Consider the following 56228-nt stretch of genomic DNA (forward strand, 5'->3'; position numbering starts at 1 on the left):
GCCAGTAGATGTCCAGGCCGACGTCGTTGGACGTGGCTCGGGCACCGGTCAGTTCGAAGATCTTGTTGCTGATCTCCAAGGAGACGTCGGCGGCGCGAAGTTTTGCGGCCGCAATGCGTACGGCGAGGTCGCCGCGAGCCTGCTCGGTGAGGTTTTCGCGAGCGTCGTGGAGCACTGCGTCGGCCTCACGGCTGACCTGATCCACGAAGGCCTCCGCTGCCCACAGCTTCGATTGCAAGTCGCCATAGCCCTCACGGAGGTACCACTCGTCGGTTGCGATTTCGCGGTTGTCACCGCCGTACGGCCATGGACGCGTACGGGTTCGGGTGTACTCGGCCGCAGTGTCCAGTGCGCCACGGGCGATCCCGAGGTAGAAGTTCGCGAACACGATCTCGATCGCGGGGAAGTTCAGGGTGTTGTAGACCAGAGGTTGGAATTCCTTGTCGACAAAGCCTGCCGCACTTGCCCAGTCGACCTCGACGTCGTTGATCTCGACACTGCCGGAATCGGTGAGGCGCTGTCCGAGATTGTCCCAATCACCGCGGAAGACTATGCCGTCCTGAGCAGTCGGCACGATTGCGAACACATGCGTCGCAGTTCCGTCGATGATTCCTTCGAGCACCGTGAGGTCGGTGACTCGGCCGCCGGTGGAAAACGACTTGACACCGTTGAACACCAGGGTGTCTCCGCGGTCCGCGACGGTGAGGTCGGTGTCTCGAGGGTTGACCGCGCCGCCGAAGAAGAATCGGTTGCTCGTGTACAGCTCCTCGACAGCGGAGATCTGCGGATCGGTTCCGACCAATCTGGCTGCCCATGCCCACAGATAGTGGTATCCGAGCAGTTGTCCGATGGAGCCGTCGGCGCGGGCGATCTCCCGAACCACCTTGTAGGCGGTCTCCCATCGCTGCCCGCCGCCGCCGAACTCGACCGGGCCCAGGAGCGTCACAAGACCACTGTCCTTGAGCAGCTGAACTTCTCGGAACGGTGGTTCGCCGGCTCGGTCGCGGGCGAGTGCGTCGGCGGCAAGGATGTTGCTCACCTCGCGAGCCCGGTCGATCCAGCCCTCGGATGTGTCGGGAACGCCGACGAAGACTTCGGTTTCACTGGTCACGGTCATGCCTGTTCATCCTTTTCGGTCGGTGCGGTCCCGATGGCCCACACGTAAATCGGTTCGGTTCCGTTGATTTCGTAGTCGCCGACAACTTTGGATTTGAAGACGACCGGATTGTGGCTGGCGACGGTGCGGGCGTTGCGCCAGAATCGATCGAGATCGAGGTCGCGGCTGACTCCGGAAGCACCGAGTGCGTCGAAGATCTTGGCCGTGGCCGGCACGACGAGTCCGATCGAGGCGACTTGCCCTCGCCCCGAATCGATTTCGGCTGCGATGTTGGCGGCCTTCTCTTCCTCCGGCGAGCCGGAGAATGCGGCTTCGTAAGCCCATTGGGACGACTGTGCTGCGTGCAGTGCAACGGCCTCGGCTGCAAAGGCAGCAGAGGACACCTCGCCGACAACTTGCTGGATCTGCGAATCCTGCGCGTATCTCGGAGCGTTGCCGTGACTGAAGGTTCGAGTACGAGAGGCAACTCGACGAGAGATCTCCATCGTAGCAGCCTTGGCGATGCCGGCGAGAGTGGCGAGGTGGAACAATTGGTAGAACGCGGTCTGGTATTTGAATCGTGTCGAGAAGTCGAAGATGTTCTCCGGCTGTACAATTGCGTTCTCGTATACGGACGAACCGGAGCCAGTCGTCTGCTGGCCGAACCCGTTCCAATCGTCACTGTGTGTGACACCGGGTTGTCTCGCCTCGACCGCCGCGATCACGAATGCGCCGGTGTCGGTGCGCTGCGAGTACAGGTCGATCCAGTCGGCGAAGATGGAACCCGTGCTGTAGAACTTTGCCCCGTTCGCCAGGAAATGGTCGGCATCGGGTGCGGGCGAGACCTTGGTGTTGGCTTCGCCCAATGCAACGTCGCCGATTTCGGTCCACGCGTTGCCGACTAACTGTCCCTCCGCAAAGCGTCGGAGCCAGATGTCACGCTCCGGGCCTGGGTCGGCGACCAGTCGGTCTTCGACAAATGCGAAATGTCCGCGCAGGGCCTGGGTGATATTGGAATCGGCGCTCGACAGCTCGACTAGTAAGCGGATCAATTGCGGGATGCTCGCACCGGATCCACCGTGTGTTGTCGGCACCCGAACGGCGCCGAAGCCTGCATTCTTGAGTGCGTCGATCTGTTGGAAGGGAAGTACGTGATCGCGTTCGCGTTCGACGACGCCTTGTGCGATGTCCGCGAAGATCGGACGGAATTTCTCTGCCAGTGTTTCGTAGTCGACCTCACTTTTGATCGGATCAGCAGACCGGGGTACGGCATTCGGCGTCAGTGCGGTGGTCATGGGAAGAATGCAAGCTGTAAACACCAGGGGCGTCGATCCTTCATCGCGACCTGATTCGAAGTGTTGTCAGTCCGCGCAAATCTCGGTTCGATGGCCTGCCGGGCACTCTTGTCGAAATCGAGTGGTCAGTGGGGTTGCTCGTGAACGTGCTCGACGGTCCATCCGCTCCATTCGACGGTCCCTCCGGCACCACAATCATGTCGGAACGGCAGCCCTGGAGGACCGGAGCGAACGACGACGCGAAAGTCTCTCCCCTCCAACCGAAGATCGACAGTCGTGTGTTCTCCGTCGACACTCTCGCTGATGCTCTCGAGTGCGTCCGTGGCGACGATGTCGGTGGCGCGTCGGACAGCATGTTCGGCTGCCTGAGCGGCCTGTGACAGTGCCGCCCGGCCGCGCAGGTGCAGCAGCTCCAATTCTCCGGCTAGGTATTTCTCGGCAGCATCGATTGCGGAGTTGCCGTCCAGTCGGCTGAAATAGACTGCGGCAGGCCACGCAATCATGTTGGCCGCGAAACGATCTCCGCCGATGTGACTGCATTCCCACACATCTGCGATCTGTGCCGCGTTCAGCGCCGAAACGACCGGGCGGCCGAGTTCCGCGCAGCACGCATCCTTCTTTCCATGCGTGCAGACTGCGAAGAGCGGTTCCGTGCGGGAGCGGCCGAAGTCGGGTTCCGCTCCGGTGGCCATCGATTCGAACGGCAGTACCGACAGGTCCTCGTATCGGTCGACCGCCCCTTCCCGCATCCATTGGCGTGTGCCGTCCGTCCAGGCGAGTACACACGTCGGGGTGAGCACCCGGCGGTTGCGGGTCCGCCGGATCACCACGACACGGATACGGCCCTGCGCTGCGTAGATCTTTTCGGTGAGCGCGACGGGGAGAACGTCGTCAGGGGCGGACGCCGGCCAGGGGCCGGGATGCTCGATCAATACCCACAGATGTGTCATTCCGGCGCGACCGACCATAGGTTCGCCGGCGGTCGACGACTGCCGTGTACAGGCGTGAGGGCGTCGACTGGTTTGCGGATTGGCGACAAATTCCGAAAGGCACTGCATAGATCCTTTCCCCAGGACACCGTCGCTGTGGCAGGGGAGGGAAGACATGATGAGGCTCCAGTCTCGTAGGTTAGGCTCACCAGACTATTGGATGGTGAATCCTTTGCTCAGCCGCGGTGAATGCACGTGGCTGTGACGGTCGGAAGCAGTCGGTAACAGGAGTTTGTGAATGAAACGCAGTAACTCGCGGACGAAGTACATGCTGGGTGGTTTTGTCCTCGCCGCCATAGTGGCAACGACAACGGCGTGTGGCAGTGACGACAAGACGGATACCGGCAGTCAGTCTGCCGACACCGTGCACGCGGTCACCCACGCCCGCGGAACTACCGACGTACCGACGGATCCGCAGCGAGTTGTCGTGCTCGAGCCGGTTCAGCTCGACACGTCGGTAGCGCTGGGCGTGATTCCCGTGGGCACCGCGGTACTCAGCGAGACGACCGGCGTTCCGGCGTACCTCGGTGAGAAGGCGGCGGAGATCGAGATGGTCGGAACCGTCGCGGCACCGAACCTCGAGAAGATCGTCGCACTGAGCCCGGACCTGATCATCGGAACGGAATCGCGGCACGGTGATCTGTACGAGCAGCTCGCTGCCATCGCACCGACCGTCTACATGGCAACTCAGACCGATCCGTGGCAGGACAACGTCCAGTTCGTCGCAGAGGCGTTGAACAAGACCGATCAGGCAGGTGAACTGCTCGGTGACTACACGGCACGCTGCGAGGAAGTGGCGAGCAAGCACAGCACCGAGGGCAAGACCGCTCAGCTGATCCGCCCACGCGACGACGTTCTGACGCTGTACGGACCCACGTCGTTTGCCGGAAGCACTCTCGAATGTGCTGGACTCACGATTCCCGCACGCGACTGGGAGAACTCGATCTCGGTGGACCTCTCCCCGGAATTCGTCTCCGGAGCCAACGCCGACCTCATCCTGGTCACCTCCGCGAAACCGGCCGATGCCGGCACGATGCCGAAGGCCGTGGCCGACAACGCCGGATTCTTCCCGAACCCGCATCTGGTGGACATGTCCTACTGGATCACCGGCGTCGGACCGCTCGGCGGCCTCACCGTTCTGGACGACCTCGATCGCATTCTCGGAGCGTCGAATTAGCAGTGCGCGAAGGAGCAGTGCGTGAGAGAGTCGCTAAGTTGGAGCCTATGACAACTCCAGTACAGAACATCGCGATCAACACCCTCGGTGGCGTGCCCACCTCTTTGGGTGAATACGACGGCCGCGCCGTCCTCGTGGTCAACGTCGCGTCCAAGTGTGGACTGACCCCGCAGTACTCGGCGCTCGAGAAGCTGGCCAGCGAGTACGCCGATCGCGGTCTGACCGTGATCGGTATCCCGTGCAACCAGTTCATGGGGCAGGAACCGGGTACCGCCGAAGAGATCGAGACGTTCTGCTCCACTACCTACGGCGTCACGTTCCCGCTTCTCGAGAAGATCGAGGTGAACGGCGAAAACCAGCATCCGCTGTACGCCGAGCTCACCAAGGCGGCCGACGCCGAAGGCGCTGCGGGAGACATTCAGTGGAACTTCGAGAAGTTCCTGATCGGACCGGACGGCACCGTCGTCAACCGCTTCCGTCCGCGGACCGAGCCTGACGCACCCGAGGTTGTCGCCGCGATCGAAGCTGCGCTTCCCAAGAACTAGAGGTTTCCAAGAACCAGTAGGTGCGCTGAAAACTGCCGCCGGATGATCATCCGGCGGCAGTGTGCTGTTCACCCACAGCTGCCACTATCGGAGTATGTCCGCAGAACTGATCGTGTCGGTATCCGGAATCAGAGACGAGACATGTTATCTCGCTGCCGGATTCGCAGACGAGATGGACACTCGAGGTGTCCGCTTGTCGCTCCTGGTGGCGCCGCGACTGAAGGACAAATACCGACTGGCCGACGACGCGGTGACGACGGCTTGGCTGCGTGAGCGTCGCGAGCACGGCGATGCCATCGTTCTGCACGGCTACGACCAGGCCGCGACCAAGCGTCGCCGAGCCGAGTTCGCCACTCTGTCGAAGCACGAAGCGAAACTGCGACTACTCGCTGCGGACCGCGTTCTCGAGCATGCAGGCCTTCGGACCCGGGTGTTCGCACCGCCGCGCTGGGTGGCATCGCCCGGTGCCATGTCGGTGTTGCCGGAGACGGGCTTTCGCACGATGGCAGGCCTCGGGGCAGTACATGATCTGACCCGCGGAACCTTGCAACGGGGAAGGGTTTTCGGGATCGGCGAAGGCTTCAAGGCCGAGCCGTGGTGGTGTCGCGCATTGGTTCTCGGAGCCGGGCGTGCCGCCAAACGTGGGGGACTGGTCAGATTGTCGATCACGGCCAAGCAGTTGGGAAACGAGGGCCCACGTCAGGCCGTCCTCGACGCCGTCGACCTTGCCCTCTTCCACGAAGCCGACTCGCAGGTGTATCGGTGGAACTCCCCGTCTCAGGAGCTCGGCGCTGCCTGAATTCGGCAGTTGGCAACTATTTGATAGCTACGAGACTATGTCGTCTGTCCGGGTTGTCCGAGCGGGCAGACTCGTCGCGTTTCTCCACTTCCTTGCTGGTAGTAGTGCAGAGTGGGTCAAAATCGCATAAAACGGACGATTAATTAGAGCGCTGGGTCAGCCAGCTCTCCCACTGCTAGAGTGCGTGCAGTTAATCTGCCGCTAGTAGATGGGATCGGGATCTCGCCATGCGCACGAGAGTGTTCTCCAAGTCGGCCGAGGGTCTTGTCGCCGTGGCTGTGGGCGCAGTCGTCTGTGCTGCGTTCGTTCCGGCGCTCGCGTCTGCCGCTCCGACCGGCGCGGTTCACATGCTGCCGACGGGCAGTGTCGACGGCGGGTCGAGCGGATCGAGCGGATCGAGCGATGGCGTCCGCACCGCAACCGTCGACGATGAAGGTGAGCAACTCACACTGCGCCTTCACAAGATGAACCTGCGGGGATCCGAGTTCTCGATGGCTGTGCAAGACAGCGACGGAGAGCTGACCGACGCGGTGATCCCGGCGCCCCGTTCGTACATCGGCAGCGTAGAAGGGCGTCCGGACGCAATCGTCTCGGCCATCGTCGACTCCGCCGGAACACTGCGCGGGCAGGTGATTTTCGATCGTGGTGTTTCGATAGAGTTCGTCGGATCCGAGGTGGTCGGTCGCAGCACGGCGCCGATCGACGCAAAACCCAAGTGGCCCACCGCGGCCATTGCGCCGGCCTCGGCCGCAAGGGTCGGCAAGACGGTCAAGCAGTTCGTGGTCGGACTGGACCTCAGTGGCGAGTGGTACTCCGCGCACGGCGCAGGCAGTGCCGCCGTCGCTCTGGATCGGGCCGAGGAATCAATGGCCCGCACCGCTGCCATCTGGATCAGAGACGTCGGGATTCGGCCGGTCCTCGGTCGAGTTGTCCTGCGGGCAGATTCCGCCGGCGATCCGTACTCGAGCAGTTGTGAAAATCTCGAGCAGTTGGAAGATCTGTGGTCCGATCAGGTCGGGTCGAGTGTCGATCAGGCGACCGTCGTGTGCGCATCCGGTGGCGGAAATGCCTACTACTCGAAGTTCGAACTCGACCACAGCTACGCGCATGTCGGTGCCGAGTCCGACGGCAACTTCAGCCGCGTTCTCCGCCACGAGTTGGGCCACAACTTCTATGCCGACGACTACCACGGCGGCGGCGCCGAGGGATCGACCATCATGAACGGTAACGACCTCTCGCGCTTCGACGGCACCGAATTCGCTGCCATCGTCGATGCGGCGGAGGTTGCCTCGGCTCGACTCGACGACGTCGGTCGGTACACGGCAAGCCCGATCCCGCCGTACGCCGCACTCGACACCGCGCGGGTCCGCTCAGGCGGCACAGTCACCGTCGACGCCGTCGCGAATGATCATGACAGCAACGGAGATTCGATCACAGTGACCGGCGTCGGGGCGACGTCACTTCTCGGTGGCACCGTGAAGCTCGAAAACGGCGAAGTGGTGTTCGAAGCCGGAACGAAGGCAGGCACCGACAGGATTCTCTACACACTCACCGACGCAGCCGGTGGCACGAGCACCGGCTGGATCATCGTCGATGTGAGTGCGTGAGAACCGAATCAGGCGACTTCGACGCTCGACTCCTCGTCGAGAACTCGGAACTCGGTGCCGTCGGCAGCCATTTCCGAGTAGCGACCGTAGAAGATGCCTGCGGCCTCGTCGCGGATGATCGCTTGATGAATGGGAACCGCAACGCGCGGCGCCACCGCGCGGAGGTAGTCGATGGCCTCCGAGATCTTGAGCCACGGTGCGGCGGCGGGGAGGGCGAGAACGTCGACCTTCTGTTCGGGGACGTAGAGGGAATCGCCGGGATGCATGAACCGTGCCGGGTTGGTGGCGTCACCGAGGAGGAACGCGGTGTTGTCGATCATCGGTAGGTCCGGATGGATGATTGCGTGCTCTCCGCCCGTTCCGGTCACCTCGACGTCGCCGATGCTGAACCGGTCGCCCGGCCGGACGCCGGTCCAGCGCCCACCGAGCTTTTCAGCCGTCTGCGGATCGCTGTAGAGCACGGCGTCGGGATTCGCTTCGGCCAGTTCGGGCAGCCGCGCAGGGTCGGCGTGATCGGGGTGTTGATGTGTCACGAGGATGGCGTCGAGGCCGGTGATGCCTTCGAATCCGTGCGAGAAGTTGCCGGGATCGAAGAGGATCTTCGAGCCGTTCAACTCCACGAGCACACAGGAATGGCCAAAATGTGTCAGTCGCATGATTTCGAGTATGCGCCGCCGCGAAGGGACTCGCAGGCGGGTTTCACAGGTGGTCGCCGTCACGCCCCGATCACTCGATGCGAACCATCTCGGGTCCGCCCGGTAAACTGGCCATCACCCGAGCGTTTCACTCCGGGTTCGCGCACTAGTACCGAGGAGCAGCACGTGGCCCGTGTCGTCGTCGAAGTCATGCCCAAGGCCGAGATTCTCGACCCCCAGGGACAGGCAATTGTCGGGGCACTGTCTCGCCTGGGCTTTGCAGGAGTATCCGATGTCCGTCAGGGCAAGCGGTTCGAGTTGGAGATCGACGGCAGTGTCGAAGACGCCGAACTCGAGAAGATCGCCGAAGGCCTGCTGGCCAACACGGTGATCGAGGATTGGACCGTCAGGCGAGTCGAGGCATGAGCGCACGTATCGGAGTAATCACTTTCCCCGGCACGCTCGACGACATCGACGCGGCGCGGGCAGTGAACCTGGCCGGCGGTGAAGCTGTCGAACTCTGGCACGGCGATGCAGACCTCAAGGGTGTCGACGCGGTCATCGTTCCCGGCGGATTCTCGTACGGCGATTACCTTCGTTGCGGCGCGATCGCACGTTTTGCTCCCGCGATGGGCAAGGTTGTGGAAGCAGCCAAGGGCGGCATGCCGGTCCTGGGCATCTGCAACGGTTTCCAGATCCTCTGCGAAGCAGGATTGCTGCCCGGTGCTCTGACCCGTAACCAGGGTCTGCACTTCATCTGCCGCGACGAGTGGTTGACGGTCGAAGCCAACAACACGGCGTGGTCCTCGCGATACGAGGCCGGCGCGCAGATCCTCATCCCCCTCAAGTCGGGTGAAGGTCGCTTCCAGGCGTCCGAGAAGGTTCTCGACGAACTCGAGGGCGAAGGCCGCGTCGTCTTCCGTTACTCGGAGGAGAACCCCAACGGCTCGCAGCGTCGTATCGCCGGCATCTCCTCGGCCAACGGCCGGGTCGTCGGTTTGATGCCGCACCCCGAGCACGCCACCGAGGCTCTCACCGGTCCCAGTGACGACGGATTGGGCTTGTTCTACTCGGCCCTCGACGCGATCGTCACTGCCTGATCGCCTGCTGATTTTCACCACTGAACGCCGACCGGAAATCCGGTCGGCGTTCAGTCGTATGTGGGCCCGGTACCCAGGGCTACTGGCTGTAGGAACTGAGGAAGTTGCCGAGTCGCTCGAGTGCCGTCGAGAGATCGTCGGTGTTGGGGAGAGTCACCAACCGGAAGTGATCGGGTTCGATCCAATTGAACGCGCGACCGTGGCTGACAAGAATCTTCTCCGATTCCAGTAGATCGAGAACGAACCTCTCGTCGTCGACGATGCCGAACTTGTCGACGTCGAGCTTGGGGAACAGGTACAGCGCCCCGTCGGCCTGTTGGCAACTGATCCCGTCGATGCTGTTGAGCGTGGTGTGTGCGAGATCGCGCTGGGCCGTCAGCCGACCTTGTGGAAGCAACAGGTCCTCGATGGACTGACGTCCGCCGAGTGCAGTCTGGATAGCGTGCTGCGCCGGCACGTTGGCACACATTCGCATGTTGGCCAGCAATTTGATGCCTTCGATGAAGCTCGACGCCCGCTCGAGTGGTCCGGTGATGGCCAGCCATCCGGCTCGGAATCCGCACACGCGGTAGGCCTTGGACAGTCCCGAATACGTCAGACACAGAACGTCTCGCCCGGTCATCGTCGCAAGGTTTGTCATGGATCGGCCGTCGTAGACGATCTTTTCGTAGATCTCGTCGGCGAAGAGCATCAGATCGTGTTTGCGCGCTAGATCCACGAAGCGTTGCAGCACCTCCGTCGAGTAGACGGCGCCCGTCGGATTGTTGGGATTGATGACGACAATCCCTCGGGTGCGCGGCGTGATCCGAGCTTCCAGATCGTCGAAGTCCGGTGCCCAGCCTTGGCTTTCATCGGTGAGGTAGTGGACGGGCGTGCCGCCGGCAAGTGAAACCGAAGCCGTCCACAAGGGATAGTCGGGAGCGGGAATCAGGATCTCGTCCTCTGGATTGCAGAGGGCCTGCATCGTCAGGGTGATCAGTTCGGACACACCGTTTCCGAGATAGATCTCGTCGACGGTGACGTCGGTGATACCCCGCGTCTGGTAGTACTGGACCACCGCAGTGCGCGCCGAATACAGTCCGCGAGAATCGCAATATCCCTGCGCGGTAGGGAGATTGCGGATCATGGCCATCATGATTTCGTCCGGAGCTTCGAACCCGAAGGGGGCCGGATTGCCGACGTTGAGTCGCAGGATCGTGTGTCCCTGATCCTCGAGTTCTTCGGTCTTGTCGAGAATTCGCCCTCTGATGTCGTACCTGACATTCTCGAGCTTGCGGGCCTGATCGATGGGTGTGTTCACGCGGTTACGTACCTCTCCGGTTCGGGTGGGCGAGTTGTGTTTCAGATGAGAAGGGCGCCTCAGGGTTCGGTCTGGAAACGGACATTGATTCGCGATAGCGCTAGCGGCGAAAGAGGAGTAGCGCTACTATGATTCGACATGTCCAATGATAGCAGTTCGAGGATTGTCGCAGCCTTGCGTGAGTGGATCGCGACGGCTCCTCCAGGCGCGAAGCTTCCGTCCACTCGGTCGCTCGTCAGCCTGCACGGGGCGAGTCCGGTCACCGTGCAGAAGGCGCTGCGAACACTGGTATCTCAGGGGGTTGTGGAGGCTCGTCCCGGTGTGGGGACCTTCGTGCGCGCGGCGCGCGTCGTGCGACCCAACGACTACGGGTGGCAGACAGCGGCGCTTGGATCGCCGAACTATCGTCTGCAGCTGCCCATGGCGCTGCAGTCCACCTCCAACGACGTGATCGCGCTGCATTCCGGCTATCCGGCCCGAGAGCTGTTGCCGGAAGGTCTGGTTCGTGCAGCCTTCACCAGGGCGACGCGAACCGACGCCGTGTTCAATCGGCCCCTCGCTGCCGGGCTTCCGGAACTGCAGTCCTGGTTTGCCTCCGAATTGGGTTCCGCCACTCCTGCCGGGATCACTCCGCCGGGGCCGAACGACGTGGTTGTACTTCCCGGCAGTCAGGGTGGGCTTGCGACGTCCTTTCGCGCGTTGGTGGGGGAGGGGCGTCCGTTGCTCATGGAATCGCCGACCTACTGGGGAGCGATCCTGGCCGCCGCGCAGGCTGGAGTCACGGTCATTCCGATTTCCAGCGGCGCCAACGGTCCTGATCCTGAAGAGCTTTCGCGTGCATTCGAACAGACCGGTGCCCGTGCGTTCTACGCACAACCGAGCTTCGCGAGTCCGACGGGAGCGCTGTGGTCGCCGTCGTTGGCTGACAAGGTTCTCGACACCGTCCGTCGGCACGGCGCATTCCTCATCGAGGACAGTTCGGCGCTCGACTTCGGAATCACCGCAGATCCCAGCCCCATCGCTGCACGAGACGACAGCGGTCACGTCGTCTACCTTCGTGCGCTGACCAAGAGCGTGTCCCCATCGGTGCGAGTTGCCGGATTGATCGCTCGGGGTCCGGCGTACGAGCGGATTCTGGCTGATACACAGGCAGATTCGATGTACGTCAGCGGGATGCTGCAAGCGGTAGCGCTCGACGTCGTGACCCAACCGGCCTGGCGAACGCACTTGCGCAGGCTTCGTCACCAACTCGAGGCCAGACGCGACCTCCTCGTCTCGAGTCTGCGCGAGCACGCGCCGGACGCTCACCTCGATGCCGTACCGAAAGGCGGACTCAACCTCTGGCTTCGGCTCCCGGACACCACGAACGTCGAACGCGTGGTGCAGGACTGCCGGTCGGCCGGCGTCATCGTCGGGGCCGGTGACGATTGGTTCCCGGCAGAACCGACTGGAAAGTTCTTGCGGCTCAACTACGCCGGACCGAACCCGGGTGAGTTCCCCGACGCCGCCCGCATTATCGGCCGAGCAATCACGCAACATATGTAGAACTTCACCTCACTGGTGGTTGACCTGAACTTCCGTTGAGGTTTTATCGTCGTGTGCATGAACAAACAAGCGATGCAGCCACCGGCCAACCAGCCGATCGGATTCTGGACCGCGCGAGCCGGTGAAGCGATTCGCACGCGCACGCGCGGAGCACTCGAAGCGATCGGCGTCACCCAGCCGGGGTGGTGGGTCCTGCACCAACTTTCGCTGCACCCTGAAGGGGTGGAGCGTGCTGTCCTCTTGCGGACGATCGGTCCGAACGAATCCACCGACGTGATCGATGACGCCGTCGACTCTGCCCTCGAACTGGGGTGGGCGCGCGAAGACGGGTCTGTCCTTCGCCTGACTGGTGCGGGCTCCGAGCAGTTCGATCGCGCCGCGCGGGTACAGCAGATGCTGCAGGAAGAGCGGATGCAGGGAATCACCGAAGAGGAGTTTGTCACCACCATCACTGTGCTGCAGCGAACCATCAAGAACGTGGGCGGCGACGCCTGGCACTGGTAGCAGACATTATCTGGGCCCGCTGCCGGGTAGAGCGGCTTCGATCAATTCGACGGCACGGGACACACCGCCCGCCGCTGCGAGTTCTTCTGCCAACTCCGTGCTGCGTCGGCGGAACTCGTCGGCGCTCACCAGAGTCAGCGCCTCACGAAGCTCTACTGCCGTGACGGTAGCGCTGTCGACGCGTACTGCGACACCGGCGTCGACGAGCGAGTCGGCGTTGCCGAACTGATCGACGGCTTGCGGCACTGCGATCATGGGTGTCCCGGTCACCAGTCCCTCGCTGGATCCGCCCATACCCGCGTGGGTCACGAACGCGTCGGCCTGCTGCAGAATCGCGAACTGCGGTACCCAACGGTGTATTTCGACGTTGTCGGGCAATGGTCCGAGATCTGAGATCTGCACCTGCTTTCCGATCTGAAGGACGACGTGCCAGCCGTCCATCTGGCCGAAAGCCTCGACGCAGGTGCGGTAGAAATCCGGATGATCGGTGAATGCTGAACCCAGCGAGATCAACAAGAGCTTGCGTTCGGGATCCGGGTTCACCCAAGGTTGACTGCTCGGTTCGAGTGCGGGGCCGACGAACGTGTAGACGTCGCAGTTCACGCGATCGGCGTTGGGCTGCATCGATTCTGCGATCAGCACGATTGCACGGGGTGGGCGTCCGGTGAACTCACGTGGATCGACCTCGACGCCTTCGGCGCGGAAGAACCGGGTCTCCCGATCGAGCAGGTCGACGCCTCTCGGATCGGAACGAATTTCGTCGTACATCGGTGCGGCGTCGGCTTCGTAACCGTCCCAGGCAACGTACGTCGGCGACAACTGGATGATGGGAACGCCCCACTGCTGAGCCAGTATTCGTGCCGGAATGCCGGCGATGTCGTAGAGAAAGAGGTCAGGGCGATCGTCTTCGTAGATTCGGCGTAGCTGCGGCAGCATCGACTCGTAATCGTCCTGGAAAATCGTCAACTGATCGATCAGATCCCCGTCCCAGCTCTTCTCGGGTTCGGCGCCGTCGGGAGAAGGGACGAGGCTGGGCAGCGTGGAGACGTACGGTGCGAATTCGGCCCCGGTCGCCTCGATGATCTCACGCATCGACTCGTCGTTGGCATAGGTGACGCGGTGACCGGCGGCGACGAGACGCGCGATGATCGCCAGGCTCGGATTGACGTGGCCCGGTGCCGGAATGCTCACCATGGCTATATGTCTGCGGGTCATCGATCACTCCTGCCGTCTGACTGTTCTGGAACAACTCCGGATACCGGACCGAGACTATCCACCAGGATGGGTAACGGCATCTGATTTTTGCCGGGGAAGTACCGTGCGCACTCGAGTAGGACTACGCATCCGAGTGCCGGGATGGGCGAGCAGACTTCGAAGCATGAGCACACCGACAACACCCTCGAAGACCACTGCAGCCTTCTATCTTCAGGCCGGAATAGCCTTTGCCGTCAGTTTTGTCGGCACCCTCCTCGGAATTGCGTATCTTCCGATCGATGCGTGGCAACGCGGATTTCTCGGAATGTCCTTGCTGTTCTTGGTCACCAGTACGTTCACGTTGGCCAAGGTGATTCGTGATCAGCAGGAGGCATCCACAGTCAGGGTTCGAGTGGACGAGGCTCGACTCGAGAAGCTGATCGCCGAGCACGATCCGTTCAAAGCGGCAGCCTGAAACCTGTCGGCAAGGTGAGGATCAGCGTGCTGCCGAGAGGTTGCTCGTTTCGGAGCGCCGACAGATCGCCGCCGTGTGCGAGCGCGAGGCTGCGCGCAATCGTGAGCCCCAAACCGGAACCGTCGGATCGATCACCGCGATGGAAACGGTCGAAGACTGATTCGAGTTGGTCTGCGGGAATTCCGTCACCGGTGTCGGTGACGGACACCGAGAGGTGGTCACCTTCCCGTGCGAGTGTCACCGTCACCGAACCTCCGCTCGGAGTGTGCCGCAACGCGTTTTCGAGCAGATTGGCGAGGATCTGTTCGATTCGTTGGCGATCGACCTCGGCCGTGATCGGTTGAGGAGACAGAGCGGTCGTCAATTCGACTCCACGCTCGGCGAAACGTGGCGCCGCTGCTGCCGTTGCGCTGCAAACGATGTCGTCGATCTTCTCGTCTCGGCGATCGAGTTCGAGAGCGTGTTCGTCGGCCGCGGAGACGTCCGCCAGATCGCAAGAGAGCCGACGCAGTCTTTCGAGTTGATCGCGCATGACCAACCATGAAGAGTTGTCCGTGGGGAGGACGCCATCCTCGATGCCGTCGACGTACGCAGCCAAAGTCGATACCGGAGTGCGTAATTCGTGGGCAAGATCGGCAAGCAGGCGTTTGCGGACCCGATCCGAATGATCAAGGCGTGCCGCCATGTCGGCAAAGGCAGTTTCGAGACGCGTGAAATCGGCATCTACGTCGGACCTGCCGATAGTCACGTCGAAGTTCCCGTCTGCGACGCTTTGAGCCGCCTCCGCCAGCGTTGAGATCGGGGCCGTGATGCGTCGGACGATGTAGACCGCGGCGATGCTTGCGCCCACCAGTGCGACCGCGATCCCGCACAACAGTGCAATGGTCATGGTCTGAGCGAATGCCTCTTCGGTGTGGGTACGGACATTCGAGTCTTCGATGCCGGCCATCATGAGGTGGTTGTGAAAGAGCGGGGCAGCGACGGCAATGGCGACTGCGGCGATGGCGAGGCAGGAGACGAACAGGACGACAAGCTGCGCCAGCAGCAGTTTTCCGCGTAGCCCGAGTTTCTTCATGACGACCCCGTTCATGACGACCGCGTTCATGACGACCTCAGGGAGTATCCGACGCCCCTGACGGTTCTGATGAACCGAGGATCGGTCGCGTCGTCGCCGAGTTTGCGGCGTAATGCACGCACATGGACGTCGACGATGTGCTGGTCCCCGAACCAGGACGAGCCCCACACCGAGGTGATGATCTCGGCCCGACTCCAGGCAGCGTCGGGTCGGGACGCAAGCGCGGACAACAGGGTGAACTCGGTGGGAGTGAGATCGACCAGGGTGTCGTCGACACGGACCGTGCGGGCCACGACGTCGATGTCGAGTCCGGGAGGCGTCGGCAGCACTTTTGGCAGCAAACTCGACGCGCGTGGCCGTCTGAGCAGTGCTTTCACTCGCGCAACCAGTTCGCGGGGGCCGAAGGGTTTGACCACGTAGTCGTCAGCGCCGGCCGCCAGACCCGTCACCTTGTCCGACTCTTCACCGCGGGCGGACAGCATCAGGATGTACGCATCGGAGAAGGTACGGATTCGTCGGCAGACTTCCATGCCGTCGAAGCCCGGGAGCATCAGATCGAGCACTATCAGCGCGGGCTCGAATTCGCGCACCGAACGTACTGCGCTCGGCCCGTCGTGGGCGAGGCGCACGGTGAATCCTTCGCGTGTCAGATAGTTGGCGACAACCTTGGCGAGGGCAGTCTCGTCGTCGACGACAAGAACGCGCCCCGGTTCCTCGCCAGGTCGTAGTTCGGCGCTCATCAGACCGAGGTTAGTCGACTGCGTGTCTGCATTGCTGTCGCGTGGTGGTTTCCACTCGACTGTGAAGATTCGATGAAGGAAGCCTGTTCGAGCCGGTTATCGGGCTTCGCGGTGGATTTTCGCCGGTAACGTGGCAACTGTGCATGTGCAGCACTCTTGTCAAATCAATTGTGGTGCAGTGCATATCGAACAGAATCAATTCTCGGGAGTGAAAACATGTCTTTGACGGTCAGGAAGAGCGCCGCGCGGTTCGTTCCGGTTGTGGCAGCGGCAGCACTGTTGATTGCCGGATGCTCGGACAACTCCGGGGAGAGCATCAACCATTCTTCCGAAACAACCAGCGTCGCAGCACAGTCGGAGATTCCTGCGGGTGTCAATGCCGCCGACATCGAGTTTCTCGAAGGAATGTACCCGCATCACGCGCAGGCATTGGACATGGCCAGAATGGTCGACGGTCGAACCGACAATGCCGAACTTCTCTCTCTTGCAGCGCAGATAGAGGCAGCGCAAGGCCCGGAGATGGCTCAGATGACCGAATTGTTGACGGAGTGGGGACGCCCCGAGCCTTCGTCGAGTTCGATGGAGGGCATGGATGAGTCGGCGCACGCGGGACACGGCGTCGGGATGGCCGAGATGCCGGGAATGATGTCGGCCGACGACATGACCGCCCTCACCGATGCCAGTGGCGCGGAGTTCGACAAGTTGTGGCTGACGATGATGATCGAGCACCACAAGGGTGCCATCACCATGTCCCAGACCGAACTCGACAACGGGCTCGACCCGTCGGCGGAGAAGATGGCAGAAGCGATCATTGCCGGTCAGCAGGCGGAAATCACTCAGATGGAAGCGATGTTGAAGGGGAGTTGAACAGGAGGCCTTGGCCGCGTGACCTTGCTCGGGTGGCTACCTGGGCATACGTTCGAGGCTGATGGCTTGACCGGTGCTGTGCTGCAATCACACGCGAGGGGATGACCGCCACATGGATCACAGTCAGATGGACCATGGCCAGATGGACCATGGCCAGATGGACCATAGCGAGATGAGCCATGGCCAGATGGAGCATGGGGCACACGGTGGTCACGGGGATCACGTCGCACAGTTCCGGACGTTGTTTGCAGTCATGCTGGTCATCGCGGTTCCGGTCGTTGCGGCAGACGCGATGTTCGCTTATCTGGTCGGGTACACACTGCCGGAAAACTCTCTGGTGGAATGGATCTCACCGGTACTCGGCACGGTGATGTACTTCTGGGGTGGCAAGCCGTTCCTCACCGGCGCTGTTGCCGAAATCCGTTCTCGGCAGCCGGGAATGATGCTGTTGATCGCGCTCGCGATCACCGTGGCCTTCTTCGCGTCATGGGCTGCGAGTCTGCACTGGGTGGATCACACTCTCGATTTCTGGTGGGAGCTCGCGCTTCTGATCGTGATCATGTTGTTGGGCCACTGGATCGAGATGCGTTCGCTCAGTCAGACATCGAGCGCCTTGGATTCACTTGCCGCTTTGCTGCCCGACGAGGCAGAACGGGTGGTGGGGGAATCGGTGGAAACCGTGCCCACCGCAGCTCTGGCGACCGGCGACCTGGTGATAGTTCGTCCCGGCGCCCGTGTTCCCTCGGACGGAACGGTGGTCGAGGGAAGCGCCGACATGGACGAATCCATGATTACGGGCGAGTCGAAGACCGTCCGCCGGACTGTCGGAGATCAGGTGGTGGCCGGCACGGTAGCCACCGACTCGGCACTTCGGCTTCGAGTCACCGCCGTGGGAGAAGACACCGCGCTCGCCGGTATCCGGCGCCTGGTCGAGCAAGCCCAGAACTCGTCGAGTCGCGCGCAGGTGTTGGCGGACAAGGCCGCTGCTCTGCTGTTCTGGTACGCACTCGGCGCGGCAGTGCTGACCGCGATCGCCTGGAGTATCTGGGGCACCCCGGAGAGCGCAGTCACCCGGACGATCACCGTTCTGGTGATCGCCTGCCCGCACGCGCTCGGGTTGGCGATTCCACTGGTCGTCTCGATCGCGACGGAACGGGCGGCTCGGGCTGGGATCTTGATCACCGACCGCATGGCCCTCGAGGCGATGCGTAACCTAGACACCGTTCTCTTCGACAAGACCGGCACTCTCACCAAGGGGGAGCCCGCAGTGGTCGGTGTACGCGGTGTCGACGGGTATTCCGATGACGACGTTCTCAGCGCAGCGGCTGCCGTCGAGTTCGACAGCGAACATCCACTCGGGCGCGCCGTCGTCGCGGCGGCGCGGGAGTTGTCGCTCGAATTCACTGCGGGTTCCGACTTTCAGGCGCACAACGGGATCGGGGTTGCTGCGGACGTCGCCGGTGCACGCGTCGGTGTCGGCGGACCGGGGATGCTGCGATCGGTCGGGGCCACCGCGATCCCGGGGACCGAAGAGTGGCTCAGTGACGGGTCGACCGTCCTGCATGTAGTGCGTGACGAGAAGGTAATCGGCGCATTGGCATTGGCCGACGAGATTCGCCCGGAATCAGCATTGGCCGTCGACGCCCTCCATGCTCGCGGTGTGCGGGTGGCCATGGTCACCGGAGACGCGGAGGCCGTGGCCCATTCGGTGGCTCGCAGGCTCGGGATCGACGAAGTTTTCGCCGAAGTGCTTCCGCAGGACAAGGGAGCGCAGGTATCTCGGCTTCAGGCTGCGGGCCACCGCGTGGCGATGGTCGGTGACGGGGTCAACGATGCGCCGGCACTCGCCCAGGCGGATGTGGGCATCGCGATCGGTGCCGGAACCGACGTGGCGATCGCGTCGGCGGGAGTTGTTCTGGCCAGCGATGATCCGCGTTCGGTGAGCTCGGTCATCGAGCTGTCCCGCGCCACCTACCGGAAGATGGTTCAGAACCTTTGGTGGGCAGCGGGATACAACGCGATCTCGGTTCCCCTCGCTGCGGGAGTGCTGGCGCCCGTCGGGTTCGTGCTGCCGATGGAGGTCGGAGCAATCCTGATGTCGGTATCCACTGTGGTCGTTGCCGCGAATGCCCAGTTGTTGAGGCGCTTGGACTTGCGGCAACCACCGGTGACCGCGTTGGAGTCGAGAGTGCTCACATCGCAGTAGCGAGAGGTTGAAGGCGGACTACTGTCGGCTCAGGAACGGAATGAGCGCACGCAGTACAGCATCGGAGTCTGCGACTGCGCTTGCGTGGTCAGCCCCTTCGATCACAGTCAAGGCACTGTCCGGGATCAGCGACGCGAGATGCTCGGTATCCGGCAGGCGCTCGCGATCTCTCGATCCGACGAACAACAACGCCGGTGTGGTGATCCGTTGCAGCACGGCGTCGTCGATGCCGTGCTCCTTCTCTGCGCGGCGCATGTAGGCAGCGAGCGCGAGGGCATCATTGATTCGGAAGGCAGTCGCAGTCTGAGGATCCACCGGTTTGCCGCGCCTCACGCCCCAACCGGTCAGAAATCCCTCGATACCGCCGCTTTCGAGTACGTCGATGCAACCCGGGAAGAACAATGCGTCGAACGCGCCCGTCATCGGTCGGCTGCTACCGCCCCCGACGGTCAGCGATCGCACCCGTTCGGAGTGCTCGACTGTCAGCGACATCACCGAGCGTCCGCCGAACGAGTATCCGAGGACGTGTGCCGGTTCGAACGGAGACTCCGTGTCGAGGATCTCCAGGAGATCGCCGACCACCAGATCCATTGCATACGAATCGGAGTCGTGTGGTTTGTCACTGCGTCCGTGACCCCGCATGTCGACGAGGATCAGACGATATTGCTCCTGAAGTGCCTTGACGTACCCGAAGCCACGCCAGATGGAGCGCGACAACGCTGTGCCGTGCACCATCAACAGGGGTGGGCCATCGCCCACGATCTGATAGGTGATCCGCGCACCGTCCACCGGATTTCTCACGTCGTGCAACACCCGTCCAGTATGGGTGCCAGTTGCTACGCACGTGAACTCGAGTAGTCGTCCGGACCCATTCGACGGATGGCGTGGACTCTCACGAACAGTCGGGCCGTCAACTCGGCCTCCCTCAGAGCTACCGGTCACTGCCCGGCGGGGCAGTACCCACTGTTCCAAGCAATGCATCGGTGGAGGGGTCTGCAGTGCTGACGCCTGCGGCTATGCCCCGAATCAGAGCCTCGAAATCAGCGGCGACGATGGTGACCTCCTCGAACTCCGGCTCTCCTCCACGGACAACCTGACCGTCGGGTGCGAGCGCCAAGTACTCGTACCCATTGCGCACCGACATCAGGACCGGGAGATGAGTGGACCAGAAGGCGTTGATCGCCGCGCGCTCCGCCGGCCCGGAAGCGACCGCCAGGCTCTCGTGCCGGAACGCATTCCAGGGAAACGCCTCATCGCTGACGCCAACGCCACCGGCATAGTTCTCCGCCGAGAGAAACCACACCTGGTCGTCGGAACTGGCAAGTACGGAGAACGAACTCGCCCACACTACGAGTTGGTCACAACCGCCGACCAGTGGTTGCGGAACTGGGGCAGAGGCCGATCGAGTAGGTTCTTCGCGAACCCAACCTGCGAGCGACAGCGCGGCGGTTGCGTCGAGGTGAAGGCACATCGCCCCACGGTAGGCCAGACCGTCGAGCACCGACAGCGTCAACCGTCGGCCTACTCGGGATCGATGTCTCGAATACCAGTCTCGTCCATGCTGATCCATCGCGTTATGCCGATGCCGCGAAGGAACGGCAGATCGTGACTCACCACCACCATGGCGCCGCGAAAATCGGAAAGTGCCTGCGTGAGGTGGGCGAGACTCGGTAGGTCCAGGTTGTTGGTCGGCTCGTCGAGAAGAAGCAGCTGGGGCGCGGGCTCGGCCAGCAGGATCGTGGCTAACGCCGCACGCAATCGTTCACCGCCGGAGAGCGCGGATGCCGATACGTCGGAATCCGTTCCCCGGAAAAGGAACCGTGCCAACTGCCCGCGAATTTCCTCGGCTGTCGCGTGTGGCGCGGCCAACGCGACGTTGTCCGCCACCGAGAGATCCTCGTCGAACACGTCGAGACGTTGGGGGAGCGCACGAGAGGCTACGAACGGAGTCGACGCGGCGAGTGCATCGAGCAACGTCGTCTTGCCGATTCCGTTGCGTCCCACTATCGCAATCCGCTCCGGCCCGGTGATCTGGAGCGATACCACTTGGCCGCTCTGCAACGTCACCTCGTCGAGCCGCGCAACCTGCTGCCCCGGATGAACCTCTGTAGCAGGCAGATCCAGACGAATCTCGCGATCGTCTCGAAGGAGTTCCTCTGCCTCCGACAGGACAGACTTGGCCTCGTCCACCTTCCCGATATGGTTGAGGGCCAGCTTTCCCGCCGAAACTTGGGCCTGACGTTTTCGTGTCTGCGCGATGATCGGCGGCATCCGCTTGTTCTCGAACATCTTCTGCCCATCGCGCTTACGCCGGTCCAGTTTCGTTCGAGCGTCGATCAGCTCGCGGCTCTGCTTTGCCAGATCGGCCTTGGCGTCGCGAACGGTGGCGAGTGCGTTTTCCTGCTCAGCGGTCACGACCTCCTGGTAGTGCGAGTAGTTGCCGCCGAACACGCGTAGATCCCCCCGACGTAGTTCGATCGTGTACTCCGCGGTGTCGAGCAGTTCCCGGTCGTGGCTGACGATCAGTACGGTTCCCGGAAACTGTTGGACTGCAGCATGAACTCGTGATCGAGCGTCGCGGTCCAGGTTGTTGGTCGGCTCGTCCAGGAGCAGTACCTGTGGATTCTTCAGCAGCGTTGCGGTCAGGCCGAGTAAGACGGTCTCTCCGCCGGAGAGGGTGCCGACAGTTCGGCTCAATGCTGCGGTATCCGGAGCCACCTTCTCGAGGCCGAGTCGATGCAAGGTGGAGAGAGCGCTCTCCTCGATATCCCAGTTGTTGTCCACGAGCGCAAAGTCGGATTCGGAGCCGTCGCCGGTTTCGATGCGGTGCAATGCGTTTCGGAGTTCGTGGATACCGAGGATGTCATCCACCCGAACGCTCGGATCGAGTGTGATGTCCTGACGGAGGTAGCCGACCTCGCCGGAAGCGGTCACGGATCCGGATTCCGGTGAGAGCTCTCCTGCGATCAATCGCAGCAGAGTCGACTTTCCCGATCCGTTGAGTCCCACGAGACCGACACGGCCACTGGGGAATACAAAATTGGTGTGGGAAAAGACTGATTCGCCGTCCGGCCAGATGAAGGTGAGATCCGAGAGCGACAGAGAAAGATGGGATTGGGTCATGAGTACTCCAGAGGGTGCTTGGACTGTGCGCCCGGCTCAGCAAGTGCTGATGGGTGCGAGTGCCTTCGCGTGATGAACCTCTAGAGGAGCAACGGCCCGTTTCCTGTTCTGTCGGGAATGATTCGTGTTCCAGGTTAGAACACTCGAACGGTCCCGTGCAATCGAATTATTCTGTGCTGTCGGTCTCGTCGGTGTTCGGTGCTCAGATTTTCGGGCCTTCAGATTTTCGGGCCGTCAGATTTTCGGGCCTTCGGACCGAAGATCGTCGACCTTCGACATCGCTTCGCGGAGTTCGGTGAGCCATTGTTCGCTGTGCTTGCCCGCCAACCGGACTGTCCACATGAGAGCGTCCGCTCGGGAGCGAGCAACACCCGCGTCCACCAGAGTGTCGAGAACCTTGCGTTCGGGCTGACGTAGTCGTGTCATCACCGGAACTGCGAGATGTGTGAACAGGACGGTCTTTTCGTCCAGACGTACACCCCAGGCGACCTTGCGCCCGTAGCGAGCCTCGGCCTCGTCGGCGATGCGCATCCGGTCGGCGCGCGTGGTTTCGCGAAAGCGTGAGATCCTTCCGTCCGCGGCGGCCTCGCCACCGTCGACTGCCGGGAGTTCACCGATCACGACGATTTCTTCGCGGTCGACCTGGACGTCGGCCGTTCCGGTGAACCAGTCATCTGGAAGTCGACCGGCAAACCAGTCGGACGCATCACTCGCGTCGGGAACCGACGCCTGTTGCCAACCTCCGGGACGGCCGAACCTGCGGTCGCCGGAGTTTTGTGAGTTCTTCATGGCGTTCTCCTCGGAGAGCTGGTGGAGTGTGGCGTGCGTTTATTGCACTGATTACATGATTACACCGATAGTCGAACTGGCGCCACAAATTCGGGCATGATCGGAGTCGTGCGCCTTTCACACGCTCGTCAGAGCTTCCGAACTTTCCGTCGTCCCGTGGCTGCCGTGGCTCTGGGGGTATTGGCCGCAGGATCGGTAGTTGCCTGCAGTTCTGGCCCTGACCAGCCGAAATCAGTGGCAGAGGAGTTCGCGTCCGCGCTCACGTCCGATGACGTGCAAGCGGCGGCAGCCCTGACCACCGATCCGGCGGCGGCGTCGACTGCGATTTCGGCCCTGATCGACGGACTGGGCAAGGACGAGGGAACATTCACCGTCTCCGACGCCACCGAGTCCGGAGATTCCGCGGGAACATTCACACTCGACGCGGCGTGGAAGTTCGGCGAAGGTCAGGACTGGAACTACTCGACGCAGGGAAACGCGTCGAAAAGCGGGGACAACTGGCTGATTCAGTGGGACCCGGCGCTGTTGGCTCCGGACCTGACCTCCTCGACGACCCTGCGCTACACACCCACCACCGGTGCTCCGCCGTCGGTGCTGGACGCGGCGGGCCAGCCGATCATGGAGCAGCAGGTGGTGACGTTGGTCAATCTCGATTCTGCCGCGGTGCCCCCGGTGGACACGGCAGCCGTGGCGGCCCTTCTCTCGCCCGTCGCGCCGACGATCACGGCGGCATCGCTGAGCGGCGATCTTGCGTCGGCAAGTGGGAAGCCGGTCACCGCAATCACTTTGCGGGCCGAGGATCTTGCACCGATCGAGGAGAGGTTGGCGGCGATTCCCGGAGTGAGCTTGGCGCCGCAGGCTCGGTTGCTCTCGGTGGACAAAACTCTGGCGTCGCCGACTTTCAGTGGGTTGTCCGATCTGTGGCAGGAGGGGCAGGACAAGTCCGCGGGCTGGGCGGTACAGCAGGTGAAGCAGAACGGAACCGTCACCACCGTCGCCGGCCAAGACGGGCCGGTTGCTCCGAACATCGCGACAACGATCGACCGACCGATGCAACTCGCGGCCGAGAATGCGCTCGCCGGGGTGACACAACAGGCGGCGATCGTTGCGCTGCAGCCGTCGACCGGAGCGGTGTTGGCGGTGGCCCAGAACGCCCCCGCCGACGCACAGGGCCCGATCGCTCTGACCGGCCTGTACCCACCGGGTTCGACGTTCAAGACCGTGACGACGTCCGCGGCCCTGCAAGCCGGCGTCGCTACACCGGACACCGTTCTGCCGTGCCCGGGTACCGAGAACATCGAGGGCCGTCAGATTCCCAACGACGACGAGTTCGACCTCGGATCGGTTCCGCTGCACACCGCGTTCGCGAAGTCGTGCAACACCACAATGGCGAGGATGGCCGTCGGTCTGCCCGCCGATGCTCTGCACAAAGCGGCGCTGCAGTTCGGGCTCGGCGTCGACTACGTCACCCCCGGACTCACGACGGTGACGGGCAACGTCCCTGACGCGAACACCCCCGCCGAACGCGTCGAGTCCGCGATCGGACAGGGCACGGTGACCGCCACGCCCTTCGGGATGGCTCTCGTGGCGGCCTCGATCGCCAACGGAACGACACCCGCGCCGATGTTGGTCAAGGGACAGCCCGGCGTGGCAGATCAGACCGTTGCACCGGCTCCCGCGGAGGTGACCGAACAGTTGCGGGTGATGATGCGCGAGACCGTCACCGGCGGTACGGCGACGTCGTTGCAGGACATTCCGGGGCTTCTCGGCAAGACCGGCACGGCCGAAACCGAGGGTGGCCCGGCACATGGGTGGTTTGTCGGAATCAAGGGAGACCTCGCATTTGCGGTATTCATCGCGGGTGCGGACAGCTCTTCGCCTGCAGTGCAGGTAGCGGGCACTTTTCTGCGCTGAAACCTGTTTTCCGTTGCAGTTGGATCACACCGTCGTAGCTCAACCGTGACACGTTCGTAGGCATCCCGTGCTTGTTACTCGTGTGACAGAAGTAAAGAGTTACATGCATGGGGCCCGGAGGACAGCACAACCGTCGTGGAAAATATGTCGTTGCGTCGATAACTGCTGTCGTTCTGACAGTGGCGCTCGCGTCGTGTGTCATCGGTGGGGAGAAGAAATCCGACGCCGCCTCGGTGGTGGAGGACTTCGTCACCGCCCTCAACAACCACGACGCCGAAGCTGCCGCGGCGCTCACGTCGTACCCCAACGCGGCGCGGCCGTCGATCCAGCAGATGTTCGACGGACTGGCCGCCAAGTCCACCGACTTCGACGTCGCTCAGGTCATGGATCTGGGTAGCGACTCCGGACTCTTCACACTCGACGCGTCCTGGAACTTCGGCGAAGGCAAGGACTGGAGCTACCAGTCGCAGGGTGAGGTTCGTGATCTGTCGGTCGGCTGGCGTGTGTCCTGGGACCCGTCGGTCCTCGTCCCCGACCTCGGCAACGGTCGCACCGTTTCGTACACCCGCACGGACGCAGCGCCGCCGAAGGTAGTCGACAGCACCGGCACCCTGCTCATGAACGAGCAGACCATCAACGCGATCACTCTTGACCCGGCCACCATGCCGGACCCCGTCGACACCACTCGTCGCCTCGCCACGGTGCTCGAACCTGTCGCACCGTTGGTCACTTCGGAGTCGATGTTGGCCGACCTCGCCGCAAACCCCGGCAAGCCCGTCACCGCCGTACTGCTCCGCGATCCCGACTACGCCTACCTGGAAAGCGATTTTGCGATCCCCGGTGTCGTCGTGGTCAAGACACCCAAGCTGATCGCCTCCGACCGTCGCATCAACTCGCCGTTGCTGGACCCACTGCGGACCGTGTGGCAGGCCAATCGCGACGCCACCGCCGGCTGGGCGGTCAATCTGGTCGAGCCCAACGGATTCCCGATCAAGCAAGCCGGCTTCCAGGGACCTCCCGGCCCCGACGTCGCCGCGACCCTCGACTCGCACGCTCAACTCGCCGCGATCGAAGCTGTCGTCAGTGCAGGTACTCCTGCGGCCATCGTCGCGATCCGCCCGTCGGACGGCGCCATTCTGGCTGCCGCACAGAACAATCAGGCCATCGAACAGGGCCCGATCGCCTTCACCGGGTTGCGCCCGGCCGGCGGTGCCCTCGATCTGGTCCGTCTCGCATCGTCGATGCAGAACGGCGTCGACCCCGGCGCCGTGTCAGCCGAGCAGTTGGCCGACACCGGGCAGCAACTCGGACTCGGCAACGGCTTCCACATTCAGGGACTCGAACAGCAGACAGCAGTGCTTGCCGCGAACCGCCCCGGCGTGGACCAGGCGATGAACAACGTCATGGCCAACAAGACGTCCAACGACGCGAGCACACCGACGGTAACTCCGTTCGGAATGGCGATGCTCGCGGCATCGATCGCCCGCGGCAGTGCCCCGATGCCGATGATGGTCTTCGGACAACCGGCTACCGCCGACGTCACGCCGACGGCGTTGCCCGGCGACGTCAACAATCGTCTGCGTGACGCCATGCGAGGCGCCGGCGGACTGGCTGGGTACCCGGACATGATGGCGGCCGGTGCAGCGAGCGGTGACGATCGCTGGTTCTACGGATCACGCGGAGACTTCGCGTTCGCGGTGTTCGTCGCAGACGCCGACGGCGGCGATCGAGCAATGCAGATGACGGACAAGCTCTTCCAGGAACTCGGCAAGCCTGCCGACAAGTAGTACCGGGCACCGCGAGTAGATTCCTGGTTCGTGAACCTGCTCGATTTCCTTTTCCTCGTCGTAGCGGGTTTCTTCAGCGGTCTAGTCGGTTTTGTCACCGGTCTTGCATCGATCGTTTCGTATCCGGCGCTGCTGAGCGTCGGGCTCTCACCGGTCAGCGCGAACATGACCAATACCGTCGCGTTGGTGGCCGTCGGCGTCGGAGCGTTGGCGAACTCGTCCCGTGAAGTTGCCGATACCGGTCCGAAACTTGTTCGCTGGTCTCTCTATTCGGCGGCCGGTGGCATCATCGGTGCCCTCATCCTGTGGCTGGCACCGGAAGGTTCGTTCGAATCCGTTGTGCCGGCGATGGTCGTGTTCGCCTCGCTCGCGCTGCTGCTGCAACCGAAGATTCGTGAGTTGTCCGGCGGCGGTGACCGCCCCGGAATCTACTCGGCAGCACTGTTTGCCGTCGCGGTTTACGGCGGCTATTTCGGTGCCGGTGCCGGAGTCATCTTCCTGGCTGCGACGCTCATCCTCACTTCCGAAACGGTGTGGCGTGCAACGATCCTGAAGAGTTTCTTTCTCGGCATCGCCAATCTTGTGGCTGCACTCATCTTCGCATTCTCCGGACAGGTGCATTGGGTGGCCGCGTTGGCGATGGCGCTCGGCGCGTTGGCCGGAGGTTGGTGTGGCCCGCCCGTCGTCAAGAAAATCCCGCCATCGGTACTGCGTGTGGCAGTAGCGATAGCGGGATTCGTGTTGGCTCTGTGGTTGTGGGTGAAGTGAGCCCGTCTACTTCACGCCCTGCATCAGCTTCTTGATCCACGGCGAGGCAAGAGCAAGAATCACTCCGATTCCGATCGACGAGAAACCGATGATCAGGAAGAACGGGCGACTGTCGTCGATGTCGAAGTAACCGGCCAAGGTTCCCGCCATCGAAGAACCCAATGCAACGGACAAGAAGAACAACGCCACCATCTGAGTGTGGAAATGCTCGGGCGCGAGTTTGGTTGCAAGGGAAAGGCCGACGGGGGACAGGAAGAGTTCCGCGAAGGTGAAGAGCAGAAGCACACCGGCAAGGCCGAGGAGCGGCGCACTGTTCGGTCCGCCCCCGGTGATCGGGATGAACGCCAGGAACGCCAGACCCATCGTGCCGGTACCGAGCGCGAACTTGATCGGCGACGACGGCTGACGGTCACCGAGTTTGGTCCACATCGCTGCGAACACACCGGCAAAGATGATGATGAACACCGGATTGATCGACTGTACCCACGTCGGCGGGAAGTCCCAACCGAAGAGATTGCGGTCCAGGAGCTTGTCTGAGATCACCGGCACGGTGGTGAACTGCTGCTGAAACAGCGACCAGAAGGCCGCGCTCGCGATGAACATCGGGATGAACGCAAAGACTCGACTGCGTTCGACCTTGGTGACCTTCTTGCTGGTGAGCATGAGGAGGAAGTAACCGACCGACGCGACGATCGTGAGTCCGACAACGACGTCGGACATGTTGTCCGCCGTGATCAAACCGGTGACGGAGGCGACCGCGACGACGACGATCGCGGCAATGCCGATCCCGATGTAGAGTGCGCGCTTGTCCGCCGGCAACGGGTTGCCTGGTTCGGCACCGATTCCGTGAAGATGCTTGCGGCCCAGCGTGTACTGGATCAGGCCGAGCGCCATGCCGACGGCAGCGAGAGCAAAACCGGCGTGGAATCCCCAGGCGTCCTGGACAGCTCCGGTGAGCAGCGGACCGACAAGACCGCCGATGTTGATGCCCATGTAGAAGATGGAGAATCCGGCGTCGCGGCGAACATCCTGTTCGGAATAGAGATCTCCGACCAGAGAGGTCGCATTGGCCTTCAAGCCGCCGCTCCCGAAAGCGACCATGACGAGGCCGACGCCGACACCCCACATGCCGGGAAGAACCGACAGTGCGATGTGGCCGGCCATCACCAGCGAAGCACTGTAGAAGAGCGTGCGCTCGGAGCCGAGCAGTCGGTCGGCCACCCACGCCCCGAGAATCGTCGACAGGTAGACGGTGCCGCCGTACGCGCCGACGATGCTGGTCGCTGCCGCCTGGCTGATGCCGAGGCCGCCGTCGCTGACGCTGTAGTACAGGTAATAGATGAGGATGCCTTGCATCCCGTAGAAGGAGAACCTCTCCCACATCTCGACGCCGAACAGGTTCGCCAGCGCAAAGGGTTGGCCGAAGAACCCCCGGTCTTCCTTCTCGCTACGTTCGACGGGCTCCGTAGTGTTGCTCATCCGAAAAGTGTCCTACGTGCTCGGGCATTTCGGGTGGTTCCGAGCCGTGGAGTTTGGTTACGACTTGGTGCGGATTCTCACTACCAGCGGAGCGAGTGCGCGCCAACCGAGAAGGAACGCGCCGAGGACCAGCGTCGCGACGACGATGAAGCTGAACTGGGTGCCCTGGCCACTCAACACTCGCAGGATCATCCCGAAGACGACGGCGCCGAGCCAAACGACAACGCCGGTGGGAACAAGGAGAACGGCGTTGAACTTGTCGCGGTAGAGCGCGAACGTGGCAGCCCATCCGATCACCAGGCCGGTCAGGAAGGGCCAGGATGTCTTCGCCAGACCGGCGAGCGCATTGGCTTCTTCGTGGGTACGGCGCCCTATCGCGCAGAAGATTATGACAAGAATGGCGTCGATCAGCAGGAATGGTGCGTACTTCTTCACGCTCACACCATACGACTGTGCGCCTTTATTAACCGCGGGCGGTTAATAAAGGCGCACAGTGTTGTTAGGCCTGGAGGCCGGCTTCGATCTCGAGGGTGATCGTGATCTTGTCGCCGACAACTGCTCCGCCGCCTTCGAGGGGCATCTCGATGGAGATGTCGAAGTCCTTGCGGTTGATGACGGTGGTGGCCTCGAATCCGGCGACGGGGCCCTGGCCCATGCCCGGGTTGACGCCGTTGAACTCGAGGTTCAGCTCGACCTCGCGGGTGACGCCGTGGAGCGTGAAGTCGCCGGCGAGGACGAAGTCGCTGCCCTTGGATCGCACCGCGGTGGACTTGAAGGTGGCCTTCGGGAACTTCTCGACGTCGAAGAAGTCAGCGGACTTGATGTGGCCGTCGCGCTGCTCGTTCTTGGTGTTGATGGAGTCCACGGAAATCTCGGCCTCGACGGCGGGGGTTCCGTCTTCGGCAACGGTGATCGTTCCGGAGAACTCGTCGAACGTTCCACGAACCTTGGAAACCATGAGGTGGCGAACCGAGAATCCGACAGTGGAGTGGACGGTGTCGATGACCCAGGTTCCGGCGGTCAAAGCGGGCAAGGTTGCGGTGGTCATGGAAGCTCCTGAATAAGTAGTTGAATGTTCAAGTTCTTGTAGCTTCAACTATGGACCCCAGGAAATCCTTCCGCAAGATCATGTGAGCTGCATCACAGTGTTTGTGCTTGCGGCGTAGACCGCGTGAAGCGCCGACGCTGTCACCGACTGATGCACCGCAATGCCCCAGCGCCCTTCGGCGTTCACCACGCACTCTGCAATGGTGACTGCCGAATTCGCACTCCCGGAAGAATTCGTGTTGCGGGGCAGTGAATGCTGGGTGAGCGAGACGACCTCGACGGCTGAGCCCTGTTCGGTCAGGATTTTGCTCAATGCCTCGACCGGCCCGGACGCACTGGCCGCGGCGGTGACCTCGCGCCCGTCGCGATCGATGGCAACGAACAACTGATCACCGTCGGCGGTGTGTTCCAGTGAGTACCGACGCACTCCTCCGTTGTACCCATACTCGCGCAGCAGCAGTTTCCACAGCTGGTCGGCGGTCATTTCGGTGCCCGAGTCGTCGGTTTCGAGCTGCACCCGCGAGGCGAAGTCGATCTGCAGGCGCCGGGGGAGTTCGATCCCGTACTCGGTCTGCAGCAGATATGCGATTCCGCCCTTGCCCGACTGGCTGTTCACACGAATGACTGCCTGGTAGTCGCGGCCGACGTCGGCGGGGTCGATCGGCAGGTAAGGGACCGCCCAAGGCGCCGATCCCGGATCGACGCCGGCAGCCTCCGCGCTCTCGTAGTGATGCGCGAAGCCCTTCTTGATCGCGTCCTGGTGGGTTCCGGAAAATGCCGTGTACACGAGATCGCCGCCGTACGGGTGGCGTTCGTGGACGGGAATTCTGTTGCAGTACTCCACCGTTCGACGGATCTTGTCGATGTCGGAGAAGTCGATTTCCGGATCGACGCCCTGTGCATGCAGATTCAGCCCCAGTGTGACCAGGTCGACGTTGCCCGTCCGCTCGCCGTTGCCGAACAGGCATCCCTCGACGCGCTGCGCGCCGGCCAGCACTGCCAGTTCGGCGCACGCAACGCCGGTGCCGCGGTCGTTGTGCGGGTGGACCGAGAGGATCACCGAATCGCGTCGGGCCAGATTCTGGTGCATGTATTCGATCTGATCGGCATAGATGTTGGGGGTGGCGATTTCGACTGTGGCAGGGAGGTTGTGGATGACCGGGCGATCGGGGCTGGCGTCCCAGAGTTCGGTGAGACTGTTGCAGACCTGCAGGATGTAGTCGGGTTCGGTGAGGTTGAAGACCTCGGGTGAGAACTCGAATCGCCAGCCGTCGTGGCCTTCGCCGCCACGAGCAACGTCTTGCGCGGCGCGGAAAATCATGTCGTGCAACTCTTCTCGCTCCTTGCCGAGAACGACGTTTCTCCACGTCGGCGCAGTCGCCGTGTACATGTGGACGACCGCGTCAGGCAGCCCCTCGATCGATTGATATGTCCGTTCGATCAAATCCGTACGCGCGGCAGTGAATACGACGATGGTGACGTCGTCGGGAACGAGATCGAAGCGCACCAGGTTGCGAACGAAATCGAAATCGGTCTGACTCGCGGAGGGGTAGCCGGCCTCGATTTCCTTGTAGCCGATTGCCACCATCAGTTCGAACATTCGACGCTTGCGTTCGGGGTCCATCGGTTCTGCGAGGGCTTGGTTGCCGTCACGCAGATCGACGGGCACCCACAGGGGCGCCGCGGTGGTGCGATTGGACGGCCACGTCCGCTCGAAAGTCGGAATGTCGACGCGATCCCACGCGGCGCGATAGCGCTCGGACGGCATGGGTGACGGCTTCTGGTTGTTCCAGCGGTTGGCTCGGGTAGTACTCATCTTCGGTTTCTCCTGCGGTCGAGTCGAGAGACCGGCATGGCGAAACCCCGCGGAGGGGTGCCGGTCTTTCAGGCCCCGCCGCGGCAGTCGAGAAGGAGTGCTCCTGTAGCCATGCGGGCTACACTAGAACGAAATCACTTATCAGACAACCTGAGGAGTTCACGTGTCCCCGATCGTCGAGCGTCGGCTGCTCACCGACCAGGCCGCGGAGTTGCTACGCGCGCGGATCGTGAGCGGTGAATGGGAAGTCGGCGCCAAACTTCCAGGTGAAACCACTCTTGCTGCGCAGTTGGGTATCGGGCGGTCCACTATCAGGGAAGCAGTGCGGACTCTCGCGGGCCTCGGCATGCTCGAATCGCGGCAGGGCGCCGGGGTCTTCCTACGGAGTACGACGCCTCCGGATCAGTGGCCCCGAGTGCTCGAAGCCGAGGCGATCCTTCACGTCGTCGAGGTGCGCAACGCGGTCGAGATCGAAGCAGCTCGCCTCGCAGCGCAGCGGCGCGATGCCGTTGACGTCGCGGCTCTGCGGCAAGCGCTCGACGGTAGAACTGCCGCAGCGCACTCTGGCGACGCAGCGTTCGTCGACGCCGACATCGCCGTCCACCGAGCAGTGGTGGACGCGGCACACAATCCCGTGCTGTCGGAACTCTTCGAGACCTTTGTACCGCGTCTGCGGGCTGCGTTGATCGAGTTGATCGCGGTTCTGGACCTGCATCCCCACAGCCAGCCCGATGCGGACGAGCATCGAATGTTGGTGGACGCCATCGAAGCCGGCGACGCGGAGGCAGCCGTACGGATCAGCCGGGCACACCTCGACGACATGGCGGCAGCGTTGCGACGCTAGACGCCCGGCTGTTCGCGGCGTTCGAACTCGAGGTCCATCTCGAGGTCTTCGTGGTGGGTTGCACGGAAAGTGATCAAGAAGACGATCCAACCGGCGACAGCGACCCCGACGAAGCTGACCATCCGATATACAAACCATGCCGCAATTGCCTGCGCTCCACTGGCACCGGCGATCGTCAGCGCGGTGATCAGTGCGGTGTCCACGTAGCCCAGCCCGCCGGGCAGCAGCGGAATGCTGCCGACTGCTTTGGCGGCGGTAAAGGCAATCAGGAGCCCCGCGAAGGAGGGTTCCGCGCCCACCGCCCAGCATGCGAAACCCAAACAAGCGACATCGGCGACACGATGGATGGCCGACCACCCGAATGCGATGACCGAGTCGGTGCGGCTGAGCTCGACCGAATCCAGTTGCTTGAGGATTTCGGACCAACGGTGCATACCGCGCCCGGTCGGGTTCTTGCGAGAACGGTTGTACAGCGCCAGAACTCGGTGCCCGATGCGCTCGATGCTGCCGGGATTCTGGGCTATGTATCGCAACGCCAGAAACAGTGCTGCCATGCCGACGAGCGAAATCGTCAGCGTCACCGGGCTGACCTTGGTGCCGAACGCCGCCGCGCCGGTAGCGCCGAGTAGTGCCAGAGTCGCGGCGGCGATGACACCGCACATCGCCAACTGCCAGGATGCGACAACCGGTGTAGCGCCCCACTTTCGAGTCTGCTTGTACGTGAACGCAGTGGAGAAGACCTGGCCCGCAGGCAACGTCAGCGCCATTGCCGTACTGGCATAGATGACCGAGAGGTTCTTGAGGTGACCGGCAACCACACCAGCGGCATTGAGCAGACGTTGTTGAACGGACGCGTAACCGCTGAGTGAAATGAGTTGGGCCGCGACGCACGCGGCCACCCAACCCCAATGGATTTCGGTCAGGACCCGCCAGGCCTCACTGAGCCTGGGCCAGAGATATGCGCCTTCGACTATCAGGAGGGCGATGAGTGCTATCCCGAGCACCCACTTCAGCCACCAGAAGCGCCCTCTGACCCGACTGGTCTCGGCCACGGGCGAGCGTGGTCGTCTCAGTCGCCGTGGGGTGTTTCCAGGCTGAGCCATCGACTCACCCTAACCAATTTGATCCGGATCGACCTCTGGATACTTTTCGGGCCACGCCAGATGCGTCAGTCGTCGGCGCCCACGCAGTTGGACTTGCTCGCCGAGTTCCCACTCGGCCTGTTCCTCTTCGTCGGCGAAGTACAACGCGCTCGTCGACGCCAGCACCCGGCTGGGCCGAAGTTTCGCGAGCTCGGTGAGCCGTGACGCTTCGTTGACCGGATCACCGATCACGGTGTACTCGAAACGTTCGGCAGCACCGATGTTGCCGGCGACCGCGAGCCCCGCGCTCACACCGATTCCGACGTCGAGGCCGGTGATGTCGTTGAGCTTGAACCGCAGCTCGCGAGCCGCAGCGAGGGCTGCCGTCGGAGCGTCGGGTCGATCGAGTGGTGCACCGAAGATGGCGAGCGCTGCATCACCCATGAACTTGTTGACAAAACCATGGTGACGATCGATGACGTCGACGACCACACGGAAGAACTCGTTGAGCAGTTCGACCACTTCACCCGGCGGGCGCTCGGCCGCGGCACCGGTGGATCCGACCATGTCGACGAACAGAACTGCCACGAATCGAGTTTCGCCGCCCAGCTCGGTACCGAACTTCAACGCGCGCCGGGCCACGTCCTCGCCGACGTGCTGACCGAACAGCTCACGCAGCAGACGACGTTCGTCGGACTCTTTCATCATGCGGTTGAAGCCGACCTGCAGCCGGCCGATCTCACTGCCGTCGAACACCTCGACGCGTACGTCGGTGGCGCCGCGCTGCACCCGCTCGATGGCGCGTCGCAGTTGGCGGATCGGATCGGAGATCTGGGTAGCCGTCAGCATCGACAGCGCAAAGGCCTGCACGATCGCCATGATCGAGATGAGCAGGATCGCCCACGCGAGCGAGTCGGGGGAGAACTCGAGATCGGTCGTGAGCTGCGTCGAGCACAGCAAGATGATGCCTGCGACGGGCATCAGCGTGCCGAGTCCCCAGGTCATCGCCAGCCGGGTTCCGACGCCAGGCGCCATGGTCCGATCGAATTCGCCCTCGCTCAAAGCCTGGGCGGCGACCGGACGCAAAATGCGCTCACCGAGCATGTAAGTGAACCCGAAGGTCGTGGTCGCGGCCATACACACCGTCACGATCACGGCGATCGCGAGTCCGGGCATCTCGGTGATGGTCAGGAACACGAAGATGATGCCGCCCAGAATCCACAGCACCAGGTGGACGATGGCCTGGCGAAGCGGCGCGTGCAGTGCCGCCATCTGCTCGGACCTCGTGGGTGGACCCCCGCGCAGCCGCCAACGGATGACCGACTTCAACATCATTGCCGCCGCCGTAAGGCTGACGGCGCCGGCGAATGCCAGGTACACGCCGAAGATCGCAAAATTGCGGACCCGGTCGGCAACTATCGCGTCGGACTCCTGGATCGGCACGCCGTACCGGACGAAGGCAAAGACCAGTACCGCGCCGATCAGATTGGCTGCGAGCATGGAGAGCATATAGAGGGGCCACCGGCTGCGGATGGTCACCGCTATTGCTCTGTATGAGGCCCGCACAGGGTTCAATTTAGCTGGCAGAGGTCGAAGTGTTGGTACGCGCGTCCGATTATTCGTCCGCTCACCTGTGTCGGCCGGGCCGGTTAGGCTCGCGATGTGAACGCAAACAGGGGGCGTGCGGAGCGAGCATCGAGGATGAACAAACCCATCTCCGCCGACGCTCGGGCGGTGCATCCCGGCGTGCGCATCGCTGCGGAATGGTCGTGGCGCCTCATTGTGATCTTCGCCGGACTGTTGGTTCTCGGGTACGTCGTACTCCGCCTCGAAACCGTGCTCATCCCGGTGGGGCTGGCTCTGCTGGCATCAGCTCTGCTGATCCCGATTGTCGATCGGCTACAGGTGTGGGGTGTTCCCCGCTCGGCAGCCGTCATCGTCGTTCTGCTTGCCTCGATCGGACTGGTCGCGGGAATCATGACGTTTGTCGTCGAGCAGTTCATCGACGGGTTGCCCCAGCTCACCGACCAGTTCACGGCCAGCGTCACGCAAATTCAGAACTGGCTCACCAGCGGTCCGCTGCACTTCAGCGAGGATCAGATCCGCCAGGCAGGTGATTCGGTCGTCAAGTCGGTGCAATCCAATCGTGAGTCCCTGACCAGCGGCGCCTTGACCACGGCGACAGTAATCGGCGAGATCTTCACCGGGGCATTGCTGACGCTGTTCACTCTCATCTTCTTCCTCTACGGCGGCGATCAGATCTGGCAGTTCGTCACCCGGATCGTTCCCACCGACGCGCGTCGTCGCGTACGGATCGCCGGTTCTGCAGGTTTCGGGTCGCTGATCGGCTACGTGCGCGCCACGGTCGCGGTTGCCGCCGCCGACGCGATCGGTATCGGTGCCGGCCTGGCGATCCTCGGGGTGCCGCTCGCCCTGCCGCTGGCGTCGTTGGTGTTCATCGGCGCGTTCATTCCGATCGTCGGTGCATTTCTGACCGGTTTTCTCGCGGTGCTTGTCGCTCTGGTCACGAAGGGTTTCCTGACGGCGCTGATCGTCCTCGGCATCATCATCGGCGTCATGCAGCTCGAAGCGCACGTGATGCAACCGCTGTTGTTGGGTCGCGCTGTTCGACTGCATCCGCTGGCAGTCGTTCTCGCCATTACAACGGGCATCGTTCTCGCTGGAATCGTCGGCGGGCTCTTGGCTGTCCCGATCGTCGCGGTCCTGAATACCGCTATTCGTTCCCTCCTCGCCGACGACCCGGACATCGCGTACGCCGAACTGCACGTCGAAGATCCGGAAACCCCACTGTTCCCCGCCGAACCCGACGAGCCGCGCGCCGAGCCTCGCATCGTGAACCCCACTCCTCCCGATGACTGAGCCCACCCGCCGTCGTCGGCTGCACTATCAGCCGACCGTTCGCGAGGCGTCGGGCGTCGACACCGACCCTGATGCCCCGCTGTGGCGGGCGGCGCAGGCATTTCGGCTCGTCACGCTGGTGTACGCGATCAGCTACCAGTTCGCCTCGGCCTCCGACTACACCAACTCTCGGCTCAGCTGGTTCTTCGTCGCTCTGATGGCCGTGTGGACCGGGGTGTCGGCACTGTTGCTCGGGACATCCGGTGCTTTGTTCGGGAAGAAGCTGCCGCGGTATCAGGTGGTGATCGCCGATCAGGTGGTCGTCATCTTGCTGATGGCGTCGACGAGGCTGGTCTCCGACCACGAGTGGTATCAGAATCACCAGACGCTGCCCACCACGCTGTGGGCCACCAACGCGGTCATCTCCGCGGCAATTCTCGGCGGGCCGTGGCTCGGTATGGCGTCCGGAGTTGTCATCTCGGCGGCCAGCGCGATCATCCGCGACCAGGTCAACCTGGACCTCTGGCGCGATGCGACGGCTCCCGTGCTCGTATCGGTCGGCCTGGCGTTGGGCTTGGCCACCACCACCGCTCGGCGCTCGCATCGACAACTCGAGCAAGCCGTCCGTCTGGCGGCGGCCACCGAAGAGCGCGAGCGTTTGGCACGCGAAGTACACGACGGCGTTCTGCAGGTGCTGGCGATGGTGCGCAGGCGAGGTGCGGCACTCGGCGGCGAGGCAGCTGAACTGGCTGCTCTGGCCGGTGAGCAGGAGGTCGCCTTGAGAATGCTGATCTCCGAGCAGGTTTCGGGCGCCGCGGCAGACGTCGGCGGACAGACAGTGGATCTGTGTCCGCTGCTGACCACGCAGGCAAGCACGTCAGTGTCGGTGTCGACGCCCGCGCACCCCGTCGTGATCGAGCGTGATCGAGCCATCGAACTGGCAGCCATCGTCGACAATGCTCTGTCCAATGTCGGGCTGCACGCCGGGCCCGCGGCGAAGGCATACGTATTGCTCGAAGATTTGCCGGACGAGGTGATCGTCAGCATCCGCGACGACGGCGTCGGAATCCCCGAGGGTCGCTTGGCGCAGGCCGAAGCCGAAGGCCGCATGGGAGTATCGAAGTCCATTCTCGGCCGAGTGCAGGTGCTCGGCGGCACTGCAGTCCTGCAAACCGGGCCGGGGGAGGGCACCGAATGGGAGATCAACGTTCCGAAGGGGAAAAGTGAGCGCGGCTGACGAACATGGCGAGAATCCGGTGACGGTGATGGTCGTCGACGATCACCCGATGTGGCGCGACGGTGTCTCCCGGGACCTCGAAGCTGCCGGCTTCACCGTGAGCGCCACGGCGGAGGGTGTTGAGAGTGCGCGCCGCCGGGCCGCCGCCGTGCAACCGGCGGTGGTTCTGATGGACATGAACCTGCCGGACGGAAACGGTGCCGACGCCACCACCGCAATTCTCGAGGTTTCGCCGAAGAGCAAGGTACTGGTGCTTTCGGCCTCTGCCGAACGTGACGACGTCCTCGACGCGGTCAAAGCCGGAGCGTCGGGTTACCTGGTCAAGAGTGCTTCGGTGGCGGAACTGCTCGAGGCCGTGCGAGCGACTTTCGACGGACAAGCCGTCTTCACCCCCGGCCTCGCCGGATTGGTGCTCGGTGAGTACCGCCGGATGTCGACGGCACCGGCCGACGATCGCGCACCCGAGCTGCCTCGGCTCACCGACCGTGAGACCGAAGTGCTCCGTCTTGTCGCCAAGGGGCTGAGCGCAAAACAGATCGCCACGAGGCTCTCGCTCAGCCACCGGACCGTCGAAAACCATGTGCAGGCAACGCTTCGGAAGCTTCAGTTGGCCAATCGCGTCGAGCTCACGCGATACGCGATAGAACAAGGTCTCGAATAACGTTTATCCTGGAAATCATGGAGGCCAGGAATCTACGCGTATCCGATGCCGAACGAGAGCATGTCGGCGAGCTGCTGCAGAAAGCTGTCGGTCAAGGGATGCTCTCGCTCGGTGAGTTCACCGAGCGCATGGACACTGCCTTGGCCGCAAAGACACGAGGTGAGCTCAACTCGGTTCTCGCCGATCTTCCGGGCATCACACTGATCTCCGACTACGACCCACCCGCGTATCCCAATGCGGGTCAGCCGATGTACCAAGGCCAGCCCTACCCGGCGCCGACGTACCAACCCCAACCGCCGCCGGTTCACCCGAGCCCGCCTTACCGCGCTCCCGTCGGGGCTCCGGTTGTAGGTACTTACGGAGCGGCAAATGCTGCCGTGATCCGTGGACGAATGGCGACGGTGACGCGGAACGGTGCCTGGATCGTTCCACCAGCTGTCGTGGTCGACACCAGAATGTCCAGTGTGACTATCGATTTCACGCGTGCGGTGATGCAGACGCAGGTCGTGAACATCTCGATCGACGACTACGCCAGCTCGATTTCACTGATCGTTCCCGAAGAGGCGACGGTGGACATGAACGGTGTCGAGGCAGTCGGGGGAAGCGCGTCGAACAAGGTTCGTTCCGGCCCACAGATGGGCCCGCTGCATCTGGTGGTGCACGGCAAGGTGCGATTCGGCAGTGTCACCGCGAAGCATCCCTTCGGTACCACGATCCGAAAGATGTTCGGCTCCTGACCTTTCAGTGATACGCGCGGGTCAACATCTCGGCGACGCACACGGGCTTGTCACCGTGTTCTCGTTCGAACGTCTGCGTCACCGTGATCTGGACACCGCCGTTGATCGGTTCGACTTTGCTCAACGTCGCGCGCATGCGGACACGAGAGCCGACCGGAAGCGGAGCGGGCAACCTGACCTTGTCGAATCCGCAGTTGAGAGCAAACGCAAAACCTTCGAGCGAGAACATTGCGTACGAGAACTTGGGGCCGAGTGAGAGCGTGTAGTTGCCGTGCGCGATGGTTCCGCCGAACGGCGACTCCTTCGCGCGATCCACATCGACGTGAATCCACTGATCGTCGCCGGTGACCCGGGCGAACTCGTCGATGGACTCCTGGGTGACATCGTGCCAGTCGCTGACGCCCAGCTCTTGGTTCAGGTTGGCGCTGAGGTCTTCTGCTCCGGTGAGTACAAGCATGAATCTTCCTTCGATCGGTAGGTGCTGACAGTCGGTCAGTGACTTTCGATGCCGAATCCCACACCGTGTGTCTGTGCGATCTCGGCGGTGGCAACGAGATCGAATTCGATCCCGAAGTCTGCTTCTACCCGCGCTGCAACCGATTCCGCGGCGGAACCTGCTTCGGCCAGTAGTTTCGGCATCAGTTCGAACAGGTCTTCCATTCCTCCGGGCGTGATGATTTCGAGAATCCGCGCTGGAGCGTCGTCGGGATTCCACACGGCGTGCCACTGGCCACGCGGTTTGAAGATCATGGCGCCGGTCTCCGCGTAGACGACCTCGTCTCCGACCATCGCTGCGACGCGGCCACTTTGAACCACCGTGTACTCGTCTTCCCGGCTGTGGCGATGGACCGGTGAGGTCATCGAATGCGGAGCGATGCGGTGTTGTACAAGAGAGAAACCTCCCTCGGTTTGTTTGTTACGAACCATCATCCGGACGCCGGTGGCCGCGAGGGTCCCGGCGAGGTCTTCGTCCGGTCCGAGGACGGTCGTGGTGGTGTTGTTCGGGGAATTCGGTGACATCGATTCAGTCCTTCGTCGTCGTGAGCGTCGTTGTCCGCGCTCCGGTTTGTTGATTCCCGAATCATGTACCAATCGGTCTAGTGATGCAAGGTTTTGACAATTTATGCACTTCAAGTGTTGTCGATATGTGTACTGATCGGTATATTGAACGTATGTCTACGAGGGATTTGTTGGTCGATGCCGCTGCCGATTTGTTGCAGCGGAAGGGCTACGCCGGAACGGGGGTGTCGGAAGTTCTCTCGGCTAGTGCGACTACCAAAGGTTCCTTGTACTTTCACTTTCCCGGCGGCAAGGAAGAACTCGCAGGCGAGGCTCTGAGGCGACGTGGCGAGGCAATGGCCGATTTCATCCGGCACCTGCTGGAGAGCTCACCCGATGCAGCCACCGCGATCTCGGCATTCGCCGCCGCATTGGCTGCGCGTTTGTCGGATTCGGACTACGAACGTGGATGCGCCCTGGCTACGGCAACACTGGATGCCGCAACCGAATCCGAGGTCATCCGCGGTGCTTGCGCGGACGGGTACAACTCGTGGCTCGCACTGCTGGCTCAGCGCCTCGAGGCAGACGGTTGGTCCCGCGAAGACGCCGAGTCCGAGGCAATTCTCGCTCTGTCCGCACTCGAGGGCGCGCTGGTCCTTGCTCGGGCGCGTCAGGATCCCGCTCCGCTTCACACTTCGGGTCGGCTTCTGTCCGAACGATTGCGGAACGCGGCACCTCGGCGTTAGTGCCCTGTCAGTTGAGTACGAGAAGTCCCCAGGCTGATCGAGTAGTACTACTCATCTGATCGGTTCGGCCACGCAGCAAGCTCGAAGCCATGACCACACCGAGCTTTTCCGCCGTCGATCCGCGACTGGTGACCGCCCTCTCGGCCGAGTGCGACAGCATCGGCCGGCAGTTGCGTCACATGGGCCAGAACCTGTCGATCCTGCAGACTCAGCTGTCCTCGGCTACTGCGACCCCGCCCATGCCGGTAGTTCCGGCACCCGCATCTCCGGCGCCACAGGTGCCGCAGATGCCACCAATGCGTCCTCAGCAGAGCGTGCCCGCGTGGCAGCCGCCGACGTATCCGGTTGCCGCGCCTCGCCAGCCCTGGTGGCAACGCGACGGTGTCATCAGTCGACTCCTGGCCGCGGCAGGTGTTGCCGTCACACTGATCGGCGTCGTGATGCTGCTGGTACTTGCAGCGCAGGCCGGATTCTTCGGACCTCCGCTGCGGGTGCTCGGCGGTGCGCTCCTTTCCGGCGCCTTGGTGTTTGCCGGGGTGCGGGTCCACGGACGGCCAGGGGGCAAAGTTGGGGCAATTGCCCTGGCTGCCACAGGTTTTGCAGGGATGTATCTCGATGTCGTCGCAGCCTCCGTTCTCTACGGTTGGGTGACGACACCGCTCGCGGTGGTGATTGCCTTCGGAATCGCCGCCGCCGGCGTTGCCCTCGCCGTGAAGTGGGATTCCGAATCGCTGGCGCTCATGATCGTTCTGGGAGCAGCGCTGCTGGCTCCCGTGTTGACGTCGGGAATATCGTTGACCCTCATCGGTTTCCTCTTCGCGATCCAGTCGGCGACATTCTCCGCCCAGCTCGGTCGTGACTGGAAGTACCTGGGCATGGCGCGCACCGTACCGGTGGTTCTCGCACTGCTCGCAGCGATAGCGTCGGAGTCCATCTTCGGCGAATCCGGTAACAGTGCAGTGCAATTGGTGATCAGTGCCGGCGTGGTTGCAATCGTGGGGGCCGGCTGCGCGATGGTTATGCAGTGGACGGGTTCGCCCTCGCGTGACGGCATTGCAGGGGCGTGGTCCACCGCTACCTTTGTTGTCTCGTCCCTTCCGCTGATGAGCGTCGGAGCCGTGCTCGGGCGCACCGAATCCGCAGTGCTGTACGGAATTGCTGCGGCACTACTTCTTTCGGCTGCAGCGGCGGCCAAGCCTTTGCCGACGCAACTGCGATTCGGACTGGGCGCAACCGGCGCCCTCGCATTGTTGCTCTGCTGCTTCTCCGGGGCGACTGAATCTCTGGTCGTACCGCTGATCCTCACGGTCGGAATGATCTTCCTCGGAGTCTCGCTGTATGCGGGTTCGCGCTTCGTCTTCGCGCTCGGAACCGCCTTTGCGGCAATCGGATCGATCGGATACCTCACGACGGTTCCGCCGGAAGCGTTGACGACCGCTCGCGCCGCATCCATGCAACTCGGTGCGATCACGGCGCTCTCGAGCCTGACGGCGATAGGCGCGGTGGTGATGCTGGTCTGGGCGATTCACCGACTGAAGTTGATTGCCGATTCCAACGCGGCGGTTCTATGGGCGGGCGCAGGGTTCGGTGTCCTCTACGCGGTGACGTGCGCGCTCGTCTCATCCGGCGTCGAAATTTTCGACAGTGCAACCGGTTTCGTTGCCGGGCACAGTGTTGCAACCATAGTGTGGATGCTTGCCGCCACGTCAGCGCTGGTGCTCGGATTGAACAACCGCCAGCACGCTCGCGTCTTGCTCGGAGCCGGGCTTGCTCTCACCAGTGCGGCCGTGGCAAAGCTGTTCCTCTTCGACCTGGCCACACTCAGTGGGCTGGTGCGTAGCGTTGCCTTCCTGGTGGTCGGCTTGCTGCTCCTGCTGGTCGGGACACGTTATGCACGAGCCTTCGCCAAGCAGGAGCAGGAGCAGGTCAGCTTCGCTTCTGGCGAGCGATGAGCTCGCTCACGCTGATGGCGCCTGCGTCGTCAGGCCGGTGCCTGCCGGTGGCGTTGTCGTCGCCGTCAGGGGTGGCGTCCGAGACTCGGGGCTCGTTGGTAGGCGAAGGCGAATCCGTGAAAACCCCGTTACGACGCTCCGGAGCGGTCGGTGGAGGCGGCGACTGGGGGGTCGCCTCCACCGAGGTCGGGGCTGAACCGTTTGTTGCAGAGCCGTTGGTAGCACCGTTTGCGGAGCCGTTCCGGCTCGCGCCGTTGGAGCCTGAACTGCTGCTGGCAGCACCGTTGGTCGCCGAACCGTTTGTCCGCGAAGGCGTCCGGACCACCGGCAGTGGACGTGAGGCCGGGGGAGTCTGTTCCCGGGCCCGCAGGTCCGACAACCAACTCTCGATGGGACGCTCGGCCGGCGCAGCGGGCGTGGGGTTTCTGCGCTTGTCGCTGGCATTCGGTTGCGGCCGGTACGAGGGATTGGGTACAGGTGCCTCGATCAGGTTCTGGGGGGCGCTGGCTGCACTCCCGATATCGAGACGACGTCGCGGTGCCGGCTTCTCCGCGGCGGGAGCCTCCGTGTTGGGTGCCTTGATCGCCATTTCGCTGAGCGGAATGGGCTCGGTGAGAGGATCGGGAACGCGAGGTCCGCTTTCCGGCTGTGCAGCCGGGGCAGGCGGCGGCATGACCCGCGAGGCCGCTTCGATCTTGCGCGGCTGCCCCGGTCCGGCGATCGCACCGACAGGCGCGATCTGCGGGACGTTCGCGAGTACCAGCTCGTTGTCGAGGATCGGCTCGCCCAGCCCGATCTTCTGCTGGATCCGCTTCATCCAGGCCGGAGCCCACCAGCAGTCGTCGCCGAGCAGTTTCATGGTCGCGGGGACCAGGAACATTCGGATGAGAGTCGCGTCGATGATCAGCGCGGAGATCATGCCGTAGGAGATGTATTTCATCATCACCAGATCGGACAGGCCGAATGCGCCGGTGACCACGATCAGAATCAGTGCGGCAGCGGTGATGATCCGGCCGGTATGTGCCGTGCCGATACGGATGGATTCGGTAGTACTCGCGCCCTGCGCGCGCGCTTCGACCATGCGGGAGAGCAGGAACACTTCGTAGTCGGTCGACAGGCCGTAGACGATCGCGATGATCAACACCAGGACGGGAGACATGATCGGTCCCGGCGTGAAGTTCAAGAGACCGGAACCGTGCCCGTCGATGAAGATCCAGGTCAGGATTCCGAGCGTCGAACCCAGTCCGAGCGCGCTCATCAATGCGGCCTTGATGGGCAGGACGAGCGAGCCGAACGTCAAGAACATCAGCAAGGTCGTCAGCAGGATGACGGATACGACCATCAGCGGCAGACGATCGAGCAATGCGTCGACGCTGTCCTGCTCGATGGCCGGAGTACCGCCGACCAGCACAGTTGTGCCCTCGGGCCAGTCCGCGGACCGCAGATAGTCGATGGTGGGACGTGCCTCGTTCCGCTCCGTCAGACCGGCCTTGAGGACGTTGACACCGTCCTTCGTCGCAACCTCCGGGGTGAACTTCTCGACCAGACCCGGCGCAGCATTTGCGGTCTTGGAAATCTGACCGAGGGTGGTGTTGTCGGCTCCCTCGATGACGAGTCGAACGGGCTCGGTGCGATTGCCGGGGAAGAGTTCGTCGAACTGCGCCTGCGCGACACGCGTGGGGCTGTCCGGGGGCAGGTACGTCTCGTTGATACCGCCGAACTTGATGCCCGTCAGCGGAATGATCATCAGCAGTAGAGCCGCGACGATCGGGACCGCGACCTTGAGCGGATGCTGCATGACCCAGCGGGTGAGCTTGCCCCAGAAACCGTTCTCGATTTCCTCGTTGGTCTTGGTCTGGCGCAGCTTCTTGAAGGTCAGCGCGTCGATCCGCTTGCCGAGAATGCCGAGAATCGCGGGAAGAATCGTGATGGACGAGATCGCGGCAAGCATGACGGCAGCAATGGCGCCGTAAGCCACCGATTTGAGGAAGCCTTGCGGGAACAACAGCAGACCGCCGAGGCTGACGGCAACCATGGTCGCCGAGAACATGACCGTTCTACCCGCCGTCATGACCGTTCGGCGTACAGCGGTCGGGGTGTCGTACCCCTCGGCTATCTCTTCTCGGAAACGGCTGACGATGAACAGTCCGTAGTCGATCGCGAGACCCAGGCCGACCAGAGAGACCACGGGCGCAACAAACGCGTTGACCTCGGTGAAGTTGGTGATCAGTCGAATGATGCCGTTGGCGCCGATGACGGTCAGACCGCCGACGATCAACGGGAGGGCAGCAGCGACGACGCCACCGAAGACGAAGAACAGCAGGACACCGACAGCAGGAATCGCGAGCATTTCCATGCGCTTGATGTCGTTGGCCATCGTGTCGTTGAGCGAATTCGCGACAGGTTGCAGGCCGGCGAGTTGCACGTCGACGCCGTCGATGTAGAACTGCGACTCGACGTCGCGGAAGTTGTTGGACACCGCGGTGTCGTTGTCTCCGGCGATCGCGATGCTGGTGACCGCGTGTTGCTTGGTCTTGTCCGCCAGGGCCGCCACCGAGAGACCGTTGTCGACCTTGAAGTACGAGCCGTTGATCTTCATGATCTGGTCGGGGTTGTCGGCGATGAGTCGCTGCAGATTGTCGATGACCTTCGCTTGGAACTCGGGGTCGTCGACGGTCTTGCCCTCCGGCGCCGTGTACAGCGCCAGAACGTCACCCGTCGTGCTGCGTCCGAACGTGCCGTCAGCGAGTTTGGCAGCCTCTACCGATTCCGACCCCGGATCGTCCCAGCCGCTCTGGCTGAGATGATCCTGCAGGCTCAGGCCGTACGCAGCGAGCCCGAGGAGCCCCGCCACCATGACAGCGATGACGGTGAAGCGGGCTCGATAGACGATGCTTCCCCAGCTGGCGAACACTGATCAACTCCTACTCGGCAACACTTTTTCGCCCGATGAGCAGGGCAGAAAGCGGTCGGAACGGCTGCAACCAGGCGCCCTCGTCGGGCAGGGTGTCCAGGCTTACCCGTGGCAGAGGCTCACGGAAGACACCTGGGATGTCCTCGAGATCGACGAAGTCCAAGATATCGGACGACACAGCCCAGCTGGCGTGTTCACGGAACCCGAGAACCTGGACCGGGATACCGGTTGCTGCGATGTCCTCGAGAGGTTCGCGGAACGCTTGGCCGTCGGCGGACGCGACCATGATTCCGGCGAGGCCCTCGCCGTACCGGAGCGCGATGTGCTCGAGCATGTCCGAATCGACATCGCTGTCTTCATCGACCTTCGGCTTGGCGAACACCGCGAAACCCACGTTACGCAAGGCTTCGACCCAAGGACGAACGACGTCGGCGCTGCCGGACGCGATGTTGGTGAAGACGGTCGCTTCAGGCTCGAGCGTGCCGCTGTTCTGTGCGGACAGTTCGGCGGTGCGAGAGAGCAGCCAACGACCCAAAGCGTCGAATCGTGGCCGGTAGGCGGCGGTAGGCCGGCCACCGAGGATGGCGCCGAGGCCCATGTCGAGGTTAGGGGCGTCCCAGACCAGAAGCACCCGCTTGGGGTGGCGGGAGTCACGACCGAAGTCGAGAGGAGATTCCGACGACGTCACGTCGTCGGATAGCTGTTCGCTGACGCTCATGCTCTGATCTTCCCCCATATAAGCTCGGTGATTGCACTTCCGACCTTATGGGCTTTGTCCTCGAACTTGGTGACCGGACGCTCGTGGGTCATCGGAGACTCCCAGTCGAGTGCGGTCAGCAGCGGCTCGGCATTGCCGGTTTCTTCGATCCATTCGGCGTACTCGGCGTGATCGGTTGCCACGTGCAGCACTCCGCCAGGCTTGAGACGGTTGGCGATCAGCGCGAACGTCGGCCCCTGCAGGAGGCGACGCTTGTGATGGCGGGCCTTGGGCCACGGATCCGGGAAGAACACCCGGACGCCCGTCAGCGATTCGGGGGCGACCATGTTCTCGAGTACGTCCATCGCGTCACCGCGCAGTACGCGGACGTTGGGAATTTCTTCGCGTTCGACCTGCTGGAGAAGCTGCGCGAGCCCTGGGCGGTACACCTCGATCGCGATCAGGTTCACGTGCGGTTCCGCCTTGGCCATTGCGGCCGTCGCGGTGCCGGTACCCGAACCGATCTCGATGATCAGGGGTGCTTCACGTCCGAACCAGGCGTTCGCGTCGAGCGGTGTGTCCGAGACGTCGGCGCCGATGAGCGGCCACTGACGGTCCCAAGCCTGCTGCTGTGCGTCGGTCAGCGCACCCCGGCGAGAGCGAAAGCTGGTCACTCTCGGATGGAGACGGGACCCCTTGGTGTGGTCCGTCTGCCCCGTGTCAGGGGTCTGCGGTGCATGCTGATCGGCTTCGTTCACGAACCCATTGTCACGCATGACCCCCGTTTAGCGCAGACGGGTCTGAAGTTTGAGTTGAGACTTTCCACGGAAAGTCCTGAAACCGTCGACTTCGGACTGTCGGCGAAAGGGCGGTGTCACCTGCCGTCCTTGCCGAGAACCTGACAGAATCTCACCGACACGATGGGGACGTGGGGTGGGGATGAACACAGGATTTGCATGCCGTGAGTGGTCACGAATGTTGCCCGCAGAATCGATCGACGACGCCTGCTCGGAGCCGATCGATCAGCTGCGCGCTCTGGCATATCGGCTGACGTCGATCGATTCGGGAGCCGCAGAGGCGGTCCACTCGGTGCTCGGATCGCTGACTGCGCCGCTCGAGCTGGTGGTCGCCGGACGGGCCGGGGTGGGGCGGTCGTCGTTGGCGCGAATCCTGAGGCGCGACGACCGGTTCTCGCGCAGAGTTGTCGGCGCACCGGTTGTGGTGACCGAGTCGAGGGCATTCGATGTCCCTGGAACGTCGAACCCCGATCTGGGTCGTCGTTGCGTTGTCTACGTGGTGGTCGACGCGGTCCGCGACGTCGACGGCCGAGCCATTGCTCGAGTTTCCGATCGTGTGGTCGTCGCTGCGAACAAGGCTGACCTGTTCGGTCCGCGCTGGGACGAGGCGCTGGGACGGGCCGCGGAAATCTCCGAGAACGTCGGCGTGCCCACGGTTCCGGTGGAGACACTGACCGGGCGCGGCGTCGAAGAGTTGTTCGCGGCTCTCGGACCTGTTCTGGAGGCGCAGTGGTGGGGCCGGGTCGAGCAGATCGGCCCGGCGCTGAGGCGATCTGCCTCGCGCAGCATTGCGGGCAGGGACGAGATCGAGTTGTATCTGAGTTCGGACTCCGCGGTGTTGTTCGGCGCCGCGGCGGCGATGATGAGCCCCGAAATTCGAGCCCTGCGTCAAGGCGAGCCTCCCGATCCTCGGACTGCTGACGACGCGGGCACGTGCAGCCGGTGGTGGAGCGAGCTCGTGAACGAGTCGGAACAGTGTCCGCAACAACGGGTCTCACTGATTCGACGCGGGTATGTGCGTCGGTGGGCGCAGCTCGGAGGCGATCGCTCTGCCCCGGCGGTGACCGATGAATAGCGTTTCGGTACTTCCGGATTCGGTGCTGCGCGTGGTGCAGCGATGGAATCCGGCATCCGATCCGGGTCGCCAGGTCGCCGCCGAAACATGCAGGGGCACTCGCATTTACGTTGTCGGTCCACCAAGGTGTGGACGGGAAGACGTCGCGCAGATGTTCGATGCTTCGGATGACTGTTCGTCAGTGACACGCGAGGTGGACGCCGACGTCGTACTTCTGGTCGTCGACGCTGCCAGTGTGATCGGACGCGAGGATCTCCTTCTCCTCGGCGACGCTGCGGCGAGCGGAACCCCGGTGGTGGTGGCGCTGACCCGCGTCGACGTCTATCGAGACTGGCAGGCGGTGCGCCGGCGTGATGCCGAGATTCTCGCTTCGCACTGCACCGCTTTTGCGCAGGCTCCCGTGGTCCCGATTGCGCCTGGTCAGGAGCAGTCACTCGTTGCGGTCGTGAGCCGGGCGGCACGGGAGAGGGAAGCAGGTGGTTCGGATTCCGGAGTCATCGCACAGACGCGCCGGATGATCGAGATGGAGATCCGGAATCTACGTGACGGTGTTCCTGGTGCCGAACTGCGGGCAGAGCGATCGCAGCTGCTCGCAGACCGTGACGGCCGGCGAGGCGAACGCCTGGTGCAGGTGCGAAGCCGACTGCAACGAGCGCGCGGGGATCTGTCACAACAAATCGCCGAGGCAACCCGGGCGACGGTCGCCGGGGCACGTGCCTGGGTCGACACGGCCTCGCGAGCCGAATTGGGCAGCGTGCCGACGCGACTGCAGCACGAGGTCGACCACCACACCCGGGTGTTCGACGCCGCGATGGCGGCAGCGGTGGAAGTGGCGGGCACGACCGGATACATGCCTTCCCCACGGATTCCGGAGGGCCCGCCGCGCCGTCAGCGCGGAAACGAAGACCGGGTGACAATTCTTGTCGGCGCGTCCGCGGGTCTCGGCCTCGGCCGTATCGCAGTGACTCCGCTGGAAATGATTCCGGCCTTGGAGTTCGCAAGTATCCCCGTGACGTTGATTCTGGGTGGCGCCGCGGCGTGGTGGTTGGCGCGAACTCGCGGGCTGACGGCCGATCGTGCCCACTCCAGGTCGTGGATCGTCGAATCGATGTCGGCGGTTCGCGCTCAGTGGGAGCAGCGAGTGCAGAGCGTGCTGCTCGAGGCCGAGGCGGATCTGGGAGCGGCGATCATGGCGGAGAGTCGCGAGCAGTTGGCGTCGGCGCAGGCTCGAATCGTGGAGATCGACGGTGAACTTCGTGAGCTCGCCGCGGCCAGATCGGGTCAGCTCGCGTCGTGCGAGCGCGACCTCGCCGTTTTGAACACCGCCTACTGATCATTTCGCGAGTGCAGAGTTCTCCACAGTGCTGCAATTTCGGCCACGACTGATCGTCGGGGTCTGGTAATACTGAGCGGACGGTTTCGGTAGGGGTTGCCGAAGCAGTAGGTCACCATCCAGTAGGGGGAGTAATGGACGCATTTCTGATCACGGCCGGACACATCGACGGGCACGAAGCCGAAGCGCTCGATCCTGGGCGTATCGAGCCCGAGACCTTCGGGCCCGCGTCGGGACCGGTCGATGCCGGCGACCTGAACTTCGACGCCTTCGACTTGGACGGTGACGGAACGGTCGACAGCCGTGTCGTCCACTCCGACGACGCTGTCGTGATCGTGTCCGATTTCGATCGCGACGGTAGCGCCGATCGCCTCACGATGATCGAGTCGGACGGCGACTACTCGGCCTGGGAATGCAGTCGAGACGACGAAGGCGCCCTCGTGTGGCAGAAAATCGATGCCGGAGCGCTCTGAAAAGCTTCCGTTTATGTGCTCTGAGCGCCGGGTAGGCACCTGAACACACCAACTGAATCGTTTCTGTGACATTTCTGACCGCACCCGATTACCTGCAGGTGAACAGCCAGCGTTAACCTCAATACATAGGACACCCGGCGTCCGTGAAATCCACGTGAGTGGATGACGCGGCTGGACCCCGTCGAGAGGGGGACACCGGGATCGACTGGTATCGGGGCGCTGCAGTTCGCATCCGGTGTCACGAGAACCCGGTTCCGGCTCACCCCAGGAGAGTTTGATGACCTCAGCGACCATTCCCGGTCTCAATGGAACTGACGGCACGCCCCCCACGCAGCACAAGGAACTGCTTGCATGGGTGCAAGAGGTTGCCGAACTCACCCAGCCTGATCGCGTCGTCTTCGCAGACGGCTCGGACGAAGAATGGGACCGACTGACAACGAAGTTGGTCGAGGCAGGAACCTTCACCCGCCTCAACGACGAGAAGAAGCCGAACTCTTTCCTCGGCAACTCCGATCCGTCCGATGTCGCGCGAGTCGAATCGCGTACGTACATCTGCTCGAAGGAAGAAATCGACGCAGGTCCCACCAACAACTGGATGGACCCGGCGGAGATGCGCACCCTCATGGGTGACCTGTACCGCGGTTGCATGCGTGGACGCACCATGTACGTCGTGCCGTTCTGCATGGGCCCCCTCGACGCCGAGGACCCGAAGCTGGGCGTCGAGCTCACCGATTCCGAGTACGTCGTCGTCTCCATGCGCGTCATGACCCGCATGGGCAGCAAGGTTCTCGACAAGCTCGGCACCGACGGGTTCTTCGTCAAGGCGCTGCACTCGCTGGGCGCTCCGCTGGCCGAAGGCCAGGAAGATGTCGCGTGGCCGTGCAACGACACCAAGTACATCACCCACTTCCCCGAGGATCGTGAGATCTGGAGCTTCGGTTCCGGCTACGGCGGAAACGCTCTCCTGGGCAAGAAGTGCTACTCGCTGCGTATCGCCTCGGCAATGGCGCACGACGAGGGCTGGCTGGCCGAGCACATGCTCATCCTCAAGCTCATCTCGCCCGAGGACAAGGCCTACTACATCGCGGCGGCATTCCCCTCCGCTTGTGGCAAGACCAACCTCGCGATGATCCAGCCGACCATCCCCGGGTGGCGCGCCGAGACCCTCGGTGACGACATCGCCTGGATGCGTTTCGGTGAGGACGGACAGCTGTACGCCGTCAACCCGGAATTCGGTTTCTTCGGCGTGGCTCCCGGCACCAACTGGTCCTCGAACCCCAACGCCATGCGCACCATCGACCAGGGCAACACGGTCTTCACCAACGTCGCTCTGACGGACGACGGTGACGTCTGGTGGGAAGGCCTCGAAGGCGACCCGCAGCACCTGATCGACTGGAAGGGCAACGAGTGGACGCCCGAGTCGGGCACCCATGCGGCTCATCCCAACTCGCGTTACTGCACCCCGATGTCGCAGTGCCCGATCATGGCTCCCGAGTGGGACGACCCGAAGGGCGTGCCGATCTCGGCAATCCTGTTCGGCGGACGCCGCAAGACGACGGTTCCGCTGGTCACCGAGGCTCGCGACTGGCAGCACGGCGTCTTCATGGGTGCAACGGTCGGCTCCGAGCAGACCGCAGCAGCCGAAGGCCAGGTCGGTACGGTTCGCCGCGATCCGATGGCAATGCTGCCGTTCCTCGGCTACAACGTCGGTGACTACTTCCAGCACTGGATCGACCTCGGCAAGTCCGCCGACGCGTCCAAGCTCCCCAAGGTCTTCTACGTCAACTGGTTCCGCCGCGGCGACGACGGACGCTTCCTGTGGCCAGGCTTCGGCGAGAACTCTCGCGTCCTGAAGTGGATCGTCGAGCGTATCGAGCACAAGGCTGCCGGTATCGACACCCCGATCGGCGTCGTTCCCACCGGATCGGCACTCGACATCGAAGGCCTGGACGTGTCGGACGCCGACATCACCGAGGCCCTCGCGGTCAACATCGACGAGTGGAAGGCCGAGATCCCGCTCATCGAAGAGTGGTTCGACTTCGTCGGCGAGAAGCTGCCGACCGGCATTCGCGACGAGTTCGAAGCTCTGAAGCAGCGGTTGGCCTGATAAACCGCCCCGTATGTAGTGGCCTGATGCCGCATTGGTTCAATTTGATGAACCGATGCGGCATCGGTCGTCTGTATGCCCTTGCCTGTAGCCGTTAAGCAGTTCAGCCGTTAAGCAGTTCAGCCGTTATGCAGTTCAGCCGTAAAGCAGTGATCAGCGAGCGGGTCGACACACTCGATCCTCAGGAGGACCAGATATGAGCGGGATCTACAACAACGTGACCGAATTGGTCGGGCGCACCCCGATCGTGCGGCTCAACCGTCTGACCGAGGGCCTGGACGCACAGGTCGCCGTCAAGCTCGAGTTCTACAACCCGGCCAACAGCGTCAAGGACCGGATCGGCGTGGCGATTATCGACGCCGCCGAGAAGTCCGGTGCACTCAAGCCCGGTGGCACCATCGTCGAGGGAACCAGCGGTAACACGGGTATCGCACTCGCCATGGTCGGTGCTGCTCGCGGCTACAAGGTCATCCTGACCATGCCCGAGACCATGTCCACCGAGCGTCGCGTGATGCTGCGTGCTTACGGCGCCGAGATCGTGCTGACCCCGGGATCCGAGGGCATGGCCGGTGCGGTCGCCAAGGCCAAGGAAATCGTCGAGCAGACCGAGAACGCTGTCTCGGCCAGCCAGTTCGCGAACCCGGCCAACCCGGCCATCCACGAGGCAACGACGGGCGAAGAGGTCTGGGCCGACACCGACGGCGCCGTCGACATCTTCGTGTCCGGCATCGGCACCGGCGGCACCATCACCGGCGTCGGACGCACCCTTCGCAAGTACAAGCCCGAGGTCAAGATCGTGGGCGTCGAGCCCATCGACTCACCGATCCTCAACGGTGGCCAGCCCGGCCCCCACAAGATCCAGGGAATCGGCGCGAACTTCGTGCCCGACGTCCTCGATCGCGAGATCTACGACGAGATCATCGACGTCTCGTTCCCCGATTCCATCGAGGTCGCTCGCGCACTCGGCACCAAGGAAGGCATCCTGGGCGGCATCTCGTCCGGCGCCATCGTCTGGGCAGCACTCGAGTTGGCGAAGCGTCCGGAAAACGCCGGCAAGCTGATCGTGGCTGTCGTGTGCGACTTCGGCGAGCGTTACATCTCCACCCCGCTGTTCGAACACATCCGGGACTGAGACTTGTGAGTATCCTCGGGACAATTCGCGAGGACCTGCAGGCTGCGCGCGGTCAGGATCCTGCCGCGCGCAGCAATGTGGAGAACGCGCTCGTTTATTCAGGGCTGCATGCCATTTGGGCACATCGGGTTGCGCATCGCATGTGGGCCGTCCCTGCGCTACGCGGCCCGGCGCGAGTGCTCTCGCAGCTGACACGCTTCGTCACCGGCATCGAGATTCATCCCGGTGCCACCATCGGTCGGCGGTTTTTCATCGATCACGGCATGGGCGTCGTGATCGGGGAGACGGCCGAGGTCGGTAACGACGTGATGCTCTATCACGGCGTCACTCTCGGTGGTCGCTCGCTCGAGCAGGTCAAGCGTCACCCGACGCTGGGAGACCGGGTCACCGTCGGCGCTGGTGCCAAGATCCTCGGACCTGTCGTCATCGGTGAAGGTAGCGCTATCGGCGCCAATGCCGTTGTCACCAGAGATGTTCCGGCCGAATCCATCGCGACGGGTATCCCGGCGGTGGCGCGGCCACGGACCACCAAGGAAAAACTGGTGGACCCGAACAGTTACATCGACCCTGCGATGTACATCTGAACGTATTCCTCGGATGGCCACCCCTCGTGTAGACGACGGGTGGCCATCGGCGTCTGCTCAGGCGTGTGTCAGGCGCCACCCGAGACGTCCCAGTACGGCCGCCGTCAGAGCGCCCAGTGCTGCTCCGATCAGGGGATAGCAGGCCAGGACGAGCCAGCGCGGTCCGTCCAGGGGTTCGTAGGCGGTGGCTATCGTCGACTCGTAGTCCCGAGCCATCTGCACGTCCCGGAACGGTACGTAGGAACCCTGATAGACGATGGTCTCGTCAGGACTGGTCATCACGTCGATCAGACTGCCCACCAGGGGAATTCCCCCGACGACAAATCCCAGAACCGCCAGAATCACGATCAGTGCGCGCATCGAACGAGCCTATCGCCCGGCCGGAAGTTCAGACTGTGATCGACGGTTCTTCAGGCGTCGAGAGGGTCAGGATCGCCCGCACGACACGTGGGCTCTGCTCGAGTGAGCGCTCGAGTTCGCGCAACGTGTGGGCCACACGGGATTCCGCGTAGTCACCGACCAGATCGACGCTGGCCACCAGGTACACCTGCCGCGGACCGAGGTATTCCATACGCAGGAACGTGATTCGGTTGATCTCGGGCAGTTGGGTGAGTGCCTCGACGGCTGCTGCCCGCAGCGTCGGCGAGGCCTCTTCGCCGACCAGGAAGCGGCGGTTCCGATCTATCAGGATGATTGCGATGACCCCGAGGAGAATGCCGACGAAGATGGAGCCGAGGGCGTCGGGGATCGGTGAACCGGTGACCTGGTGCAACAGAACACCGACGAACGCGATGACCAAACCGATAAGTGCCGCAGCATCTTCGGCGAACACGGCCCGAGTCGTCGGGTCGGATGTGTTGAGTGCCTGGGTCATGACGTCGCGGTTCACGGCGGACGCTTCGTTTCGGAGTTGTTTGTACGCCTGCCGGAACGAGATGCCTTCGAGGATGAACGAGACGCCGAGGACGGCGTAGGCGACACCGAAGTCGGAGGCCGGTTCGGAATGGAACAGTTCCTGGATGCCGTGGGTGATCGAGACACCCGCGCCGAGTGCAAACAGTCCGAGGGCGGCGAACATCGACCAGATGTATGCCTCCCGGCCGTACCCGAGTGGCTGGTCTCGGTCGGGAACCCTTTTCGAGCGGCGGTTCGCGATCAGCAGCAGCACTTCGTTGCCGGTATCGGCCCAGGAGTGGGTGGCCTCTGCGACCATCGATGCAGATCCGGTGACGATGGCGGCCGCCGTCTTGGCACCGGCGATCAGCGCGTTCGCCGCAAACGCCAGTACGACCGTCGTGGTGCTCTCGTCGGCCGATGCTTCCGTTTCGGTGCTCACGATTCTCAGGCTAGGCGGGTGACGACGGTTTCGTGCGGTGACGCTCGGCGACGGAGCGCAGCAGTGTGTCGACGGCGTCGTGGAACTGCGTCAGGCCCGGCTCTTCGACGGGAAAGTGCCCGCACCCGTCCAGCATCACGAATTCGGTGGGTGCGTTGATGCGGCGGAGGAACTGCAGGCTCAGTTCGGGTGGCGTCCATCGGTCGTCGGCCGGGTGGGTGAGCAGAACGGGCGTCGTCCGAAATGCTTCGGGTGCGGTGTGCTCGAACGAGAAGTAGCTGCTGAGGAATCCGAGTGGCACCCGAACACCGCCACCGCGCGGATCGGTTGCGCACAGCGTCGCGAGTTCACGGTTGCTGCTCATGTTCGCGACGTCGGCGACCCAACGGATGGGCACGCGGATACGGCCCACCAGTCGTTCGGTGCGGCGCATCAGGGGAGCGCCGTAGACGCCCATCGGGCCGAACCGCGCCGCGGCAGCTCTGGCCGACGGATTCGAGGGATCGAGCAGACAGGTGGCGACGACGGCGTCGGCCAGACCGGTCCGCGCGGCCACCTCGTAGGCCAGCAGACCGCCGATGCTGGCTCCCAACAACACCAGCGGCCGATCGTCGGCTGCCTTCTCGGCCCGGACGAGATCGCAGAGGAGATCGACCCACTGCTCGTACCGGACGCCGGCGGGATCGGCTACGACGGTGTCGCCGTACAGCGGAAGGTCAGGGAAGAGGACTTCGGCTCCGAGTTTCACGCCGATCCCGGCGAACGGCCACAACGCGCCCGAGTAGCCGCCG

53 protein-coding genes (2 of these 53 running past the window's edge) are annotated in these 56228 nt (G+C 63.0%); 27 read left to right on the forward strand and 26 right to left on the reverse strand.

The window, feature by feature from the left end:
- The 3 genes from ACBG85_RS05145 to ACBG85_RS05155 form a co-directional block, all read right to left on the reverse strand.
- Positions 1-1117, reverse strand: the 5' portion of a protein-coding gene (locus tag ACBG85_RS05145) for an acyl-CoA dehydrogenase family protein (RefSeq protein WP_054188015.1). Its footprint begins 107 nt before the window's first position; only the first 1117 of its 1224 coding nucleotides appear in the window; its start codon is at positions 1115-1117; the stop codon falls past the left edge of the window.
- Positions 1114-2391, reverse strand: coding sequence for an acyl-CoA dehydrogenase family protein (locus ACBG85_RS05150; protein WP_209448362.1), 1278 nt, complete (start codon positions 2389-2391; stop codon positions 1114-1116). The genes ACBG85_RS05145 and ACBG85_RS05150 overlap by 4 nt, the downstream gene beginning before the upstream one ends.
- A gap of 125 nt (positions 2392-2516) precedes the next feature.
- The gene (locus tag ACBG85_RS05155) at positions 2517-3341 is read right to left on the reverse strand and encodes a sucrase ferredoxin (RefSeq protein ID WP_232329985.1); all 825 of its coding nucleotides are present in this window, start codon (positions 3339-3341) and stop codon (positions 2517-2519) included.
- Between the two features lie 277 nt (positions 3342-3618).
- On the opposite strand from ACBG85_RS05155, the gene ACBG85_RS05160 reads away from it, so the two are divergent.
- The 4 genes from ACBG85_RS05160 (at position 3619) to ACBG85_RS05175 (ending at position 7508) form a co-directional block, all read left to right on the forward strand.
- Positions 3619-4557 carry an ABC transporter substrate-binding protein gene (locus ACBG85_RS05160; protein ID WP_042452648.1) on the forward strand — a complete coding sequence of 313 codons (939 nt, stop codon included), beginning with the start codon at positions 3619-3621 and terminating at the stop codon, positions 4555-4557.
- Positions 4558-4604: 47 nt separating this feature from the next.
- The gene (locus ACBG85_RS05165; protein WP_003945816.1) at positions 4605-5102 is read left to right on the forward strand and encodes a glutathione peroxidase; all 498 of its coding nucleotides are present in this window, start codon (positions 4605-4607) and stop codon (positions 5100-5102) included.
- Between the two features lie 94 nt (positions 5103-5196).
- Entirely contained in the window at positions 5197-5901 is a 705-nt protein-coding gene (locus ACBG85_RS05170) for a DUF2334 domain-containing protein (protein ID WP_007734443.1), read from the forward strand.
- A 227-nt stretch (positions 5902-6128) separates the two neighbouring features.
- Positions 6129-7508: an Ig-like domain-containing protein gene (locus tag ACBG85_RS05175; protein WP_209448363.1), complete on the forward strand. Its 1380-nt coding sequence runs from the start codon at positions 6129-6131 to the stop codon at positions 7506-7508.
- Between the two features lie 8 nt (positions 7509-7516).
- On the opposite strand, the gene ACBG85_RS05180 is transcribed toward ACBG85_RS05175, so the two are convergent.
- A complete protein-coding gene (locus ACBG85_RS05180; RefSeq protein ID WP_007734446.1) occupies positions 7517-8164 on the reverse strand; it encodes an MBL fold metallo-hydrolase in 648 nt (215 codons plus the stop codon).
- Positions 8165-8329: 165 nt separating this feature from the next.
- On the opposite strand from ACBG85_RS05180, the gene purS reads away from it, so the two are divergent.
- Entirely contained in the window at positions 8330-8569 is a 240-nt protein-coding gene (gene purS, locus ACBG85_RS05185) for a phosphoribosylformylglycinamidine synthase subunit PurS (RefSeq protein WP_003945817.1), read from the forward strand.
- Positions 8566-9243, forward strand: coding sequence for a phosphoribosylformylglycinamidine synthase subunit PurQ (gene purQ, locus ACBG85_RS05190; protein WP_003945887.1), 678 nt, complete (start codon positions 8566-8568; stop codon positions 9241-9243). The genes purS and purQ overlap by 4 nt, the downstream gene beginning before the upstream one ends.
- 79 nt (positions 9244-9322) lie before the next feature.
- On the opposite strand, the gene ACBG85_RS05195 is transcribed toward purQ, so the two are convergent.
- Complete coding sequence (locus ACBG85_RS05195) at positions 9323-10543, reverse strand: pyridoxal phosphate-dependent aminotransferase (protein ID WP_003945423.1); 1221 nt, start codon at positions 10541-10543, stop codon at positions 9323-9325.
- A 138-nt stretch (positions 10544-10681) separates the two neighbouring features.
- Between ACBG85_RS05195 and ACBG85_RS05200 the strand changes: the two genes are divergently transcribed.
- Positions 10682-12088 (forward strand): PLP-dependent aminotransferase family protein, encoded by a 1407-nt coding sequence (locus tag ACBG85_RS05200; RefSeq protein ID WP_042452643.1) that lies wholly within the window; start codon positions 10682-10684, stop codon positions 12086-12088.
- Positions 12089-12145: 57 nt separating this feature from the next.
- Positions 12146-12592, forward strand: coding sequence for a hypothetical protein (locus ACBG85_RS05205; protein WP_116057186.1), 447 nt, complete (start codon positions 12146-12148; stop codon positions 12590-12592).
- A 6-nt stretch (positions 12593-12598) separates the two neighbouring features.
- On the opposite strand, the gene ACBG85_RS05210 is transcribed toward ACBG85_RS05205, so the two are convergent.
- A complete protein-coding gene (locus ACBG85_RS05210) occupies positions 12599-13807 on the reverse strand; it encodes a macrolide family glycosyltransferase (RefSeq protein ID WP_209448364.1) in 1209 nt (402 codons plus the stop codon).
- Between the two features lie 163 nt (positions 13808-13970).
- Here ACBG85_RS05210 and ACBG85_RS05215 point away from each other — a divergent pair, with 163 nt between their 5' ends.
- On the forward strand, positions 13971-14261 hold the full coding sequence (locus tag ACBG85_RS05215) for a YiaA/YiaB family inner membrane protein (protein WP_003945505.1): 291 nt from the start codon (positions 13971-13973) through the stop codon (positions 14259-14261).
- On the opposite strand, the gene ACBG85_RS05220 is transcribed toward ACBG85_RS05215, so the two are convergent.
- Both ACBG85_RS05220 and ACBG85_RS05225 read right to left on the reverse strand, forming a co-directional pair.
- Entirely contained in the window at positions 14245-15366 is a 1122-nt protein-coding gene (locus tag ACBG85_RS05220) for a cell wall metabolism sensor histidine kinase WalK (RefSeq protein ID WP_082654874.1), read from the reverse strand. The two genes, ACBG85_RS05215 and ACBG85_RS05220, sit on opposite strands and share 17 nt — an antisense overlap.
- Positions 15363-16076: a response regulator transcription factor gene (locus ACBG85_RS05225; RefSeq protein ID WP_162114322.1), complete on the reverse strand. Its 714-nt coding sequence runs from the start codon at positions 16074-16076 to the stop codon at positions 15363-15365. The genes ACBG85_RS05220 and ACBG85_RS05225 overlap by 4 nt, the downstream gene beginning before the upstream one ends.
- Positions 16077-16292: 216 nt before the next feature.
- Between ACBG85_RS05225 and ACBG85_RS05230 the strand changes: the two genes are divergently transcribed.
- Both ACBG85_RS05230 and ACBG85_RS05235 read left to right on the forward strand, forming a co-directional pair.
- Complete coding sequence (locus ACBG85_RS05230) at positions 16293-16943, forward strand: DUF305 domain-containing protein (protein ID WP_054188009.1); 651 nt, start codon at positions 16293-16295, stop codon at positions 16941-16943.
- Between the two features lie 112 nt (positions 16944-17055).
- A complete protein-coding gene (locus ACBG85_RS05235) occupies positions 17056-19149 on the forward strand; it encodes a heavy metal translocating P-type ATPase (protein WP_372026465.1) in 2094 nt (697 codons plus the stop codon).
- An 18-nt stretch (positions 19150-19167) separates the two neighbouring features.
- Here the strand turns inward: ACBG85_RS05235 and ACBG85_RS05240 are convergent, their stop codons facing one another.
- From ACBG85_RS05240 to ACBG85_RS05255, 4 genes are all read right to left on the reverse strand, one after another.
- Positions 19168-19938: an alpha/beta fold hydrolase gene (locus ACBG85_RS05240; RefSeq protein WP_003945805.1), complete on the reverse strand. Its 771-nt coding sequence runs from the start codon at positions 19936-19938 to the stop codon at positions 19168-19170.
- 142 nt (positions 19939-20080) lie between these two features.
- On the reverse strand, positions 20081-20662 hold the full coding sequence (locus ACBG85_RS05245) for a hypothetical protein (RefSeq protein ID WP_232329987.1): 582 nt from the start codon (positions 20660-20662) through the stop codon (positions 20081-20083).
- Positions 20663-20670: 8 nt separating this feature from the next.
- A complete protein-coding gene (locus ACBG85_RS05250; protein WP_209448365.1) occupies positions 20671-22272 on the reverse strand; it encodes an ABC-F family ATP-binding cassette domain-containing protein in 1602 nt (533 codons plus the stop codon).
- Between the two features lie 234 nt (positions 22273-22506).
- Complete coding sequence (locus tag ACBG85_RS05255) at positions 22507-23061, reverse strand: hypothetical protein (protein ID WP_003945732.1); 555 nt, start codon at positions 23059-23061, stop codon at positions 22507-22509.
- 96 nt (positions 23062-23157) lie between these two features.
- Here ACBG85_RS05255 and ACBG85_RS05260 point away from each other — a divergent pair, with 96 nt between their 5' ends.
- The 3 genes from ACBG85_RS05260 to ACBG85_RS05270 all read left to right on the forward strand — a co-directional run bounded on the left by ACBG85_RS05260 (position 23158) and on the right by ACBG85_RS05270 (position 27530).
- Complete coding sequence (locus ACBG85_RS05260) at positions 23158-24975, forward strand: penicillin-binding transpeptidase domain-containing protein (RefSeq protein WP_192711986.1); 1818 nt, start codon at positions 23158-23160, stop codon at positions 24973-24975.
- Positions 24976-25082: 107 nt separating this feature from the next.
- Positions 25083-26762, forward strand: coding sequence for an NTF2-like N-terminal transpeptidase domain-containing protein (locus ACBG85_RS05265; protein WP_165638636.1), 1680 nt, complete (start codon positions 25083-25085; stop codon positions 26760-26762).
- A 30-nt stretch (positions 26763-26792) separates the two neighbouring features.
- Positions 26793-27530 carry a sulfite exporter TauE/SafE family protein gene (locus ACBG85_RS05270; protein ID WP_003945554.1) on the forward strand — a complete coding sequence of 246 codons (738 nt, stop codon included), beginning with the start codon at positions 26793-26795 and terminating at the stop codon, positions 27528-27530.
- A gap of 6 nt (positions 27531-27536) precedes the next feature.
- Here the strand turns inward: ACBG85_RS05270 and ACBG85_RS05275 are convergent, their stop codons facing one another.
- The 4 genes from ACBG85_RS05275 to ACBG85_RS05290 form a co-directional block, all read right to left on the reverse strand.
- Positions 27537-29009, reverse strand: coding sequence for a peptide MFS transporter (locus ACBG85_RS05275; RefSeq protein WP_003945468.1), 1473 nt, complete (start codon positions 29007-29009; stop codon positions 27537-27539).
- A 57-nt stretch (positions 29010-29066) separates the two neighbouring features.
- Entirely contained in the window at positions 29067-29444 is a 378-nt protein-coding gene (locus ACBG85_RS05280) for a DUF3054 domain-containing protein (protein ID WP_042453523.1), read from the reverse strand.
- A 64-nt stretch (positions 29445-29508) separates the two neighbouring features.
- Positions 29509-30057 carry a YceI family protein gene (locus ACBG85_RS05285; protein ID WP_003945643.1) on the reverse strand — a complete coding sequence of 183 codons (549 nt, stop codon included), beginning with the start codon at positions 30055-30057 and terminating at the stop codon, positions 29509-29511.
- 78 nt (positions 30058-30135) lie between these two features.
- Entirely contained in the window at positions 30136-31872 is a 1737-nt protein-coding gene (locus ACBG85_RS05290) for a 2-isopropylmalate synthase (RefSeq protein ID WP_064688535.1), read from the reverse strand.
- 163 nt (positions 31873-32035) lie between these two features.
- Here ACBG85_RS05290 and ACBG85_RS05295 point away from each other — a divergent pair, with 163 nt between their 5' ends.
- On the forward strand, positions 32036-32716 hold the full coding sequence (locus tag ACBG85_RS05295) for a FadR/GntR family transcriptional regulator (RefSeq protein ID WP_007734477.1): 681 nt from the start codon (positions 32036-32038) through the stop codon (positions 32714-32716).
- On the opposite strand, the gene ACBG85_RS05300 is transcribed toward ACBG85_RS05295, so the two are convergent.
- Positions 32713-33819: a TIGR00374 family protein gene (locus tag ACBG85_RS05300; RefSeq protein WP_064688534.1), complete on the reverse strand. Its 1107-nt coding sequence runs from the start codon at positions 33817-33819 to the stop codon at positions 32713-32715. The genes ACBG85_RS05295 and ACBG85_RS05300 overlap by 4 nt on opposite strands.
- A 9-nt stretch (positions 33820-33828) precedes the next feature.
- Positions 33829-35307 (reverse strand): adenylate/guanylate cyclase domain-containing protein, encoded by a 1479-nt coding sequence (locus ACBG85_RS05305; RefSeq protein ID WP_003945952.1) that lies wholly within the window; start codon positions 35305-35307, stop codon positions 33829-33831.
- A 192-nt stretch (positions 35308-35499) separates the two neighbouring features.
- Between ACBG85_RS05305 and ACBG85_RS05310 the strand changes: the two genes are divergently transcribed.
- The 4 genes from ACBG85_RS05310 to ACBG85_RS05325 are packed head-to-tail and all read left to right on the forward strand — an operon-like array spanning position 35500 to position 39292.
- The gene (locus ACBG85_RS05310; protein WP_007734480.1) at positions 35500-36678 is read left to right on the forward strand and encodes an AI-2E family transporter; all 1179 of its coding nucleotides are present in this window, start codon (positions 35500-35502) and stop codon (positions 36676-36678) included.
- Positions 36671-37894, forward strand: coding sequence for a MacS family sensor histidine kinase (macS, locus tag ACBG85_RS05315; RefSeq protein WP_007734482.1), 1224 nt, complete (start codon positions 36671-36673; stop codon positions 37892-37894). Before ACBG85_RS05310 ends, macS begins: the two co-directional genes overlap by 8 nt.
- Before the next feature lie 28 nt (positions 37895-37922).
- The gene (locus ACBG85_RS05320; RefSeq protein ID WP_042453521.1) at positions 37923-38555 is read left to right on the forward strand and encodes a response regulator transcription factor; all 633 of its coding nucleotides are present in this window, start codon (positions 37923-37925) and stop codon (positions 38553-38555) included.
- 17 nt (positions 38556-38572) lie between these two features.
- Complete coding sequence (locus tag ACBG85_RS05325) at positions 38573-39292, forward strand: DUF1707 domain-containing protein (RefSeq protein ID WP_007734485.1); 720 nt, start codon at positions 38573-38575, stop codon at positions 39290-39292.
- Between the two features lie 4 nt (positions 39293-39296).
- On the opposite strand, the gene ACBG85_RS05330 is transcribed toward ACBG85_RS05325, so the two are convergent.
- Positions 39297-39749 (reverse strand): MaoC family dehydratase, encoded by a 453-nt coding sequence (locus ACBG85_RS05330; RefSeq protein ID WP_003945664.1) that lies wholly within the window; start codon positions 39747-39749, stop codon positions 39297-39299.
- A gap of 35 nt (positions 39750-39784) precedes the next feature.
- On the reverse strand, positions 39785-40312 hold the full coding sequence (locus tag ACBG85_RS05335; protein ID WP_007734488.1) for a cupin domain-containing protein: 528 nt from the start codon (positions 40310-40312) through the stop codon (positions 39785-39787).
- Positions 40313-40464: 152 nt separating this feature from the next.
- Here ACBG85_RS05335 and ACBG85_RS05340 point away from each other — a divergent pair, with 152 nt between their 5' ends.
- Positions 40465-41037 carry a TetR/AcrR family transcriptional regulator gene (locus ACBG85_RS05340; RefSeq protein ID WP_042920278.1) on the forward strand — a complete coding sequence of 191 codons (573 nt, stop codon included), beginning with the start codon at positions 40465-40467 and terminating at the stop codon, positions 41035-41037.
- Between the two features lie 89 nt (positions 41038-41126).
- Positions 41127-42989: a DUF2339 domain-containing protein gene (locus ACBG85_RS05345; protein WP_063314964.1), complete on the forward strand. Its 1863-nt coding sequence runs from the start codon at positions 41127-41129 to the stop codon at positions 42987-42989.
- On the opposite strand, the gene ACBG85_RS05350 is transcribed toward ACBG85_RS05345, so the two are convergent.
- From ACBG85_RS05350 to trmB, 3 genes are read right to left on the reverse strand one after another with little or no spacing between them, the layout of a single operon-like run.
- A complete protein-coding gene (locus tag ACBG85_RS05350; protein WP_372026474.1) occupies positions 42964-45903 on the reverse strand; it encodes an MMPL family transporter in 2940 nt (979 codons plus the stop codon). The two genes, ACBG85_RS05345 and ACBG85_RS05350, sit on opposite strands and share 26 nt — an antisense overlap.
- A gap of 10 nt (positions 45904-45913) precedes the next feature.
- Positions 45914-46621 carry an NYN domain-containing protein gene (locus tag ACBG85_RS05355; protein WP_003945733.1) on the reverse strand — a complete coding sequence of 236 codons (708 nt, stop codon included), beginning with the start codon at positions 46619-46621 and terminating at the stop codon, positions 45914-45916.
- Positions 46618-47376, reverse strand: a complete 759-nt coding sequence (gene trmB / locus ACBG85_RS05360) for a tRNA (guanosine(46)-N7)-methyltransferase TrmB (protein ID WP_338927676.1) — start codon at positions 47374-47376, stop codon at positions 46618-46620. The genes ACBG85_RS05355 and trmB overlap by 4 nt, the downstream gene beginning before the upstream one ends.
- 199 nt (positions 47377-47575) lie before the next feature.
- On the opposite strand from trmB, the gene ACBG85_RS05365 reads away from it, so the two are divergent.
- The 6 genes from ACBG85_RS05365 (at position 47576) to epsC (ending at position 54101) form a co-directional block, all read left to right on the forward strand.
- Positions 47576-48472 (forward strand): GTPase domain-containing protein, encoded by an 897-nt coding sequence (locus ACBG85_RS05365; RefSeq protein ID WP_003945496.1) that lies wholly within the window; start codon positions 47576-47578, stop codon positions 48470-48472.
- Positions 48465-49805, forward strand: coding sequence for a hypothetical protein (locus tag ACBG85_RS05370; RefSeq protein ID WP_372026479.1), 1341 nt, complete (start codon positions 48465-48467; stop codon positions 49803-49805). Before ACBG85_RS05365 ends, ACBG85_RS05370 begins: the two co-directional genes overlap by 8 nt.
- Positions 49806-49939: 134 nt before the next feature.
- Complete coding sequence (locus tag ACBG85_RS05375) at positions 49940-50278, forward strand: DUF6802 family protein (protein WP_042920271.1); 339 nt, start codon at positions 49940-49942, stop codon at positions 50276-50278.
- 277 nt (positions 50279-50555) lie between these two features.
- Positions 50556-52385 carry a phosphoenolpyruvate carboxykinase (GTP) gene (locus ACBG85_RS05380; RefSeq protein ID WP_003945806.1) on the forward strand — a complete coding sequence of 610 codons (1830 nt, stop codon included), beginning with the start codon at positions 50556-50558 and terminating at the stop codon, positions 52383-52385.
- A 196-nt stretch (positions 52386-52581) separates the two neighbouring features.
- Positions 52582-53517, forward strand: coding sequence for a cysteine synthase A (gene cysK, locus ACBG85_RS05385; protein WP_003945916.1), 936 nt, complete (start codon positions 52582-52584; stop codon positions 53515-53517).
- Between the two features lie 5 nt (positions 53518-53522).
- The gene (gene epsC / locus ACBG85_RS05390) at positions 53523-54101 is read left to right on the forward strand and encodes a serine O-acetyltransferase EpsC (RefSeq protein WP_003945907.1); all 579 of its coding nucleotides are present in this window, start codon (positions 53523-53525) and stop codon (positions 54099-54101) included.
- Positions 54102-54158: 57 nt separating this feature from the next.
- Here epsC and ACBG85_RS05395 read toward each other — a convergent pair whose 3' ends face one another.
- The 3 genes in view from ACBG85_RS05395 to ACBG85_RS05405 are tightly spaced (at most 28 nt apart) and all read right to left on the reverse strand, a layout consistent with a single transcriptional unit that may run on beyond the window.
- On the reverse strand, positions 54159-54461 hold the full coding sequence (locus tag ACBG85_RS05395; protein ID WP_338927677.1) for a hypothetical protein: 303 nt from the start codon (positions 54459-54461) through the stop codon (positions 54159-54161).
- A gap of 28 nt (positions 54462-54489) precedes the next feature.
- Positions 54490-55437, reverse strand: a complete 948-nt coding sequence (locus ACBG85_RS05400) for a cation diffusion facilitator family transporter (RefSeq protein ID WP_042452614.1) — start codon at positions 55435-55437, stop codon at positions 54490-54492.
- 10 nt (positions 55438-55447) lie between these two features.
- Positions 55448-56228 carry the 3' portion of an alpha/beta hydrolase gene (locus tag ACBG85_RS05405; protein ID WP_338927678.1) on the reverse strand. Its footprint extends 158 nt past the window's final position, so only the last 781 of its 939 coding nucleotides appear in the window; its start codon lies beyond the right edge, outside the window — the gene reads right to left on this strand; the stop codon is at positions 55448-55450.

It is taken from the genome of Rhodococcus sp. NyZ502, assembly GCF_041464245.1.
Classification (GTDB): domain Bacteria; phylum Actinomycetota; class Actinomycetes; order Mycobacteriales; family Mycobacteriaceae; genus Rhodococcus_F; species Rhodococcus_F qingshengii.

Bases quoted from the DNA above. Each gene is read 5' to 3' on its own strand.
- ACBG85_RS05365 (WP_003945496.1), top strand. From the start codon at position 47,576: ATGTTGCCCGCAGAATCGATCGACGACGCCTGCTCGGAGCCGATCGAT.
- ACBG85_RS05155 (WP_232329985.1), bottom strand. From the start codon at position 3,341: ATGACACATCTGTGGGTATTGATCGAGCATCCCGGCCCCTGGCCGGCG.
- ACBG85_RS05355 (WP_003945733.1), bottom strand. From the start codon at position 46,621: ATGAGCGTCAGCGAACAGCTATCCGACGACGTGACGTCGTCGGAATCT.
- ACBG85_RS05345 (WP_063314964.1), top strand. From the start codon at position 41,127: ATGACCACACCGAGCTTTTCCGCCGTCGATCCGCGACTGGTGACCGCC.
- ACBG85_RS05215 (WP_003945505.1), top strand. From the start codon at position 13,971: ATGAGCACACCGACAACACCCTCGAAGACCACTGCAGCCTTCTATCTT.
- ACBG85_RS05380 (WP_003945806.1), top strand. From the start codon at position 50,556: ATGACCTCAGCGACCATTCCCGGTCTCAATGGAACTGACGGCACGCCC.
- ACBG85_RS05275 (WP_003945468.1), bottom strand. From the start codon at position 29,009: ATGAGCAACACTACGGAGCCCGTCGAACGTAGCGAGAAGGAAGACCGG.
- ACBG85_RS05180 (WP_007734446.1), bottom strand. From the start codon at position 8,164: ATGCGACTGACACATTTTGGCCATTCCTGTGTGCTCGTGGAGTTGAAC.
- ACBG85_RS05260 (WP_192711986.1), top strand. From the start codon at position 23,158: ATGATCGGAGTCGTGCGCCTTTCACACGCTCGTCAGAGCTTCCGAACT.
- ACBG85_RS05210 (WP_209448364.1), bottom strand. From the start codon at position 13,807: ATGACCCGCAGACATATAGCCATGGTGAGCATTCCGGCACCGGGCCAC.
- ACBG85_RS05175 (WP_209448363.1), top strand. From the start codon at position 6,129: ATGCGCACGAGAGTGTTCTCCAAGTCGGCCGAGGGTCTTGTCGCCGTG.
- ACBG85_RS05230 (WP_054188009.1), top strand. From the start codon at position 16,293: ATGTCTTTGACGGTCAGGAAGAGCGCCGCGCGGTTCGTTCCGGTTGTG.
- ACBG85_RS05310 (WP_007734480.1), top strand. From the start codon at position 35,500: ATGAACAAACCCATCTCCGCCGACGCTCGGGCGGTGCATCCCGGCGTG.
- ACBG85_RS05250 (WP_209448365.1), bottom strand. From the start codon at position 22,272: ATGACCCAATCCCATCTTTCTCTGTCGCTCTCGGATCTCACCTTCATC.
- macS (WP_007734482.1), top strand. From the start codon at position 36,671: ATGACTGAGCCCACCCGCCGTCGTCGGCTGCACTATCAGCCGACCGTT.
- ACBG85_RS05320 (WP_042453521.1), top strand. From the start codon at position 37,923: ATGGTCGTCGACGATCACCCGATGTGGCGCGACGGTGTCTCCCGGGAC.
- trmB (WP_338927676.1), bottom strand. From the start codon at position 47,376: ATGCGTGACAATGGGTTCGTGAACGAAGCCGATCAGCATGCACCGCAG.
- ACBG85_RS05330 (WP_003945664.1), bottom strand. From the start codon at position 39,749: ATGCTTGTACTCACCGGAGCAGAAGACCTCAGCGCCAACCTGAACCAA.
- cysK (WP_003945916.1), top strand. From the start codon at position 52,582: ATGAGCGGGATCTACAACAACGTGACCGAATTGGTCGGGCGCACCCCG.
- ACBG85_RS05220 (WP_082654874.1), bottom strand. From the start codon at position 15,366: ATGAACGCGGTCGTCATGAACGGGGTCGTCATGAAGAAACTCGGGCTA.
- ACBG85_RS05255 (WP_003945732.1), bottom strand. From the start codon at position 23,061: ATGAAGAACTCACAAAACTCCGGCGACCGCAGGTTCGGCCGTCCCGGA.
- ACBG85_RS05165 (WP_003945816.1), top strand. From the start codon at position 4,605: ATGACAACTCCAGTACAGAACATCGCGATCAACACCCTCGGTGGCGTG.
- ACBG85_RS05375 (WP_042920271.1), top strand. From the start codon at position 49,940: ATGGACGCATTTCTGATCACGGCCGGACACATCGACGGGCACGAAGCC.
- ACBG85_RS05285 (WP_003945643.1), bottom strand. From the start codon at position 30,057: ATGACCACCGCAACCTTGCCCGCTTTGACCGCCGGAACCTGGGTCATC.
- ACBG85_RS05150 (WP_209448362.1), bottom strand. From the start codon at position 2,391: ATGACCACCGCACTGACGCCGAATGCCGTACCCCGGTCTGCTGATCCG.
- ACBG85_RS05335 (WP_007734488.1), bottom strand. From the start codon at position 40,312: ATGTCACCGAATTCCCCGAACAACACCACCACGACCGTCCTCGGACCG.
- ACBG85_RS05160 (WP_042452648.1), top strand. From the start codon at position 3,619: ATGAAACGCAGTAACTCGCGGACGAAGTACATGCTGGGTGGTTTTGTC.
- ACBG85_RS05265 (WP_165638636.1), top strand. From the start codon at position 25,083: ATGGGGCCCGGAGGACAGCACAACCGTCGTGGAAAATATGTCGTTGCG.
- ACBG85_RS05205 (WP_116057186.1), top strand. From the start codon at position 12,146: ATGAACAAACAAGCGATGCAGCCACCGGCCAACCAGCCGATCGGATTC.
- ACBG85_RS05290 (WP_064688535.1), bottom strand. From the start codon at position 31,872: ATGAGTACTACCCGAGCCAACCGCTGGAACAACCAGAAGCCGTCACCC.
- ACBG85_RS05200 (WP_042452643.1), top strand. From the start codon at position 10,682: ATGTCCAATGATAGCAGTTCGAGGATTGTCGCAGCCTTGCGTGAGTGG.
- ACBG85_RS05325 (WP_007734485.1), top strand. From the start codon at position 38,573: ATGGAGGCCAGGAATCTACGCGTATCCGATGCCGAACGAGAGCATGTC.
- ACBG85_RS05395 (WP_338927677.1), bottom strand. From the start codon at position 54,461: ATGCGCGCACTGATCGTGATTCTGGCGGTTCTGGGATTTGTCGTCGGG.
- ACBG85_RS05305 (WP_003945952.1), bottom strand. From the start codon at position 35,307: ATGCTCTCCATGCTCGCAGCCAATCTGATCGGCGCGGTACTGGTCTTT.
- ACBG85_RS05300 (WP_064688534.1), bottom strand. From the start codon at position 33,819: ATGGCTCAGCCTGGAAACACCCCACGGCGACTGAGACGACCACGCTCG.
- ACBG85_RS05340 (WP_042920278.1), top strand. From the start codon at position 40,465: ATGTCTACGAGGGATTTGTTGGTCGATGCCGCTGCCGATTTGTTGCAG.
- ACBG85_RS05370 (WP_372026479.1), top strand. From the start codon at position 48,465: ATGAATAGCGTTTCGGTACTTCCGGATTCGGTGCTGCGCGTGGTGCAG.
- purQ (WP_003945887.1), top strand. From the start codon at position 8,566: ATGAGCGCACGTATCGGAGTAATCACTTTCCCCGGCACGCTCGACGAC.
- ACBG85_RS05225 (WP_162114322.1), bottom strand. From the start codon at position 16,076: ATGAGCGCCGAACTACGACCTGGCGAGGAACCGGGGCGCGTTCTTGTC.
- ACBG85_RS05170 (WP_007734443.1), top strand. From the start codon at position 5,197: ATGTCCGCAGAACTGATCGTGTCGGTATCCGGAATCAGAGACGAGACA.
- ACBG85_RS05235 (WP_372026465.1), top strand. From the start codon at position 17,056: ATGGATCACAGTCAGATGGACCATGGCCAGATGGACCATGGCCAGATG.